We start from the raw sequence: 55,373 nt of genomic DNA, 5'->3' as shown, positions 1-55,373 counted from the left end.
CGATGATCGCCACCCTGCGCGCCGGGTTCGCCCACCAGAAACTGGCCCGGCTGATCGCGGCCGACGGAATGGAACTGGACACCAGCGCGCTGCCGCGCCGCCAGTCGGGCCGCATCCGGCGCGATGCGGCCGACGAACTGTTCGTCACGGTCCGCGCCGAGGTGGAGGACCACCCGGACGATTGGCGGCGGTGGTACCGGCTCGCCCGCGCCTATGACTCTGCCGGCGACCGCCGCCGCGCCCGCGAGGCTATGAGGACGGCCGTCAACCTGCAGGGCAGCCCGTGAGCAAGACGCTACTGATCGTGCACCACACCCCGTCGCCGCACACCCACGAGATGTTCGAGGCCGTGATCGCCGGCGCCACGGACCCCGACATCGAAGGCGTCGAGGTGCTGCGGCGCCCGGCGCTGACGGTCTCGCCGGCCGAGATGCTGGAGGCCGACGGCTACCTGCTGGGCACCCCGGCCAACCTCGGCTACATCTCGGGTGCCCTCAAGCACGCGTTCGACTGCGCCTACTACCAACTGCTCGACTCGACTCGCGGGCGACCGTTCGGGCTGTACCTACACGGCAACGAGGGCACCGAAGGCGCCGAGCGTGCCGTGGACACCATCACAACGGGCCTGGGATGGTCCAAAGCCGCAGCGACGGTGGTGGTTTCGGGAAAACCCGGCAAGGACGAGCTGCAAGCGTGCTGGGAGCTCGGGGCGACGGTCGCTGCCCAGCTGATGGTCTAGCCGGCGACCGGACGGCCTGATGCCGTAACGGCGTATCCCAATGCCCCCACGAGGACGGCGAACTTGATCAGCGCCGCGACCTGTGCGCGCCGCGCATGCACGCCGATACGTGTGCCGCGCAGCACCCGCAGCAGTGAAACTCCCTCCGCCGCATCCCCGGCGACGGCGACGAGCACTGCGGCGGGCAGTCCGGCCGGGTGGCCGCGGCGCCGGCGCGCGCGGTCGACGAGTAGCGCCGTCAACATGCCGTAGGTTGCCATGTAACCGAAATCCAGCCACAGCGATAGGCGCGCGGCCCGCTGACCGTCGCCGCCCCACCGGGCCATGATGTCTTCGGCCCGAGATGCACTGCCGGCCAACTCGAATGCGACGATCCCCGGACCGCCGCTGCGGCGCATGCGACGTTCCAGCACGAGCATCACCGCCGTATAGCCGAGGAAGGAGACGGCGGCCGCCGCGAGGCGATTGACTCCTTGGCGCTGGCTCACCACTCAAGGCTCCCGTGAAACGGCTCGTGAGTCCAGAGTCTTCGCCTAGGCGTAGGTCGGTTTGAAGGCGTCGGCCGGTTGAGCCAGGGCCAGCGCCGAACTGGTACCGATCGGTCCATGCCGGTCGAACAGGGTCGCGGCACCGGTGGCGACCCCGGGCGTGCCGTAGTGGCTCTGCGCGGCCAGCCCGAGGAATTCGCCGTCGGGCAGGCGGCTCGCGGTCACGGTGTAGTCGGCGTTGATGTAGCGCAATCCACCGGTGCCCCAATGGGTGAGCGAACTCGTGATGTCACCGACGAAGGCCAGGCGGGTGAACGGCGTCAGCGGGTGCCCGTGCACCATCGGGCGAAACAGCCGCGCCCAGGCGAACTTCTGGGAGTGGGTCTGCTCCCATTCGCCGGCCGCGATTCCCGGACTGCCCTGCAGCGTCGCGCCATACCCCCAGATGAGAAACGGCATCTGCTCTACCCAGCCGTCCGAGGATGTCGGGGGCGGCGGCATCTGCACCGGCGCCGACCACACTTGCCCGCCGGGATGCTCACCGCGGCGCAGGAACAGCGCGCTGGCCCGGGCGACGACGGTGCCGTTCTGAACCAGGCTGCCGTCGACCAGCTTGATGCGCCGGCCCTCGCGCAGCACCGCGGTCTGGATCTGCACCGGCTCCATCAGGGCCGGGCGCAACAAGTCAACCGTGAAGCGGGCGGGCTGCAGGTCCGGATCGACGCCGGATTGCTCTATGCCCCAACCCAACAGGCCCCCGACGATCTGGCCGCCCATCGCCGAGCCCCACGGGCCTTGCGTAATCTGGCCCGGAACATAGGAGTCGCCGTCTACAGTGAAGAACGCCTCGGGCATGATGGCGGAATCGTCGATCGTCACCGCTATCACGATAGGACACCGGATTTTAGTAAGGACCGGGCATGCTGTGATCGAAATTCCACGCGACCGCAACCCGTTCCCGCTGACCGGCGTCTCACGCGACCGCGACGGCATTCCGCGCTTCGACGAGCTGCCCGCCACCCTGCTGGACATGCTCGCCGAACAGGTCGGCGCCCGTCCCGACGCCGAAGCCCTGGTCGAGCTGGGCGCCGGGCGGCTGACGTACCGGCAGCTCTGGGATCGCGCGGCGAAGGTCGCCGGTGGGCTGCGCGCGGACGGCCTGCAGCCGGGCGACCGCGTCGCGGTGCGTTACCCCGCCGGAATCGACTGGGCGATGGCGTTCTGGGGCACCGTGATGGCCGGTGGCGTTGTGGTGGCGGTCAATACGCGATCCGCGCGACCCGAGGTCGAGTTCGTCCTGTCCGACTCCGGTGCGCAGGTGGACCTGGCGCCGGACGCCGCGCTGCCCGACGGGCGCCCATACGTCACCGAGCAACTCGGCCGCACCGACACGGCAGCCCTGTTCTACACGTCGGGCACCACCGGCCACCCCAAGGGCGTGCCGACCACGCATGATGCGTTCCTGACCAACACCGAGAACGCGATCCGCTGCCTGCAGCAGCCGCGGGATCTCGGCGAAGCGATGCGCACGCTGATCTCGGTGCCGCTGTTCCACGTGACGGGTTGCAACACCCAGCTGCTGGCCGCCGCCCGGCTCGGGGGAGCCTCGGTGATCATGCCCGCGCTCAACCTGGATGCGTTGCTCGACACGCTGACCGCCGAGCGCGTTTCGGTCATGGTCACAGTCCCGGCGGTCTACTCGTTGTTGTTGCGACACAGTGGCTTTGCCGCGCTCGATGTGTCGAATGTGCGTTGGGTCGGCTACGGAGGTGCACCGATCGCCCCGTCGCTGGTGCGCTCGGTGAAGAACGCGTTCCCACAGGCCACGGTGTTCAACGGCTATGGCATGACGGAGACGGCATCGCTGATGACCGTGCTGCCCGATAGCGAAGCCGTCGAGCACGCCGACTCCGTCGGTTACGCGGTCCCGTCGGTGGACCTGGGGGTGATCCCGTTCGGGGACGATCCGGGCGTGGGGGAGTTGGTGGCCCGGGGCGCCAATGTGACCACCGGCTATTGGAACCGGCCGGAGGCCACCGCCACGACGTTTGCGGACGGCTGGCTGCACACCGGCGACGTGGTGCGCGTCGACGACGCGGGCCGGGTACACATCGTGGACCGGCTCAAAGACATCATCAACCGCGGTGGTGAAAACGTCTCCAGCGTCGAGGTGGAGGCCGTGCTGCTGGCGGCGCCGCACGTGGCCGACGCCTGTGTGCTCGGGGTCTCCGACGAGGTCATGGGTGAGAAGGTCGGGGCGGTGCTGTTCGGCGGCGACGACGAGATCGACGTGCCGGCGGTGCTCGACCACTGCCGCAGCCAGCTGGCCGATTTCAAAGTGCCGCAATACGTCACGGTGGTAGACAGTGTGCTGCCGCGCAACGCCGGCGGCAAACTGCTCAAGGCCGGACTCCGCGAGCAGGTCCAGTGGGGAGAGCCGCTGCGATGAGCCCGAGCCTGCTGGTCGCCAACCGCGGCGAGATCGCCCTTCGAATCATCCGCACCGCAACCGAGTTGGGTATGCCCACGATCGCCGTCTATGCCGAGGACGATGCGGAGAGCCCGCATGTACACGCGGCGGACGAGGCGATCGGCCTGCCGGGCGCAGGCCCGCGTGCCTACCTGGACCAGTCCGCCGTGCTGGCCGCGGCGAAAAACTCCGCTGCGGATTTGATTCACCCCGGTTACGGATTCCTCAGCGAGAACGCCGCATTCGCCGACGCCTGCGCGACGGGCGGCTACACGTTCGTGGGTCCCGACGCCCGGGTGCTCGAGCTGCTCGGCAACAAGACGTCGGCCCGCGGGGCCGCGATCGCCGCCGGGGTGCCGGTGCTGCCGGCGACCGAGGGGGCCAGCAGCGTCGAGGACATCAGGGCATTCTTCGCCGAGCACGGCGACGGCATCATGATCAAGGCCCTCGCCGGTGGCGGCGGACGTGGTATGCGCCAGGTGCACAACGCCGATCAGATCGACGATGCCTATCAGCGCTGCGCCGCCGAGGCGCAGCTGGGCTTCGGCGATCCCGCGCTGTTCGCCGAGGCGCTACTCACCGACGCGCGCCACATCGAGGTGCAGGTCGTCGCCGCCCCGGCCGGCCACCAGACGCACGCACGCGCGGTCGGCGACCGCGACTGCAGCATCCAGCGGCGCTACCAGAAGCTTATCGAAATCGCGCCCGCGCAAGGGCTTTCGGATGACCTGCGCCGAGCCCTGCACGAGGCGGCGGCGCGGTTGTGCGCCCGCGTGGGCCTGCGCGGTCTGGCAACGGTCGAATTCCTGGTCACCGGCGAGCAGTTCGTCTTCCTCGAAGTCAACCCACGAATCCAGGTCGAGCACACCGTCACCGAGGAAACCACCGGGCTCGACCTGGTGGCCGTCCAGGTGGCCATCGCCGGCGGCGCATCCTTCTACCAGCTGGGGCTGGCATCCGGAATCGCCTCCGACGGCACGGAAGTCATCGGCGAGCCCGCCGCGCGCCGCGGCATCGCCATCCAACTCAGGGTCAACGCGGAGACCGTCGGACCCGACTGCTCCGTCGCCGGATCCGCGGGCACCCTCACGGTGTTCTCCCCGCCCAGCGGTCCCGGCGTGCGTGTCGACACCTACGGCCGGGCCGGATTGCTGATAAACCCCCAGTACGATTCGCTGCTGGCCAAGCTGATTGTCAATGTGCACGGGTCGTCCTGGCGGGCGGCGGTGCGCAAGGCCCGCACCGCCCTGACCGAGTTCAGCATCGAGGGCGTCCACACCAACATCGGATTCCTGCGCGAGCTGCTGAGCGACGACCGGATCAAGTCCGGTTGGGTGAGCACCGGTTTCCTCGACGGAAAGCTCCCCGAACTGGCCCGGGCCGCGCTGTCCCACCGGCAAGAACCGCCGGTGGCCGCGGTCGAGCTTTATCCCGGCGAGGACGCGCTGCGCGCCCAGCTCGCCGGCACCGTGGTCGAAGTGGTGCCCGAGGGTACCGAATACGCCGCGGGTGGCCAGCTGGTTGTCCTGGAAGCGATGAAGATGCAGCACGTGCTCGTCGCGCCGGCCGCGCTGCGGACCGTCCGGATCCTGGTGACGCCCGGCCAGGTGGTCGGCACCGGAGATCCGCTGCTGGTCTTCACCCGCACCGCAAGTACCGAAGACGGCGAATCAAGCTTGGCAGCAACGGATCTCGACCGGCCGCGCGCCGACCTCGACGAGGTCGTGCACCGCCATTCCCTCACCCTAGACCAGGGTCGCCAGGCCGCGGTCACCAAGCGGCACAACCAAGGCCGGCGCACCGCACGGGAGAACATCGCCGACCTCGTCGATCCCGACAGCTTCGTCGAATACGGCGCGCTGGCCGTTGCCGCGCAGCGCAGCCGTCGCTCGGAGGCGGACCTGATCGTCAACACCCCGGCCGACGGCCTGGTCGCCGGCCTGGCCACCATCGGCGCGGACCGGTTCGGCCCGGCGGCGGCGCAGGCCGTCGTGGTGTCCTACGACTACACCGTGCTGGCCGGCACGCAGGGCATGCGCAACCACGCCAAGACCGACCGCGTGTTCGACCTCGCCGCGCGAAAGCGGTTGCCGGTGGTGCTTTTTGCCGAGGGTGGCGGGGGCCGGCCGGGAGATACCGACGTCGGTGGCGCCGCCGGGCTGGACGTCCCGACCTTCCGGATGCTGGCGGGACTGAGCGGGGAAGTGCCGCTCGTGTCGGTCGTCTCGGGCCGATGCTTCGCCGGCAATGCCGCGCTGGCCGGGGTTTGCGACGTGATCATCGCAACGCCGGACGCCAACATCGGGATGGGCGGGCCGGCGATGATCGAGGGTGGCGGCCTGGGCGTGTACCCGCCCGAGGCGATCGGACCGATCGGCGTACAGCGCCGCAACGGCGTGGTCAGCCTGGTCGCCCGCGATGAGGCGCATGCGGTCGCCCTGGCCAAGCAATACCTGTCGTACTTTCAGGGCTGCGCGGGCGACTGGGCGGCGCCCGATCCGCGGCTGGCCCGGCATGTGGTGCCGCAGGACCGGTTACGCGCCTACGACGTGCACCGGGCGATCGAGGCGATCGTCGACGTCGGATCGGTGTTGGAGCTGCGTCCGGATTACGGGGTGGGAATCGTCACCGCGCTGGTGCGCGTCGAAGGAGTGCCGTACGGATTGATCGCCAACAGCACCCATCACCTGGGTGGCGCAATCGATGCCGAGGCCGCCGACAAGACCGGCGATTTCCTGGCGTTGTGCGAATCGTTCGGGTTGCCGGTGATCTCGCTGTGCGACACCCCGGGCTTCATGGTCGGGCCCGACGCGGAAAAGGAAGCGGCCGTTCGCCGTTTCGGCCGGATGTTCGTCCTGGGCGCGCGGCTGACGGTGCCGCTGGGAATGATCATCTTGCGCAAGGGATATGGGCTCGGCGCGATGGCGATGGCCGGCGGCTCATTCCGCGCGCCGCACTTCACGGTCGCGTGGCCGACCGGAGAGATCGGCGGCATGGGCCTGGAAGGCGCCGTGCGCCTCGGCTTCAGCAAGGAGCTGGCCGCCGTCGACGATCCCGCGGAACGGCAAAGCCTGTTCGATCGCCTGGTGGCCGCGGCCTACGAGCACGGGAAGGCGCTGCGGTCGGCCACCACATTCGAGCTGGACGACGTCATAGACCCAGCAACCTCCCGGGCCTGGATCACCAGGCTCTCGGGAGGCTGAAGGGTTTAGCGACTAGGCGTGGCCGCTGCCGCAGCCGACGCCCGGCAGACAGCCTTGTCCGCCCGGAATGCCGCCCGGACCCGCGTTCTGCCCACCGGAGCCGCAGCCGACGCCCGGGACGCAGCCCTGGCCACCCGGACCGCCGCCGGGGCCGTTGAACTGGCCGCCCGAGCCGCAGTTTCCGTTCGCGTCGCAGCCGCCGCCGCCCGGGTCGTCCTTGAAGGTCACATGCGTGGGCGCAGCGGCCGGTCCGCCGACGTAGACGTCAGCAGCGGCCGCGGGCGCGGCGGCGATGGCCGCAGCGACGGCACCGGCAACAACCAGCGGTTTCATGAGTGTCAATTTCGATAACATGCGGGTGGCATACCACCTCAACACATGTCCAAAACATCGTGAATAAAATTCGGCAGCAAACCACGTCTGCGCTGCCGCACGGCGGCTCTGACCGCGACGGAAGGCCTGACACCATGACCTCACAAGATCTGACCGGCCGCACCGCGATCATCACCGGCGCGTCGCGCGGAATCGGCCTCTCGATAGCCCAGCAGCTGGCGGCCGCGGGCGCCAATGTGGTGCTCACCGCGCGCAAGCAGGAGGCCGCCGACGAGGCCGCCGCCCAGGTGGGGCAGCAGGCCCTCGGGGTGGGCGCCCACGCGGTCGACGAGGACGCGGCGCGGCGCTGCGTCGAGCTCACGCTGGAGCGCTTCGGCGGCGTCGACATCCTGATCAACAACGCCGGAACCAACCCGGCCTACGGTCCGCTGATCGACCAGGATCACGCCCGTTTCACCAAGATCTTCGACGTCAACCTGTGGGCGCCGCTGCTGTGGACTTCGCTCGTCGTCAAGTCGTGGATGGGCGAGCACGGCGGGGCGATCGTCAACACGGCCTCCATCGGCGGCATGCATCAATCGCCGGCGATGGGCATGTACAACGCCACCAAGGCGGCGCTGATCCACGTCACCAAGCAACTGGCGCTGGAACTCTCGCCGCGCGTCAGGGTCAACGCGATTTGCCCGGGTGTGGTGCGCACCCGCCTCGCCGAGGCGCTGTGGAAGGACCACGAGGACCCGCTGGCGTCGTCGATCGCGCTCGGGCGCATCGGGGAGCCGGTCGACGTGGCCGCGGCCGTCGCCTTCCTGGTTTCCGACGCGGCGAGCTGGATCACCGGCGAGACCATGGTGATCGACGGTGGCCTGCTGCTCGGCGCCGCACAGGGATTCCAATCCGCGCCGGGCGGCGGGCAATGACCGCCGTCGATGCTGCCGACCTGGACACGCGGGTTCAGGCACTGCTCGACGAGCACGATCCGGCCACCAGCGAGGCGCGGGATTTCCTTGGCGCGCAATACGATGCGGGCCTGGCCTGGGTGCACCTACCGCACGGTTTCGGCGGGCTGGACCTGCCGCGCACCGCTCAGGAGCGCGTCGATGCGCGGCTGGCCGCCGCCGGTGCGCCGGTGGGCGGCACCCCCAAGAATTACATCGGCATGGGCATGGCGGCGCCGACGATCGCGGCGTTCGGCACCGACGAGCAGAAGCGAAAGTTCCTGCGCCCGTTGTTCACCGGTGAGCAGATCTACTGCCAGCTGTTCAGCGAGCCGGGCGCCGGATCGGACCTGGCCGGGGTGGCCACCCGTGCGGTGCGCGACGGTGACGACTGGATTGTCAACGGGCAGAAGGTGTGGACGTCGCAGGCGCAGCACGCGCAGATGGCCATCCTGGTCGCCCGGACCGATCCGTCCGTGCCCAAACACCATGGCCTGACTTATTTTCTCTGCGACATGACGCAACCGGGCGTCGAAATCCGGCCGTTGCGCCAGATCACCGGCGAGGCGGAATTCAACGAAGTGTTCCTCACCGATGTCCGGGTGCCCGATGCGAATCGGCTCGGCCCGGAGGGCGGTGGCTGGCGCGTCGCCACTACGACCCTCAACAACGAACGCGTCGCCATCGGGTCGCGCGCCGGCGCGCCCCGAGAGGGTGGCCATATCGGCAAAGTCACCGCGGCCTGGCGCGACGAGCCGGCGCTGCGCAACCCCGCAATGCACGATCAGCTGATGCGGCTGTGGGTTGAGGCGGAGATCCTCCGGCTGGCCGGTGAACGGTTGCGGCAACAGGCGGCCACCGGTCAGCCCGGCCCGGAAGGAGCCGGCATGAAGGTAGCGTTCGCCAAACTGGCACAAGCGATTTCGGGCTTCGAGATCGAGCTGCACGGCGAAGCGGCGCTGCTCTACGATGACTGGACCATGCGCAGGCCCGAGACGGTCGACCTGGTCGGTCGCGGGCCCGGCTACCGCTACCTGCGCGCGCGCGGCAATTCGATCGAGGGCGGTACGTCGGAAATCCTGCGCAACACCATTTCCGAACGGATCCTCGGCCTGCCGGGCGAACACCGCGTCGACAAAGAGGCCGCCTGGAAGGACCTCCCCCGATGAGCCCGCACACCGCCGACCTGCTGTATTCCGACACCGAAGAGGCTTTGCGGGCCGGCGTCCGTCAGCTCTTCGCCGAGCGGTGCCCGCCCGAATCGGTGACGCGCCTCTACGACCCGCAACCACAGGACTTTTCGGGCGTGTGGCACACGCTGGCCACCGAACTGGGCGCGGCCGGCCTGCTGGTTCCGGAGTCCCTGGGCGGAGCCGACGCGACCGTCCGCGAGGCCGCCGTGGTCATGGAGGAAATCGGCCGGGCGGTCGCCCCGGTTCCGTTTCTGTCCAGCGCGGTCCTCGCCACGATCGTGCTGCTGCGAGCCGGTGACACCGCAACCCTGCCGGGCCTGGCCCAGGGCGAGCTGACGGCGGCGCTGGTGGTCCCGCTGTCGAACGCACCGGGCGACCCGATCAGCGGGGTGCGCGCCGACGCCGACGGGCTGAGGGGGTCGGTCACCAGCGTGGCCGGTGCCGACGCCGCCGATGTGCTGGTGGTTCCGGTCACCGGGCGCGACGGGCTCGAGTTACACACCGTCGCCCGCGACGCCGCGGGCGTGCAGATATCACCACTACTCGCGCTGGATATGACCAGACCCCTTGCCGCCGTGTCGTTTTCGGGATCTCCGTCATCGGTTGTCGGAGCGGGTGACGAGCCGGTCACCGAAGCGATCCGCACTTCGGCGGCCCTGCTGGCGTCCGAGCAACTCGGGGTCGCCCAATGGTGCTTTGACACCACACTGGAGTACGTCAGGCAACGCAGGCAGTTCGGCCGCACGATCGGCTCCTACCAGGCCGTCAAGCACCGCTTGGCGGATCTGTGGTTCGAGGTGGGCGCTGCGGCCGCCGCGGCGCGCTATGCGGCCGACACGTGCGCCCGGGGCGCGGAAGATGCGGACGCGGCGGCGGCGATCGCCCAGGCCTACTGCGGGGAGGTCGCCGTGCATGCCGCCGAAGAGTGCGTGCAGCTGCACGGCGGCATAGGAATGACCTGGGAATATCCGGCGCACCTGTATCTCAAGCGGGCCAAGAGCGACCAGCTGGCATTCGGCACCGCCTACCGCCACCGCGCTCGGCTGGCCGAGCTGGTGGACCTGCCGGCGTTCTGACGGCTAGCGCGGTAGCGCCGAAGCGAACACCTCCGTCATCGCTTCCCAGTGCCGCTCGGCCGCCGCAGCGTCGTAGGGCGCGTTGTCCGGAACCGCGAATCCGTGGCCGGCCGGATACCACTCGGTGGTGTGCTCGACACCGGCCGCCGTCAGCGCTTTGTCGAGCTGTTCGGCGTGATCGGCGGTGAACGACGCGTCGTCCTTGGCGCCGCCCACGTACACCGTGGCGGTCATCCGGTCCGCGAGTAGGTGCGGGCTGTCGTCGGTGTCGGTCACCAGGCCGCCGCCATGGAAGGACGCCGCCGCGGCCACCCGGTCGGGCACCCGCCCGGCCACCATGAGGGACGTCCGGCCGCCCATGCAGTAGCCGCACACCCCGAATCGCTCGCCGGCCACCTCGGGGCGGGCGGCCAGATAGTCGAAGAACGCGCGGGCGTCGGCCGCCATCCGGTCCGGGGTGACGCTGCCGATCATCGAGAACAGGCGTCCGCGTTCTTTCGGGTCGCTGAAGACCGTCGCCATGTCGAACGGCGCCCAGTCCGCGGTGCGGTAGTACACATCCGGAAGCAGCACCGCGTAACCGAACGCGGCCAGCTTGGCGGCCATCTGCTCGAACGTGTCGCGCACGCCGCCGGCGTCGGGATACATGACCACCGCGGGCCACGGGACTTGCGATTCCGGGCCATCGGGGGTGAACAGGTGCACCGTGCAGGTGCCATCGGGTGTGGTGATGGTGTCGATGATGTTCGGCATGGCACCCGTTCTACTCCGCGCGGCTAGACCCGAATTATTCGGCGCCGACCCGCCGCGCCCGGCCACGCCGCGGTTGCGATCGCCGCTAAGCTTGCGGCGTGCCGATCCCGACCCCCTACGAGGACTTGCTCCGCTTGGTGCTCGACCAGGGAACGGCCAAATCCGACCGCACCGGCACCGGGACCCGCAGCCTGTTCGGCCAGCAGCTGCGCTATGACCTGTCGGCCGGGTTCCCGCTGCTCACCACCAAGAAGGTGCACCTGAAGTCGGTGATCTACGAATTGCTGTGGTTCCTGCGCGGCGATTCCAACGTCGCCTGGCTGCACGAGCACGGAGTTACGATCTGGGACGAATGGGCAAGCAGCACAGGCGATCTCGGGCCGATCTACGGTGTGCAATGGCGGTCTTGGCCGACGCCGTCGGGCGAGCACGTCGATCAGATCAGCGCGGCCCTGAACCTGTTGCGCACCGACCCCGACTCGCGGCGCATCATCGTGTCGGCCTGGAATGTCGGCGAAATACCGCGGATGGCGCTGCCGCCGTGTCACGCGTTCTTCCAGTTCTACGTGGCCGACGGGCGGCTGAGCTGCCAGCTCTATCAGCGCAGCGCCGACCTGTTTTTGGGTGTGCCCTTCAACATCGCCAGCTACGCGCTGCTGACGCACATGATGGCGGCCCAGTCCGGCCTCGCTGTCGGTGAGTTCGTGTGGACGGGCGGGGACTGCCACATCTACGACAACCATGTCGAGCAGGTGCGGCTGCAGCTGAGCCGCGACCCCCGGCCATACCCCGAACTCGTTCTGGGCGCCCGGGATTCGATTTTCGATTACACCTACGACGACGTCGTCGTGAAGAACTACGACCCCCATCCGGCGATCAAAGCCCCAGTCGCTGTATGAAGCGCGCCGGCGACGATGCCCGCTCGGGCGGCCTGCAAGCCGGGATCAAGGAGTAGCGCGTATGACCGAGGTGGGCCTGGTGTGGGCTCAGTCGACCTCCGGCGTCATCGGGCGCGGTGGCGACATCCCCTGGAACGTGCCGGAGGATCTCCTCCGGTTCAAAGAGGTGACCATCGGACACCCGGTGATCATGGGCCGGCGGACCTGGGATTCGTTACCTGCGAAGGTGCGCCCCCTGCCGGGCCGGCGCAATGTCGTCCTGTCCCGCGACACCGGCTTCGTCGCCGACGGGGCGCAGGTGGTCGGCACCCTGGAGAACGCCCTTGCCAAGGGCGACTCCGAGACGTGGGTCATCGGCGGCGAACAGATCTATTTGCTGGCGCTGCCCTACGCCACCCGCTGCGAGGTCACCGAGATCGAAATCGATTTGCGACGCGACGACGACGATGCGCTGGCACCGACGCTGGACGACACTTGGGTGGGCGAAACGGGGGAGTGGCAGGCCAGCCGCTCGGGCCTGCGGTATCGCTTCCACAGCTACCGTCGCAGCGCCGCGCACCCGATCGCGCCCACGGCGTGACCTGACATACTCGGACCCGGGGTCGGTCGTACAGGGTCAACCAAGCGTTTGCATTAGGAGGGGGAATTGGCAGTGACACCCGAACCCAGGACGTTCTCTCGCAAATTCATGGGCTACGACGCGACCGCGGTCGATGCCCACATCGAGATGCTGACCACCAAGCAGCAGCTGCTGCTTGACGACGTCGAGAGCCTACGGGCCCGGCTGCAGGAATCCGGCGATCAAACGGCCGCGCTGCGCAAGGAAGTGGCCGCACTGACGGACACGTCGCCGTCGCCGCGCGCGGTGCAGCAACGGTTAGCGAAAATGCTGAGCCGCGCCGTCGACGAGGTGGCCGAGATGCAGGCCGAGGCGCGAGCAGAAGCGGACGCGCTGATCGCCGCGGCCGAGGCCGAGGCCGAAGAAACACAGCGGAAGCGTGAGCAGATGTTGGCGGACATGGCCGCGCAGCGGGAAGCCATGGAAGCCGAATACCAAAAGACCAAGGAAAAGCTCGAGGCCGAACTGGCCAGCCTGCGCGAAGACGCCGAGCAGGCGCGTGAGCGGCTCCTCGCCGAGGCGAAGGAGAGGGCCGACCGGGATCGAGACGAGGCCCGCCGGGCCGTGGACGACGCGAGTCGGCAGCGGATCCGGATCCTCGAGCAACTGATGGGCGTCTACCGCGACCTGAAAACGGTTCCGGACGCCCTCGATGCGGCCTACGAAGAGCAAAAGAATTCGCCCGACGCCGACTCCGTGGTGCGGTTGGACGAGAAAGTCGGCGCGGGCTCACCGTCGTAACGCAACACGTCGGACACGACCGGTATTCTCGGCACCGTGTCGACCCGCAGGCTATCGGCCGCCCAAGCCCGGCGGATAGCCGTTGCGGCCCAAGGATTTAGCGAACCTCGGCCCAATGGTGAGATCAGCCGGGCACACCTGAAGCGGCTGATTTCCAGGATCCAAGTGCTGCAACTGGATTCGGTCTCGGTGGCGGTGCGCGCACACTACGCTCCGGTGTTCAGCCGGCTCGGCCCCTACGACCGTGGCGTGCTCGACCGGGCCGCCTGGGGGCCCCGATCGTCGCGGCTGCTGGCGGAGTACTGGGCGCATGAGGCAGCACTGATGGCTGTCGAGGACTGGCCGCTGCTGCGCTGGCGGATGCGCCAGTACTCCCATGGCCGGTGGCGCACCCACATCGTCAAGGCCAACCCGGAACTTGCCGACAAGATCGTCGCCGCCATCGCCGAGCTCGGGCCCAGCACCGCCGGGCAGATCGAAGCGCATCTGGAAGCCGAACCGCGCGGGCCCAGAGGCAGCTGGTGGGGCAGCCGCAGCGACACCAAATGGGTGGCCGAGGCGCTGTTCTCCGCCGGGATCCTCACCACCGCCACCCGGGTGGGCTTCGCTCGCCACTACGACCTGGTGGAACGGGTGCTGCCGGCCGGCGTCCTGGCCCGCGAGGTCGACGACGACGAGGCGATCCGCGAACTCGCGCTGCGGGCCGCCACCGCGCTGGGCGTGGGCACCGAGGCCGACATCCGCGACTACTTTCGGCTGTCGGCCCAGCAGATCAAGCCGGCGATCGCCGCATTGGTGGCCGTCGGCGACATCGAGCCGGTCGACGTCGACGGCTGGTCCGCACCGGCCTACCTGCGTGCCGGGCGCACGGTGCCCCGCACCGACCGCGGCACCGCGCTGCTGTGCCCGTTCGACCCGCTCATCTTCTTCCGCCCACGCGTCGAGCGGCTCTTCGAATTCCATTACCGCATTGAGATTTACACCCCCGCCGCCAAGCGGCAGTACGGCTACTACGTGTGGCCGCTGCTCATGGACGGGCGATTGGTGGCGCGGGTGGACCTCAAGGCCGACCGCGCCGCTGACTCGTTGCGGGTCCTCGGTGCATTCGGCGAGCCCGGTGCGCCCAAGCCCCGCATCGCCGCGGCGCTGGCCGGTGAACTGGAGTCCATGGCGTCGTGGCTGGGCCTGGGCGGAGTCAGCGTCACCGACCGCGGTGATCTGTCGGGCGAGCTGCGCACGGCGGTCAAGTTGATCAGCTGATGTCGCGTCGATGTCCATCTGCGTTGCTGCCGTTGCCGGTATGCGGCAAGGTGCGGGTCAGGGGGGCCGACCCGTCCGGCACGCCTTAAGGTGAGCGCCGTGGCCGAGATCGCGCCGCTGCGCGTGCAACTGATCGCCAAGACCGACTTCTTGGCGCCCGCCGACGTGCCGTGGGGCACCGACGCCGACGGCGGCCCCGCGCTGGTTGAGTTCGCCGGCCGGGCCTGCTACCAGAGCTGGTCGAAACCCAACCCCAAGACCGCGACCAACGCCGGCTACATCAAGCACATCATCGACGTCGGCCACTTCTCGGTGCTCGAACACGCGAGTGTGTCGTTCTACATCACCGGCATCTCGCGATCGTGCACCCACGAGCTGATTCGGCATCGGCACTTCTCCTATTCGCAGCTGTCACAGCGCTACGTCCCCGAAAAGGAATCACACGTCGTCGTGCCCCCGGGCATGGAAGACGATCCGGAACTGCAGCGGATCCTGGCCGCCGCCGCGGACGCCGGCCGCGCCACCTACACCGAGTTGCTGGCGAAGCTGGAGGCGAAGTTCGCCGACCAACCGAATGCGGTGTTGCGTCGCAAGCAGGCCCGCCAGGCCGCCCGCTCCGTGCTGCCCAACGCGACCGAAACCCGCATCGTCGTGACCGGCAACTACCGGGCGTGGCGCCACTTCATCGCGATGCGCGCCAGCGAGCACGCCGACGTGGAAATCCGGCGGCTCGCCGTTGAGTGCCTGCGCCAGCTGACGGCCGTGGCGCCGGCGGTGTTCGCCGACTTCGAGATCGCCACCCTGGCCGACGGCACGGAGGTCGCGACCAGCCCACTGGCGACCGAAGCCTGATGCGCGCCGGCGCGCAACGCGGATGCTAAACACCTTGCCGGGTCCAGGTAACCTAGCAGCGTGAGCACGGTCGGATTCGACGCCCCAGCGCGGTTGGGGACCCTGCTGACCGCAATGGTCACGCCGTTTCGCGGCGACGGCTCCGTCGACACCACCGCGGCCGCCCAGCTGGCCAACCACCTGATCGACGCCGGCTGCGACGGGCTGGTGATCTCCGGCACCACCGGCGAGTCCCCGACCACCACCGACGACGAGAAGCGCGAGCTGCTGCGCGTCGTGCTGGAGGCGGTGGGCGACCGGGCCCGCGTCATCGCCGGCGCGGGCACCTATGACACCGCCCACAGCGTCCGGCTGGCCCAGGCCTGCGCGGCCGAGGGCGCCCACGGGCTGTTGGTGGTCACGCCGTACTACTCCAAGCCGCCCCAGAGCGGCCTGATCGCCCACTTCACCACGGTCGCGGACGCGACCGAGCTGCCGGTGCTGCTCTACGACATCCCGCCGCGTTCGGTGATACCGATCCAGCCCGAGACCATCCGTGCGCTGGCGGCCCACCCGAACATCGTCGGAATCAAGGACGCTAAGGCCGACCTGCACAGCGGTGGCCAGATCATCGCCGAGACGGGCCTGGCCTACTACTCCGGCGACGATGCGCTGAACCTGCCGTGGCTGGCCATGGGCGCCACCGGATTCATCAGCGTGATTTCTCACGTCGCGACCGGGCAGCTGCGGGAGATGTTGTCCGCCTTCGGCTCCGGAGACGTCGCCACCGCCCGCAAGATCAACGCCGCCGTCGCGCCGCTGTGCGACGCGATGGCCCGCCTGGGCGGTGTGACGATGTCCAAGGCTGGCCTGCGCCTGCAGGGCATCGATGTCGGCGATCCGCGGTTGCCGCAAATGCCCGCGACGCCAGAGCAACTCGACGCGTTGGCCGCCGACATGCGAGCGGCCTCGGTGCTGCGGTGACCCGAGGAGTTTCCGAGAAGTGGATGTAGATCTCGCCCCGCCAGGCCCCTTGGCCACAGGAGGGTTGCGGGTCACTGCTTTGGGTGGCATCAGCGAAATCGGCCGTAACATGACCGTTTTCGAGCACCTGGGCAAGCTGTTGATCATCGACTGCGGCGTGATGTTCCCCACCCACGACGAGCCTGGGGTCGATCTGATCCTGCCGGATCTGCGGCACATCTCCGACCGGCTCGACGACATCGAGGCGCTGGTGCTAACCCACGCCCACGAGGACCACATCGGCGGCATTCCGTTCCTGCTCAAGCTGCGCCCCGACATCCCGGTGGTCGGTTCGAAGTTCACGCTGGCACTGGTCGCCGCGAAGTGCCGCGAGCACCGCCTCAAGCCGGTGTTCGTCGAGGTGGCCGAGGGCCAGAAGAGCAGTCACGGCGTGTTCGAATGCCAGTACTTCGCCGTCAACCACTCCATCCCCGACGCGCTGGCGATCGCCGTGCGCACCGGGGCGGGGACGATCCTGCACACCGGCGACATCAAGCTCGACCAGCTTGCCCTGGACGGCCGCCCGACCGACCTGCCCGGCATGTCGCGGCTCGGCGACGCCGGGGTGGACCTGTTTCTGTGCGACTCAACCAATTCCGAGCATCCAGGCGTCGGGCCGTCGGAAAGCGAAGTGGGCCCGACGCTGCACCGTTTGATCCGCGGCGCCGACGGCCGGGTCATCGTGGCGTGTTTCGCCTCCAACGTGGATCGGGTGCAGCAAATCATCGATGCCGCAGTCGCTTTGGGCCGGCGGGTATCGTTCGTCGGCCGATCGATGGTGCGCAACATGGGGATCGCCCGGGAACTCGGATTCCTGCGGGTGGCCGACTCGGACGTGATCGACATCGGCGCCGCCGAGATGATGCCGGCCGAGAAGGTGGTGCTGATCACCACCGGCACCCAGGGCGAACCGATGTCGGCGTTGTCGCGGATGTCGCGTGGCGAGCACCGCAGCATCACGCTGACCGCGGGTGACCTCGTCGTGTTGGCGTCGTCGCTGATCCCGGGCAACGAGGAAGCGGTTTACGGCGTCATCGACGAGCTCGCCAAGATCGGGGCCCGCGTTGTCACCAATGCCCAAGCCCGCGTGCATGTTTCGGGCCACGCGTACGCGGGAGAACTGTTGTTCCTGTACAACGGGATTCGGCCGCGTCACGTCATGCCCGTGCACGGAACGTGGCGCATGCTGCGGGCCAACGCCAAGCTGGCGGCCCGCACCGGTGTGCCGGAGGAATCAATCCTGTTGGCCGAGAACGGGGTGAGCGTGGACCTGGTCGCGGGCAAGGCCTCGATCGCGGGCGCGGTGCCGGTCGGCAAGATGTTCGTCGACGGACTAATCAACGGCGACGTCGGCGACATCACCCTGGGCGAGCGGCTCATTCTGTCCTCGGGTTTCGTGGCGGTGACCGTGGTGGTCGCGCGCGGTACCGGGCGTCCGGTCGCCCCGCCGCAGCTGCACTCGCGCGGATTCTCCGAGGATCCCAAGGCGCTGGAGCCCGCCGTGCGCAGGGTGGAGGCCGAGCTGGAAGCGCTTGCAGCCGAGAACATCACCGATCCGAGCCGCATTGCCCAGGGCGTGCGGCGCACCGTCGGCAAGTGGGTGGGCGAAGCCTACCGTAGGCAGCCGATGATCGTGCCGACCGTCATCGAGGTCTAGCGACGATCTCTCAGCGTAGGCCGACGCGCGAAACTTAAACCATTGCGGTGATGGCCGGCGTGTCGTCGCAGACGTTTAAGTGTCAGGCAGGACCCTGCACTCAGATCTTCTCGGCGTAGGCCGACCACTCCAGTTGCGACGCTTTGAGTTTTCGGCCGGTGGGGTCGACATAGCGCTGGACGAGCTCATCGGGACCGGCCTGCTCCAGCAGCCGCCAGCCGTATTCGCCGAGGAACGCCGCGACGCCGTCGGGCTGCAGGCCGAAATGCCACAGTTGCCGCCGCTGGCGCACGTTGCGGTACAGCGTGCGGGTGCCATACCGGTTGGTGCCGTCGATGAAATCGCGACGGACGTAGGTGAACACCAATCGGCTGCCGGGCGCGGTGGCGCGCAGCCCGTCCAGCGTGCGCCGCACGGTCGCTTCGGTGAGGTATTGGGTGACGCCTTCGCAGATGAAGAACGCCCGGTAGTCGGTGCGGTAACCGTGCTCGGCGAGCGAGGTGAGCAGGTCGTCATGCTCGAGGTTCAACGCCACCAACCGAACCGACAGCGGCGGTTCGCCGAGCACCCGGCGCACCGTCTTGAGTTTCCGCGCGACGTTAACGGGCAGATCGACCTCGAACACCGGGATGCGGACCCGCCTCGTCAACTGGTAGGGGCGGGTGTCCAGGCCGGCTCCGAGGATGACGACGGCGTTGATGCCGTCGAGTGATTCCTGGAGCTTGTCGGCGATGAAACGCTTGCGGCAGGCCAGGTTCGCCCACAATCCCGGGCCGGTGAACTCCGAGCCGCGGATCATCAGGCGGCGAATGGGCGCGAACCGGGTCGTCCCGACGAGCCAGCGCAGCGGCGCGGGCAGGAAGAGTTCGGCGAAGTCGTCGTCGACCAGGCGGCGGCCGGGCGGCTCGTTCTGCTCGACGGCGGCCAGCACCATCGGGCCAAATGCTGTCTGCGCGACCAGGTTTCGTGCCATGACGGTTACTTGTTCAGGAATCCCGCGTCGACGGGCAGGGTAACCCCGGTGATGTAGCGCGCCTGATCGGACACCAGCCACGCCACCGCGTTCGCGATGTCCTCGACGTCGAGCACCTCCACCGGCATGGCGTTGCCCATGGCGCCCGGCGTGTCCGTCGCGGCGGCCATCTTGGCCAGCCACTCCCGGGTGAACTCGTTGTTGATCATTGGAGTCTCGACGCCGGACGGGTGAATCGAATTCACCCGAATCATCTGCCCGGCAAGTAGATTCGCGTAGACGCGCATCAGCCCGACCACCCCGTGCTTGGCGGCGGCGTAGCCGACGGAACCGGCGTCCGGGCTGCCGACCCCGGCCAGCCCGGCGCTCGAACTGATCAGCACGATCGACCCGCCGGTGCCCTGTTTGACCATCGTGGGTATCGCGACCTTGATGGTGTGGTAGACGCCGGTGAGGTTGACGTCGATGACGTCGTGCCAGCCGTCGTCACCGGATTGCATGGGCGCGATCCCGGCGTTGGCCACCACGATGTCCAGCCGGCCGAACTCGTCGAGGCCCGCCTGCAATGCGGCCGCCAGGGATTCGCGGTCACGGACGTCGCCACGAGCGGCCACGATGCGCGCGCCGGTGTCTTCGACCAGCTTCACGGTGGCGGCCAGATCGTCGGGCGTGGCCAGCGAGTAGGGCACGCTGGCGATCTGATCGCACAGATCGACGGCGATGATGTCGGCGCCGTCGGCGGCCAACCGCACCGCGTGCGCGCGGCCCTGCCCGCGCGCGGCGCCGGTGATGAACGCGACTTTGCCCTTCAGGGGGCCTTCTGGCGAGCGAGCCATCAGGGCCGCAACTGTCCTTTGGCCGGATCGCCCGCCGAGACGGGCTGCAGCATCTTGATGTCGGGGGCGCCGACCAGGTGCTCGCCGGCCGCGGTGAACATCTTGGTGACCGCCGGCGCGGTGCTGTGCGCCTTGAGCGCCTCGGCGTCGGCCCACTGCTCGACGAAGACAAAGGTCTCGTCCGACTGGTGCAGCGAGTACAACTGGCAGCCCGGCTCGTCGTGCACTTCTTCGACCGCCCGCGTGAGGATGTCGCGAACCGTGTCGACCGACTCGGGTTTGACAGTCATGGTGGCGACGACGACGACGGGCATTGATGGCCTCCTGGGCGCTGGCGGTGGGTGACGAGCACGACTTCTCGCAACCGAATGTCACCCTACTCACGCGATATGGCGCCCGGGTCGCACCATGCCTGACGCGGCCGGACGGTAACCAGTGTGGCGGGTGGTGTAGATGATGCCGTTGCGACTACCCTTGCCGTCATGCCCAGTAAGACCGCCGCCCGCTCCAGAAGCCGAACGAGCAGGTCAAAGACCACTTCGCGCGCGAGCGGGTCCCGGGGCGCGCGCCCGGCGGCGCCCCGCAAGAAAATCAGCAAGCCCGCCAGGCGGCGTGAGCACGCGCCGCTGGTCGGCGCCGGGCTGACCTGCGGTCGCGCTGTGCGCGCCATCTGGTTGATGGCCGCCCGGGGGACCGGCGGCGCGGCCCGGTCGATCGGGCGAGCCCACGACATCGATCCCGGGCATCGCCGCGATGGCATCGCGCTGCTGTTGCTGGGCTTTTCCGTGGTGGTCGCCGCGAGCTCGTGGTTTCACGCCGCCGGGCCGGTCGGCACGTGGGTCGACACGCTGCTGCGAACCTTCATCGGCGCGGGTGTGCTGGCGCTGCCGGTGGCCACCGCCGCGGTGGCGGTGACCCTGATGCGCACCGAGCCCAACCCGAATGTGCGCCCCCGGCTGATCCTGGGCACCAGCCTGATCACGCTGTCGGTTCTCGGCCTGCGCCATCTGTGGTCGGGCTCGCCGGGGGACCCGGAAGCGCGCCGCCGCGCGGCCGGTTTCATCGGCTTCGCCATCGGCGGGCCGCTCTCGGACGGGCTCACGCCCTGGATCGCCGCGCCGCTGTTGTTCATCGGGTTCATGTTCGGCCTGTTGCTGCTGACCGGAACCACCATCCGGGAGGTGCCCGACGTGGTTCGCGCCATGTTCGGTACCCGGCTGGTCGGCGACGACGAACCGTACGACTACGCCGACGAGTTCGACGATGACACCGAAGCGGACCGCGACGACAACTACGACGACGCGTCTCCCGTCCCAGAGCCGCCGGCGTGGTCGCCGGACGACGATGCCCAGGCCGCGCTGCAGGACGACATTCCGACCGTGCCCGAACCCGCCGTGCAGCCCGCCCCGCAGGCCTCGCGGGGCCGCAAGCGCGGCCGGTCGGCGGGCAAGCACGACACCGTGGAACTCGACCGGATCGTCGAGGGCCCCTACACGCTGCCGTCGCTGAACCTGCTGGTGGCGGGCGATCCGCCCAAGAAGCGCAGCGCGGCCAACAACGTCATGGCCGACGCCATCACCGAGGTGCTGACCCAGTTCAAGGTCGACGCCGCCGTGACCGGCTGCACCCGCGGGCCGACCGTCACCCGGTACGAGGTCGAGCTGGGGCCCGGCGTGAAGGTCGAGAAGATCACCGCGCTGCAGAAGAACATCGCGTACGCGGTGGCCACCGAGAGCGTGCGGATGCTGGCCCCGATCCCCGGCAAGTCGGCCGTGGGCATCGAGGTGCCCAACACCGACCGGGAAATGGTGCGGCTGGCCGACGTGCTCACCGCCCCATCGACCCGGCGCGACCACCACCCGCTGGTGATCGGGCTCGGCAAGGACATCGAGGGCGATTTCATCTCGGCAAACCTGGCCAAGATGCCGCACCTGCTGGTGGCCGGTTCCACCGGATCCGGTAAGTCCAGCTTCGTCAACTCGATGCTGGTGTCGCTGCTGGCGCGCGCCACCCCGGAAGAGGTCAGGATGATCCTGATCGACCCGAAGATGGTGGAACTCACGCCCTACGAAGGCATTCCGCACCTGATCACCCCGATCATCACCCAGCCCAAGAAGGCGGCCGCCGCGCTGGCGTGGCTGGTCGAGGAGATGGAGCAGCGCTACCAGGACATGCAGGCGTCCCGGGTGCGGCACATCGACGACTTCAACGAGAAGGTCCGCGCCGGCATCATCACCGCGCCGCTGGGCAGTCAGCGCGAATACCGGCCCTACCCCTATGTGGTGGCGATCGTCGACGAGCTGGCCGACCTGATGATGACGGCACCGCGCGACGTCGAGGACGCCATCGTGCGCATCACCCAAAAGGCCCGGGCCGCCGGCATTCACCTGGTGCTGGCCACTCAGCGCCCGTCGGTGGACGTGGTCACCGGTCTGATCAAGACCAACGTCCCGTCCCGGCTGGCGTTCGCCACGTCGTCGCTGACCGACAGCCGCGTCATCCTGGACCAGGCCGGCGCCGAAAAGCTGATCGGCATGGGTGACGGCCTGTTTCTGCCGATGGGCGCGGGCAAGCCGATCCGGCTGCAGGGCGCGTACATCACCGACGAGGAGATCCAGGCCGTCGTCACCGCCTGCAAGGACCAGGCCGAACCCGAGTACACCGAGGGCGTCACCAACGCCAAGCCGACCGGCGAGCGCACGGACGTCGACCCCGACATCGGCGACGACATGGACGTGTTCCTGCAGGCCGTCGAGTTGGTGGTGTCCAGCCAGTTCGGCTCCACGTCGATGCTGCAGCGCAAGCTGCGCGTCGGCTTCGCCAAGGCCGGCCGGCTGATGGACCTGATGGAGACCCGCGGCATCGTCGGGCCCTCGGAGGGCTCCAAGGCACGCGAGGTGTTGATCAAGCCCGACGAGCTGGCCGGCACGCTGGCGTTGATCCGGGGCGGCGCGAACGCCGACGGCGGCGACGCCGAAGACTAGCTGTGAACGTGGTCGCCATCGGGACCAGCGCCGAGCGTGAACACAAGGCGAAAAACTGGCCCGAATCCCGCCGCCAGTTCACGCTCGGCGCGTCAAAGCCTCACAGCCTCAGCAGCATCCGCGAGTTGCCGAGGATGTTCGGTTTGACGTAGCTGAGGTCCAGAAATTCGGCGACACCGATGTCGTAGGAGCGGCACATCTCCTCGAACACCTCGGCGGTGACCGGCGTGCCTTCGATCTCGGTGAATCCATGCCTGGCGAAGAACTCGGTTTCGAACGTCAGCACGAACAGCCGCTTCAACTGCAGCTCGCGGGCGACTTCCAGCAGCCGGTCGACGATCGCGTGGCCGATACCGTGGCCGGTCAGCGCCGGGCTGACCGCGACGGTGCGCACCTCGCCGAGGTCCGACCACAACACGTGCAGCGCGCCGCAGCCGACCACCTGGCCCTCGTGCTCGGCCACCCAGAATTCCTGAACGGCCTCATACAACGTCACGAGGTTCTTCTCCAGCAGGATCTTTCCCGCATAGGTGTCGACCAAGTGTTTGATGGCCGGCACGTCGGAGGTTCGCGCGCGCCGAATGAGCGGCCGAGGGCGCTTCGGACTTCTGCTCACGGCTAACAGTATCGACATCGCGAACGGGTGCGCTGGTCAACGGTTATTCTGTTGCCGTGTCGGGGCAGCCGCAGACGGGTCCGGCGGCAGGCCGCGCAAACATCGCCAACCTGGCCAACACGCTGACCCTGTTGCGGCTCGTCCTGGTGCCGATTTTCCTGCTCGCCCTGTTCGCCGGGGACGGCCACCAAAACGGTTTCCGGGTGGTGGCTTTCGTGATTTTCGCGGCCGCCTGCATCACCGATCGGCTGGACGGCCTGCTGGCCCGCAACTACGGCATGGCGACCGAATTCGGCGCGTTCGTCGATCCGATCGCGGACAAGACGCTGGTGGGGTCGGCGCTGATCGGGCTGTCGATGCTCGGTGAACTGCCGTGGTGGGTCACGGTGCTGATCCTGGCCCGCGAATTCGGGGTCACCGTGCTGCGGCTGGCCGTCATTCGTCGCGGTGTCATTCCGGCCAGTTGGGGCGGCAAACTCAAGACCGTGGTGCAGGTGCTGGCCATCGGATTGTTCGTGCTGCCCCTGGCGGGACCGTTCCGGGTGGCCGCGGCGGTGGTGATGGCCGCGGCGATCGTGCTCACCGTCATCACGGGGATCGACTACGTCGTCTCGACCGTCCGGGAAGTGCGCCGCACGCCCGGCTGATTCCGGCGGCAGCGATCGGGAACCAGACCACCGCCGGCCGCGTTCACCTAATGAGCCCCTGCCGGAGGCAAGCTGAGTACGTGCCGCGCAGGGCCGAGTGGACGAAGGAGGGCGGGATGCCGCCATTGGTGCGCGAGGTCATCGGCGACGTGCTGCGCGAGGCCCGCACGACACAGGGCAGGACGCTGCGCGAGGTGTCCGATTCGGCGCGGGTGAGCCTCGGATACCTGTCCGAGGTGGAGCGCGGCCGCAAGGAGCCGTCCAGCGAGCTGCTGAACGCGATCTGCGACGCGCTGGACGTCCCGTTGTCGTCGGTCCTCATCCACGCCGGCGAGCGGATGGCCAGCGGGGAGCGTGCGCCCGCGGACGGGGCGGCCAGCACCAGCATCAAGGTCGTCATTCCGCCGGTTGGGTCGTTGGCGCTGGCCTGAGCGGCGGACACCGATCCCGTGTAAGGGGTGGGGCGATCGGCGCCGACCCGTTAAATTGAGCGACAGACGCAGAGCCCGTTGCGGCCCATCCGGGGACCATCCGGATCCTCAGAAGCGAAGGTGGAGCTAACTCATGGCCAATCCGTTCGTCAAGGCGTGGAAGTACCTTGCGGCGCTGTTCAACGCCAAGATCGACGAGCACGCCGACCCCAAAGTCCAGATCCAGCAGGCCATCGAGGAAGCGCAACGCACGCATCAGGCGCTGACGCAGCAGGCCGCGCAGGTCATCGGCAACCAGCGGCAACTGGAGATGCGGCTGAACCGTCAGCTGGCGGACGTGGAGAAGCTGCAGGTCAACGTCCGTCAGGCGTTGACGCTGGCCGATCAGGCGACCGCGTCCGGTGACGCCGCGAAGGCCACCGAATACAACAACGCCGCGGAGGCGTTCGCCGCCCAGCTGGTGACCGCCGAGCAGAGCGTCGAAGACCTCAAAACGCTGCACGACCAGGCACTGGGCGCGGCCGCGCAGGCCAAGAAGGCGGTTGAGCAGAACGCCATGGTGCTGCAGCAGAAGATCGCCGAGCGCACCAAGCTGCTCAGCCAGCTCGAGCAGGCCAAGATGCAGGAGCAGGTGAGCGCTTCGCTGCAGTCGATGAGCGATCTCGCCGCCCCCGGCAACGTCCCCAGCCTCGAAGAGGTGCGCGACAAGATCGAGCGGCGGTATGCCAACGCGATCGGGGCCGCCGAGCTCGCGCAGGGTTCGGTGCAGGGCCGGATGCTCGAGGTCCAGCAGGCCGGCGTCCAGATGGCCGGCCATTCCCGGCTCGAGCAGATCCGCGCCTCGATGCGCGGGGAGGCCTTGCCGACCGGTGGGACGCCGGCCGCGGGGACCACCCCGCCCACTCCTGCGCCCGCGGAAAGCGCGGGCGGCCCGGTCACCGAGAAGCCGCTTGGCCAGTAGTCGAAGTGTCGTTGCGGTGAAAGCGTCGCGGCCCGGTCCGTGGCGCGCGCTGCTGCACCGCGGGCTGGCCACCGCCGCCGACCTTTCCGACCTGGTGGCCCGCCGGATCAGCGCGGTCGCGGATCCGCGCGCACGCCAGCTGCGCCGCCGTCGCCGAGCGCTGCGGTGGGGCCTGATCTTCAGCGCCGGATGCGTGTTCTGGGCGGCGGTGACCATGCTGCTCGCGGCCTGGGGCTGGTTCGCATTGCTGCTGGAAATCACCGGGGGCGTGGCGGTTTTCCTGGCCATCCCGGCGACGCTGTTGCTGCTGCGCTATCGCTGGCTGCGGTCCGAGCCGTTGCCGACACCCCGGACCGCCGGCGCACGCCGGCTGCCGCCGCCGGGTTCGGCGGCGCGCCCGGCGATGTACGCGCTGGGCGCCTCGGAGCGTGGCTTCACGTCGTTGGTGGCCGTGATCGAGCGGGGCGCGATGTTGCCGGCCGCGGAGATCCGCGACCTGACCGCGGCCGCCGCCAGGACCTCGGCGGCGATGGCGTCCACCGCCGCGCAGGTCGTGTCGATGGAACGGGCGGCGCAGGCCAGTGAGCAATCGCGGTCGTATCTGGTGCCCACCATCAACGCGTTCACCGCGCAGCTGTCCGCCGGTGTCCGCCAATACAACGAAATGGTCACCGCGGCAGCGCAATTGGTGTCCTCGGCGCAAGGCGACGGAATGGCCGCGTCGCAGCAGTATCGCGCCGAGCTGGCCGACGCGACGGATCGCCTGGTCGGTTGGGCGCAGGCGTTCGACGAACTCGGCGGATTACGCGGGACAGGCTAGCCTTTCCGGACTCACCGGCGTGTCCCGCGAATCGCCTTGCTAGAACGACGCTTTGAGCGACGGCAGCAGCAGCGCCGCCAGACCGCGCGCGGTGGCCTTGAGCATGTCGAAGAAGTCGAAGTAGTCCCGCCACAACGTGATTCGCCCGTTCTGCACTTCGAACACGCCGCACACCCAGAACTGCAGCCGCAGCGGGCCGAAGATCAGCGCGTCGGTGCGTTCGGTGAGCACCGCGCCGCCGTCGGCCGCGATGCGATGGATCTTCACCTCGAAGGCGGCGCGGCCCTCCATCTGGCGGAACAGCTTCATGGCCCGGGCCCGGCCGCGGATGGTGGGCAGGCCGACGTTTTCATAGACGAGGTCGTCGGCCAGCGCGGCGTCGGCGGCGTCGTAGTCCGCGTCCTGCAGGGCGTACAGAAAACCTTCGACCGTACGGGTGTTCGCAACGGTTGTGCCAGTTAGCTCGGTCATCTTGCCAGCGTAGGCGCGTGGCAATCGGGCGCTGTGGCAGGGTAAGCACGATGCGTGTCGCCGTCGTCGCCGGGCCGGATCCCGGGCATTCATTCCCGGCGATCGCGCTGTGCCGGCGCTTCGCCGAGGCCGGCGATGAGCCCACGCTGTTCACCGGCGCCGAATGGCTCGACACCGCCCGCGGCGCCGGCATCGACGCCGCCGCGTTGGACGGGCTGGTAGCCACCGACGACGACGTCGACGCCGGGGCCAGAATCCACCGGCGCGCCGCGCGGATGGCCGTGCTCAACGTGCCCGCGCTGCGCGAACTGGCGCCCGACTTGGTGGTGTCGGACGTCATCACCGCCGGCGGTGGCATGGCCGCCGAACTGCTGGGTATCCCGTGGATCGAACTCAACCCGCACCCGCTGTACCTGCCGTCGAAAGGGTTGCCGCCGATAGGCAGCGGGCTGGCACCGGGTGCCGGCATCCGGGGCCGGCTGCGCGACGCCACGATGCGCGCGCTCACGGCGCGATCCGTGCGCACCGGCCTGCAGCAGCGCGCGGACGCGCGCGTCGAAATCGGGCTGCCGGCGCGCGACCCCGGGCCGCTGCGGCGGCTGATCGCGACGCTGCCCGCACTGGAAGTACCCCGCCCCGACTGGCCCGCCGAGGCCGTCGTCGTCGGGCCGCTGCATTTCGAGCCGACCGACCGGATCCTCGAGGTCCCGGCGGGCTCCGGGCCGGTGGTGGTCATCGCGCCCTCGACCGCCGTGATCGGGACCGAGGGCCTCGCCGAGGTCGCCTTGGAGTGTTTGACGCCGGGGGAGACCCTGCCGGCGGGCTCGCGCCTGCTGGTCTCGCGGCTGGATGGACCGGAACTGACCGTGCCGCCGTGGGCGACGGTCGGGCTGGGACGTCAGGACGCGTTGTTGGCGCATGCCGACCTGGTGATCTGCGGCGGCGGCCACGGCATGGTGGCCAAGACGCTGCTGGCCGGCGTGCCGCTCGTGGTGGTGCCCGGCGGCGGCGACCAGTGGGAGATCGCGAACCGGGTGCTGCGCCAGGGCAGCGCGCGCCTGATCCGGCCGCTGACCGCCGACGCGCTGGTGGCCGCCGTCAACGAGGTGCTGTCGTCGCCCCGCTACCGGGCGGCGGCGCAGACGGCAGCGGGCGGCATCGCCGACGTCGCCGATCCGGTCCGGGTGTGCCGCGACGCGCTCGCGGTGACCGGATGATCCGCAGTGCTCCCGTCCCGGCGCCTTATGCTTCGGCGGGAGGCAGCCGATGAGGATCATCACGACAATCGCCGCCGGCACCCTGCTGGCGGGGGCGTTGGCCGGCGCGGCCGTCGCGCACGCCGACAGTCCCGACGAACAGCAGGCGTGCCAGTTGATGGACGATCCGGCCGGCGCCCAACAGGGGCTCGCGCCGGCCGAATACGCCTTCATGCAGTTGCGCGCCACCATGTCGGCCCAACGCGCGCGCGACGTGATGTCCATTGCGGCGCAGGAGGACTGCCCCAACCACATCATCGACCTGCCGGCCAGCTGGAGGTAGCGGGCTGCGGGCTCGGGTGTCTGTCCTGCGCGGGCTGGGTATGTTGACTGGCGTGCGGCTAACGGAGTTTCACGAGCGGGTAGTTCTGCGCTTCGGCACCACCTATGGGTCCTCGGTGCTGGTGGATCACGTGCTGACCGGCTTCGACGGACGCACGGCCGCTCAAGCCATCGAGGCGGGCATCGAGCCCCGCGACGTCTGGCGTGCGTTGTGTGTGGACTTCGATGTGCCCCGGGAGCAGTGGTGAGCGCCGCGCGCTATTCGTATGCCGGGTAAGTGTTCTGCCGCAACACCGCGGCGAGGTGCACGGCGTTGCGGACCGCATTGCCGGTAGCGGATGCGACGGCGTCCGGCACGTCGTCCAGGTCGGTGTAGTCCGTGCCCTGCATGGCCTCGCCGTTCCAATAGGTGCATCCCTGCGCAGCGATCGAGAATCCGATGTCGTTGAGCGCCTGAAACAGGTCGGCGACGATCTTGTGGGCGCCGTCCTCGTTGCCCACGACCGCGGCCAGGGCCACCTTGCCCACCATCCGCGGCCTTCCGTTGTCGTCCGTGTCGGACAGCTCGGCGTCGAGGCGCTCCAGCACGCGCTGCGCCACGCTGGACATGTGACCGACCCAGGTAGGCGTCGACACGATGACGATGTCGGCCGCCTTGATCTTGTCCAACAGCCCCGGCCACTCATCGCCCGGCCCCATGTCGGCTTCGACGCCCGGCAACAGGGCCAGGTCGACGCACCGCACCTTCTCACCCTCGACGCCCGCCCTTCGCAGCTCATCGAGCAACTGGTCGGCCAGCAGCTCGCTGCTGGACGGCGCCGGGCTTTTCTTCAACGAGCAGACCAGGGCGATGGCGCGCAAGGATTGCGTTGCGGCTGAGGACATGCCGGTCACGTACCCGGACACGACGACGCCAAACGACGCCCGCGTCGTCCGATCGCCTACCGCCGCGTCCGGTGCAGCCCGCAGTCGCCGCACAACGAACTCTCGGGCAGACGGTAAAAAAGGCAGCAGCTGTGGCGCCTGAAGGCCAGCTGCGGGCCGGTGAGGGCACCGGATCCGGCCATCATGCCGGTGCCCAGCAGCGACCGGGTCGTCTGCACGATCACCGGCCGCAGGTCGGGCCGCGCCGCAAGCAGGGCCTGCGCGGCACCGACCAGCGCGGAGGCGACGTTGCCGGCGAGCAGGGCGGGTGCCAGCTTGACCGGAAGGCCAGCGGCCAGCGGCCGCATGTGTTCGGTCACCACGATGCGATACAGCGCCTCGGGCGTGGGTGAGGTGACGGATTCCCCGGCGGGATGGGGCAGCCGTAGCTGCGGGCCGCTATCGGCGCGTTGCAGGTCATCGAGGTCGGGCAGCACGCCGTGACCTACCGCGCACGCGAGCACCGGTGACCACAACCGGGTGGCGTGACCGAGGTGAACCAGCGAGGCGCCGATCCGCACCTCCTTCGTGCGGTAGCGCCGGACGGTGGCGTCGATCAGGTCGGCGCAGCCGTCGGCGTAGGACCGCCCGACCGGGTGCCATCCCGCCGCGTCACCACCCACGGTTAGCGCGAAAAATCCTCCGTAGGAAGCTATCTCGGCCAGCTCGGTGGAGATGTCCATCGTTTTGCGACCGCCTCTTGGGGAAGTGCGCGCCCCGGTTGTCGTGGGCCCCGCTGTCCCGGAGAAGCGCCGACGGCGAGTATCCGGCTTTCTCGGGTGCAAGGAGATCACCGTGGCGGGACCGCGTCGGATTCGCACCGGCTCTTCGGGCCGGCCCGGTGTGGGAAGCCCATCAACGCCTTTTCGGAGCCGATGCTGCCACAGCGGCGGCGCGCGCGGCGTGTCGAGCTTGAATCGAACACCTGTTCGGCTACTGTGGTGAACGTTCGGCCAGTCAACTTGTCGGTGGCTTTCTCTAGTGTCACCGCCAACCGACCGATACCGGTCAGACGAACACCGACTATAGGAGAGACACCATGGCGCAAGCCCCCGACCGCGAGAAGGCTCTCGAACTGGCGATGGCCCAGATCGAAAAGAGCTACGGCAAAGGCTCAGTGATGCGTCTCGGCGACGAGACGCGTCAGCCGATCTCGATCATCCCGACCGGATCCATCGCACTGGACGTGGCCTTGGGCATCGGCGGGCTGCCCCGCGGCCGGGTCGTGGAGATCTACGGCCCGGAATCCTCGGGTAAGACCACCGTCGCCCTGCATGCGGTGGCCAACGCCCAGGCCGCCGGCGGCGTCGCCGCCTTCATCGACGCCGAGCATGCCCTGGATCCGGAGTACGCCAAGAAGCTCGGTGTGGACACCGATTCCCTGCTGGTCAGCCAGCCTGACACGGGGGAGCAGGCCCTCGAGATCGCCGACATGCTGATCCGCTCCGGCGCGCTGGACATCCTGGTCATCGACTCGGTGGCCGCGCTGGTGCCGCGCGCCGAGCTCGAAGGCGAGATGGGCGACAGCCACGTCGGACTGCAGGCCCGGCTGATGAGCCAGGCCCTGCGGAAAATGACTGGCGCGCTAAGCAATTCGGGCACCACCGCGATCTTCATCAATCAGCTGCGCGAGAAGATCGGGGTGATGTTCGGCAGCCCCGAAACCACCACGGGCGGAAAGGCTTTGAAGTTCTACGCGTCGGTGCGCATGGACGTACGCCGGATCGAGACGCTCAAGGACGGTACCAACGCGGTCGGTAACCGCACCCGGGTCAAGATCGTCAAGAACAAAATGGCGCCGCCCTTCAAGCAGGCCGAGTTCGACATCCTCTACGGCCAGGGGGTCAGCCGGGAAGGCTCGCTGATCGACATGGGCGTGGAGCAGGGCTTCATCCGCAAGTCCGGCTCCTGGTTCACCTATGAGGGCGAGCAGCTCGGCCAGGGCAAGGAGAACGCCCGCACTTTCCTGAAGGAAAACGACGAAGTCGCCAACGAGATCGAGAAGAAGATCAAGGAAAAGCTCGGCATTGGCGCGGTCGTGACCGATGACGACGTCCTGCCCGCCCCCGTCGATTTCTGAGCCCTCCCGCGAGGAGCAGGCGCGGGCGCTTTGCCTGCGCCTGCTCACCGCGCGAGCGCGCACCCGGGCCGAACTATCCGGCCAGCTGGCCAAACGCGGCTATCCCGACGACGTCAGCGAGCGGGTGCTGGACCGGTTGGCGGCCGTCGGCTTGATCGACGACGCCGACTTTGCCCAGCAGTGGGTGCATTCCCGCCGGGCGCATGCCGGGAAGAGCAAGCGCGCCTTGGCCGCCGAACTTCACACCAAGGGCGTCGACGACGACGTGATCACCTCGGTGCTGGCCGGGATCGACGCCGGTGCAGAACGGGACCGGGCCGAGCAGCTGGTCCGGTCCAAGCTGCGCCGCGAGACGCTGGACGGCGACGACGTGCGGGTGACTCGCAGGCTGGTGGGGATGCTGGCGCGCCGTGGCTACAGCCAGAACATGGCGTGCGAGGTCGTTTTCGCCGAGCTGGCCGCTGAGCGGGAGCGCCGCCGGGTCTAGGCCCTTGACGTGCGGTTTCTCCCGCGCCGACCGGCCGCCGTACCATGGCCGGGTGACTTCGATGGTGCGTGAGACCGTGGCGGTGGACGCCGCACCGGCGCGTACCTACGAAGTCCGCACCTATGGCTGCCAGATGAACGTCCACGACTCGGAGCGGTTGGCGGGTCTGCTGGAAGCGGCCGGCTATCAGCGGGCCGCCGAGGGTGCCGACGCCGACGTCGTGGTGTTCAACACCTGCGCCGTGCGGGAGAACGCCGACAACAAGCTGTACGGCAACCTCAGCCACCTGGCGCCGCGCAAGCGCGGCAATCCCGAGATGCAGATCGCCGTCGGTGGGTGCCTGGCCCAGAAGGACCGCGACGCGCTGCTGCGCAAGGCGCCCTGGGTCGACGTCATCTTCGGCACCCACAACATCGGGTCGCTGCCCACGCTGCTGGAACGCGCCCGGCACAACAAGGTCGCCCAGGTCGAAATCGCCGAGGCGCTGCAGGAGTTCCCGTCGTCGCTGCCCAGCGCACGCGAATCCGCTTATGCCGCTTGGGTTTCCATCTCGGTCGGGTGCAACAACAGCTGCACGTTCTGCATCGTGCCGTCGTTGCGGGGCAAGGAGGTCGACCGCAGCCCGGACGACATCCTGGCTGAGGTGAGGTCACTGGTGGCCGACGGCGTGCTCGAGGTCACGCTGCTGGGCCAGAACGTCAACGCCTACGGGGTGTCCTTCGCCGACCCGGCGTTGTCGCGCGACCGCGGCGCCTTCGCCCGCCTGCTGCGGGCCTGCGGCGACATCGACGGGCTGGAGCGGGTGCGGTTCACCTCGCCGCATCCGGCCGAATTCACCGACGACGTCATCGAGGCCATGGCGCAGACACCCAATGTCTGCCCCGCCCTGCACATGCCGCTGCAGTCCGGGTCCGACCGGGTGCTGCGCGCGATGCGGCGCTCGTACCGCGCCGAGCGCTACCTCGGCATCATCGACCGGGTCCGGGCCGCCATGCCGCACGCCGCCATCACCACCGACCTGATCGTCGGGTTTCCCGGAGAGACCGAAGAGGACTTCGCCGCCACGCTCGACGTGGTGCGAGCCGCCCGGTTCTCGGCCGCGTTCACCTTCCAGTACTCCAAGCGGCCCGGCACCCCGGCCGCCGACCTCGACGGGCAGATCCCGAAAGCCGTTGTGCAGGAACGCTATGACCGGCTGATCGAGCTGCAGGAAGCGATCTCGCTGGAGGGCAACCGGGCGTTGATCGGCCAGACCGTCGAATTGTTGGTCGCCACCGGCGAGGGGCGCAAGGACAGCCGCACCGCGCGGATGAGCGGGCGGGCCCGCGACGGCCGGCTGGTGCACTTCGCCGCCGGCCCGCCCGCCGACACACCGGCGCGGCCCGGGGACATCGTCACCACGGTGGTCACCGGGGCCGCACCCCACCACCTCATCGCCGACGCGGGCGTCGTCACGCATCGCCGCACCCGGGCGGGTGATGCGCAGGCCGCCGGGCAGCGCCCAGGCGGCATCGGCCTCGGCATGCCCGCCGTCGGGCCGCCCGTCGGCCCGGCCGAACCCCTTGGATGTGCACTGTGAAAAAAGAGATGAACAACGACGACTTACAGTTCGGTGCCCTGCGGACCGAGATCGAGGCCGCCGAACGCCGGGTGGCGCGGGGAATCGACCCCGGCCCGCGGGCCTTCTTCGTGTCGATCCTGGTGTTCGTGCTGCTGGCGTCCTTCATCCTGCCGCACACCGGCGACGTGCGCGGCTGGGATGTGCTGTTCGGTAGCCATCACGCCGGCGCGGCCGCCGTCGCTCTGCCGTCGCGGGTGTTCGCCTGGCTGGCACTGGTGTTCGGCGTGGGCTTCTCGATGCTGGCGCTGGTGACGCGGCGCTGGGCGCTGGCCTGGGTTGCGTTGGCAGGCACCGCGATTGCGGGCGCCGCGGGCATGCTGGCGATCTGGTCGCGTCAGACCGTTTCCGCAGGGCACCCGGGGCCGGGGTGGGGCCTCATCGTCGCCTGGCTCACCGTGCTCGTGCTCATCTACCACTGGGCCCGGGTGGTCTGGTCGCGCACCATCGTGCAACTGGCCGCCGAGGAACAGCGGCGCCGCATTGCTAGCGCGCAGCAGTCGACCTCGCTGCTGGGCGGTCTGGACAACACGGGCGCTGGGACCACCGACGACCCGGGAACGACCAACGGCGCCTGAGCGCCGCTAGGGCTTGCGGGTCAGCGCCTCGACGGCCGCCTGCGCCCACTGCCGCCACTGCTCGGCGTTGGCTCGAGCCTCGTCGGCCTCCCTGGTCCGGCCCGCCGCTGCGGCCTTCTGAGCCCGCTGTTCGTATTGCTCGGCGCGGGCCTGGAACTGCTCGGCCCGAGCCTGCGCCTGCGGGTCGGACCAGCCCACTTCGCCGGCGTCGCGCACCTTCTTCTCGACCGCGCGCAGCCGCCGCTCGAGCTCGGCGGACCGCTCGCGCGGCACTTTGCCGATCGCGTCCCACTTCTCGGTGATCGTGCGCAGCGCCGCGCGGGCGGCCTCGTGATTGCTGGTGTCCAGCTTCTCCGCCTCGGCCAGCAACGCCTCCTTGGCGGTCGCGTTGGCGCGGAATTCGGCGTCCTTTTCCGCCGTCACCGCGTTGCGTGCGGTGAAGAACACGTCCTGGGCGGCCTTGAAACGCCGCCACAGGGCGTCGTCGACCTCCCGGGTCGCCCGCCCGGCCGCCTTCCACTCGGTGAGCAGCTTGCGGAATTCGGCGCTGGTCGCGGTCCAGTCGGTCGAGTCGGACAGCGACTCGGCCCGCTCGCACAGGCGTTCCTTGGCCTGGCGGATCCCCGAGCGCTCCCGGTCCAGCTCGGCGAAGTGCGATCCCCGGCGCCGGTTGAAGGTCTCCCGGGCCGCGGAGTAGCGCTTCCACAACCCGTCGTCGACCTTGCGGTCCACCCCACTGATCGTCTTCCATTCGTCGAGGATCGCGCGGAACCGGTCGCCCGCGGCCTTCCACTGCGTCGCGTTGGCGGCCAACTCCTCGGCCTCCGCGGCCAGCGCCTCCTTGCGGGCGGTCTGGGTGGCCCGATACTCCTCGCGCCGGGAGCGGTCCGCGGCGACGGCCGCCTCGGCGTGTTCGACGATGGTGCTCAACCGGGCCGCCAGCGCGTCGACATCGCCCAGCACGGCCGCCGTCGGCAACGTCTCGGTCAGCTCGGCCGCGTGAGCCTTGATCTTGCGCGCGTCCCCGGTCCCGGAGGTCAGACGCTCCTCCATCAGGGTGACCTCGGTGGCCAGGTCATCGAAGCGACGACCGAAGTGGGCGAACGCCGCCTCCCGATCGCCGGCCTGCCAGGAGCCGACGATGCGCTCGCCGGCGGAGCTGATCAGCCACACCGTGCCGTCGTCGTCCACGCGCCCGAACTGATGCGGATTGCTGGGCGGCGGCAGAACCAGCGGGTGAGCGGTGCTGGGACGCGGTGTCGGCCGGGGGCCGGGACGTGGTCCCGGACGCGGCGCGGGTCGAGCTGAATCGTCGCGAGGCTCGTCAGCCGTCATGCGCTCGTCACTACCCTTTCGCAACCCTTCCGCGCGGTCCGTGCCCCGCGCGCCTGCCGCGCGTAGCGGCACCGTTTCCTGCGTCTGCCGGATGCCCGTGGCGGGGTTCTCCCAACAGGTGCTTAACAGTATTCAAGCAGCTTGCTCCGGCACGCGCCGCCACCTTCTCATTCCAACCGGCCCGACGGCCGCGCGGCGGTGTGACACGAGCGTTGACCTTTGAATCGCACCCGGGTGGGGAGCCACGCCGGCGCGCGAAGAGCCGCACCCCTCGAGCGCGGCCGGCGGCTCGCCGGACGATCCGGCCGGTGCCATGACACTGATCCCATCGCGTCCCATCGCGCGAAGCGTGGAAGCGGCTGGCAGCGAACGGGCTCAAGCAGCGCTCACGGCTAGCTGTGGAGTTCTCTTAGAGTTATCCCACGGGTTACATAGATTGCTGAAGTAATAGTTGAACGGTTACCTGCGGCGCTATTAGCAACGTGTGCAACGTCATAGGTTTGTAGTTGAACTGAACGCAAATTGTGCGTGTATTTGCTTGTGCCACGGGGAAAGCTGGGTCGGACGGTCGTGAGGCGGAGGGGTCGGTCATGTCAAAGGTTGATGTCGCGGCGTTACTAGCCTTGTGCGCGGCGCTGGCATCGGCGGTCGGCGACGTGATCCGCCAGCGCTCGGCGCACGAGATCACCGATAAGCCGGTCGGCCACCTGGAACTGTTCCGCATGTCGCTGCGGGATTCCCGGTGGTGGCTGGGCGGCCTGGCCGCGATCACCAACTACAGCCTGCAGGCCGGCGCACTGGCCTGGGGTTCGGTCGTCTTGGTGACCTCCCTGCAGGTGACGGCCCTGCTGTTCGCCCTGCCCATCTACGCGCGGCTGGCTCATCACCGGGTGAAGCCCCGGGAATGGGCGTGGGCGCTTATCCTGGCCGCCGCGCTGGCGGTCGTCATCATCGTCGGCGATCCCGCCGCCGGGAAGCAGCGCGCGCCGCTGCAAACCTGGATCATCGTCGCCCTGGTCATGGTGCCGGTGCTGGTGGCCTGCGTGGTGACCGCTCGACTGCGGGTCGGCAGCCCGTTTGCGGCCGTGCTGCTTGCGGTGGTGGCGGGCTCCTCGCTGGCGCTGTTCGCGGTGCTGACCAAGGGCATCGTCGAGATGTCCGAGCACGGGCTGCTGCGCGTGCTCACGTCGCCGGAGTTCGTGCCGTGGTTGTTGGTGGCCCTGGCCGGGATGATCTTCCAGCAGTCGGCTTTCCGCGCCGGCACGCTGACCGCGTCGTTGCCGACGATGACGGTGGCCAAGCCGGTGGTCGCCGGCCTGCTCGGGGTGCTGGTGCTGGACGAGACGCTGAGCGCCAGCGGTCCTAAGGCTTTCGTCCTGATCGGGGCGGTCGCGGTGGTCCTCATCGCCACGATCGCATTGGCCCGCGGTGAAGCCGCCACCATCGACCGCGCGGAGCAGGGGTCAGGTGGTGCCCCGCGAGAAGTACGGGCCCCGGAGGTAACCGAAGACGATGACCTCGGGCCCTTCAGCGATCGTCTGGTTGTGGCGGACAGCTTCCTTCTCTGACGTCCCACCGCGCGGCCGGCGACAGGTACGGCGAACTGATGCCGGGCCGCGGGCGCGGTCACGTTAGTTTGGTGGCGTGCTGAGCGCGATCGCGATCGTCCCGTCGGCGCCGGTCCTCGTTCCCGAGCTCGCCGGAGCGGCCGCCGCCGAGGTGGCCGACCTGGTTGCGGCGACGCTTGCCGCGGCCGCGCTGCTGCCCGATCGTTGGGTGGCGATCGGGACGGGGCCCGACGACGGTGTGCTGGGTCCCGACGCGGTCGGCACCTTCGCGGGTTTCGGCGCGGACGTGCGCGTCCGGCTTTCCCCGCAGGCCGACGACGGCGCCCCGCCGGTCGCGTTTCCGGTCTGCGCACTGCTGGCCGGCTGGGTGCGCGGCCAGGCCCAGCCGCACGCCAGCGCACAGGTCCGGATCTATCGCACCGATCACGAAGCCGACGTCGCGCTGGACCTCGGCCAACGCCTGCGGGCCGAGATCGACCATCTGCCCGAGCCGGTCGGGGTGCTGGTCGTCGCCGACGGCGCCAACACGCTGACATCGGCAGCCCCCGGCGGATACGACCCAAACAACGCCGACGCGCAAGAGGCGCTGGCCGACGCGCTGGCCGTCGGCGACGTGGCCGCGCTGCGCCGCCTGCCGCGCCAGATCCTGGGGCGGGTCGCGTTTCAGGTGCTGGCCGGGCTGGCCGAGCCGGGACCCCGATCGGCCAAGGAGCTGTACCGCGGAGCGCCCTACGGGGTGGGCTACTTCGCCGGCGCCTGGCAGCTGTGACGGCCGCAGTGCGCCCCCTGGCGATCGTCGGCCCCACCGGCACCGGCAAGTCGCAGTTGGCCCTCGACCTCGCGGAACGGGTCGAGCGGCTTGGACTCCGCGCCGAGATCGTCAACGCCGACGCGATGCAGCTCTACCGCGGCATGGACATCGGCACCGCCAAGCTGCCCGTCGACGCCCGCCGCGGCATCCCGCATCACCAGCTCGACGTCCTCGACGTCTCCGAGACCGCGACGGTCGCCCGCTATCAGGGCGCCGCCGCCGCCGACGTGGAAGCGATCGCGGCCCGGGGTGCGCTGCCGATCATCGTGGGCGGCTCCATGCTCTACATCCAGTCGCTGCTCGACGACTGGTCGTTTCCCGCCACCGATCCCGCGGTGCGGGCCCGCTGGGAGCAGCGGCTCGCCGAGATCGGGGTGGGCGAGCTGCACGCCGAGCTGGCCCGCCGCGATCCCGCCGCGGCCGCGGCCATCCTGCCCACCGACGCCCGCCGCACGGTGCGGGCCCTGGAAGTGGTCGAGCTGACCGGTCAGCCTTTCGCCGCCTCCGCGCCGCGGATCGGCGCCCCCAGATGGGACACCGCCATCGTCGGGCTGGACTGCGAGACAGCGCTTCTCGATGAGCGACTGGCCCGGCGCACCGATGACATGTTCGACCAGGGCCTGGTCGGCGAGGTGGTCGCGCTGCTCGACAAGGGCTTGCGCGACGGGGTCACCGCCTCGCGCGCCTTGGGCTACGCCCAGGTGCTGGCGGCGCTGGATGAGAGCGGTCCGGCGGGCCCCAGCGCCGATCAACTCCGGCAGGCGCGCGAGCAGACCTTCTTCGGCACCCGCCGCTACGTCCGGCGCCAGCGGTCCTGGTTTCGCCGCGATCATCGCGTGCAGTGGCTCGATGTCGGCACGGCGACCCCGGCCGACGGTGCCGCGGTCGTCGAGGCCGCCGTGCGGGCGTGGCGCCACGTATCCTGAGCAGGTGAATTTCGCGAAGGGCCACGGCACCCAGAACGACTTCGTGGTGCTGCCGGACCCGCGGTCCGAGCTGAGCCTGACCGAGTCGCGGGTGGCCGCGCTCTGCGACCGGCGCCGCGGGCTGGGCGCCGACGGGGTGCTGCGCGTCACCACCGCGGGTGCGGCGCTGTCTGCCGGCGTGCTCGACCGGGTGCCCGACGGGGTGGGCGCCAGTGACTGGTACATGGACTACCGCAACGCCGACGGGTCGGTCGCCCAGATGTGCGGCAACGGCGTGCGGGTCTTCGCGCATTACCTGCGCGCCAGCGGCATGGAGACCCGCGACGAATTCGTGGTCGGATCGCTGGCGGGTCCGCGGCCGGTCGCGGTGCATCGCGTCGATGCGACCACCGCCGACGTCAGCGTCGACATGGGCAAGGCCAACACGCTCGGCCCGGGCGAAGCGGTGGTGGGTGGCCGGCGGTTCTCGGGCCTGGCGGTCGATGTCGGCAATCCGCATCTGGCGTGCGTGGACCCGCAACTGACGGCCGAGGCGCTGGCGGCGCTGGACGTGGCCGGCCCGGTCAGCTTCGATCCCGGACAATTCCCGCAGGGGGTCAATGTCGAGATCCTCACCGCACCGGCCGACGGGGCGGTGCACATGCGCGTGCACGAGCGGGGCGTGGGCGAAACGCGCTCCTGCGGCACCGGAACGGTCGCGGCCGCGGTCGCCGCGCTGGCCGGTGCCGGTGCGGCCACCGGCACCCTGACCGTTCGCGTGCCCGGCGGCGACGTCGTCGTCACCGTCACCGACGCCACCAGCTTCCTGCGAGGACCGTCCGTACTGGTAGCCCAAGGAGAACTGAGCGGGGAATGGTGGCGCGCACAGCAGTAAATCAGGTGCACGACACCGTTTTTGCGTGCATCATCTTGTATTGCCTATGACAGAACCTGAATTTCGCGACCACGCTTCGGCCCTCCCGGAGCCCAGCACGGGCGAACTCGCCCTCGAAGATCGGTCGGCGTTGCGCCGCGTCGCCGGCCTGTCGACCGAACTCACCGACGTCTCCGAAGTCGAATACCGCCAGCTCCGGCTCGAGCGGGTGGTTCTGGTGGGCGTGTGGACCGACGGCACCGCCGCGGACAGCGAGGCCAGCATGGCCGAGCTCGCCGCCCTGGCCGAAACCGCCGGCTCCGAGGTGCTCGAGGGGTTGATCCAGCGCCGGGACAAACCCGACCCGTCGACTTACATCGGTTCGGGCAAGGCCGCCGAACTGCGCGAGGTGGTGCTGGCGACCGGTGCCGACACCGTCATCTGCGACGGTGAACTGTCCCCAGCGCAGCTGACCGCACTGGAAAAGGCGGTCAAGGTCAAGGTCATCGACCGCACCGCGTTGATCCTCGACATCTTCGCCCAGCACGCCACCAGCCGGGAGGGCAAGGCGCAGGTCTCGCTGGCCCAGATGGAATACATGCTGCCGCGGCTGCGCGGCTGGGGTGAGTCGATGTCGCGGCAGGCCGGTGGCCGCGCCGGCGGCAGTGGGGGAGGCGTGGGCCTGCGCGGTCCCGGTGAAACCAAGATCGAGACCGACCGGCGGCGCATCCGCGAGCGCATGGCCAGGCTGCGCCGCGAGATCAAAGACATGAAGCAGGTCCGCGACACCCAGCGCAGCCGGCGGGTGCGCAGCGAATTGCCCGCGATCGCCATCGTCGGCTACACCAACGCCGGCAAGTCGAGCCTGCTCAACGCGCTGACCGGGGCCGGGGTGCTGGTGCAGGACGCGTTGTTCGCCACCCTGGAACCCACCACCCGACGCGCCGAGTTCGATGACGGCCGGCCGTTCGTGCTCACCGACACCGTCGGATTCGTCCGGCACCTGCCCACCCAACTGGTCGAGGCGTTCCGCTCCACGCTGGAAGAGGTCGTCGACGCCGATCTGTTGGTACACGTCGTCGACGGCTCGGACGTCAACCCGCTGGCGCAGATCAACGCGGTCCGCCAGGTAGTCTCCGACGTCGTCGCCGACTACGGGAACGACCGCGATGGTGCCGCGCCGCAGGAGCTGGTGGTGGTGAACAAAATCGACGCCGCAAGCGATCTGACGCTGGCCAAGCTTCGCCACGCCCTGCCGGGTGCCATGTTCGTGTCCGCACGCACCGGCGACGGCATCGACGCCCTGCGGCGCCGGATTGCCGAGCTCGCCGTTCCCGCCGACACCGCCGTCGACGTAGTCATCCCGTACCACCGCGGCGACCTGGTGGCCCGCCTGCACGCCGATGGGCGCGTCCAGCAGGAGGAGCACAATGCCGAGGGCACCCGCATCCGGGCCCGGGTCCCGCTGGCCCTGGCCGGCCGGCTGCGCGAGTTTGCCGCGCACTGAACGCGTATTTGCCCAGGGATCTGCGCGGCGCAGGGCCGCCCGGCCTCCCCGAGCCGAGGTGGGGCGACCCCGCCGGGGGCCTACCAACCGTCCGGTTGGTATATCTTGGGCTGCAGTAATCCCAGTCGCCGGAGGTCTTTTATGAGCAGCGCCATCAAATACCAGCGCACGCTTTTCGAGTCAGAGCACGACCTGTTCCGTGAGTCCTACCGGGGCTTCCTCGAGCGGCACGTCGCGCCGTACCACGACGAGTGGGAGAAAGAGAAGATCGTCGACCGCGGTGTGTGGCTCGAGGCCGGCAAGCAAGGCTTCCTCGGCATGGCGGTGCCCGAAGAGTACGGCGGTGGCGGCAATCCCGACTTCCGGTACAACGCGATCATCACCGAGGAGACCACCGCCGGCCGCTACAGCGGCATCGGTTTCGGCCTACACAACGACATCGTGGCGCCGTACTTGTTGGCCCTGGCCACCGAGGAGCAGAAGCAGCGCTGGCTGCCGAAATTCTGCACCGGAGAGCTGATTACGGCCATCGCGATGACCGAGCCGGGAACGGGTAGCGACCTGCAGGGCATCAAGACCCGCGCCGTCAAGCAGGGCGACCACTACGTGCTCAACGGGTCAAAGACGTTCATCACCAACGGAATCAACTCCGACCTGGTGCTCGTGGTCGCGCAGACCGACCCGGAAAAGGGCTCTCAGGGTTTCTCGCTGCTCGCCGTCGAGCGCGGCATGGAGGGCTTTGAGCGCGGGCGCCACTTGGACAAGATCGGCCTCGACGCCCAGGACACCGCCGAGCTGTCGTTCACCGACGTCAAGGTGCCGGCCGAGAACCTGCTGGGCAAGGAGGGCATGGGATTCATCTACCTCATGCAGAACCTGCCGCAGGAACGCATCTCGATCGCCATCATGGCCGCGGCGGCCATGGAGCAGGTGCTCGAGCAGACCCTGCAGTACACCAAGGAGCGCAAGGCATTTGGCAAGCCGATCGGCAGCTTCCAGAACAGCCGCTTCGTGCTCGCCGAACTGGCGACGGAGGCGACCGTGGTTCGCATGATGGTCGACGAGTTCGTCCGCCTGCACCTGGACCACAAGCTCACGGCGGAGCAGGCCGCGATGGCCAAGTGGTATTGCACCGAAAAGCAGGTGCAGCTGATCGACCGCTGCCTGCAACTGCACGGCGGTTACGGCTACATGCGCGAATATCCCGTTGCCCGAGCCTTTTTGGACGCCCGGGTGCAAACGATCTACGGCGGCACGACCGAGATCATGAAGGAAATCATCGGACGCAGCCTCGGCGTCTAGCGTTTCGTTTGCTGGATAGCGGACGCGGGATCGCGAACATTCGCGCGCGATATCGGCGCAGCAATGTCCGGCAATCGCCGGACGCGACGGAACATTCGTCCGTTGTCCCGCGCGGCGCTATTGCCGTGAGCCACAAACTGACCGATGCGCGTTGTCGGTCCGGGTGTCCGGGGGTAAACCGCGAATGCGCCCGCCGGCTCACGTACCGTCAGCGCATATGTTTCCGGTGTGTGCCGACCGCGTCATCACGCATAGTCAGCCCCGCGGTCACGGCGCCGGCCCATGCGCGCCGCGCAATCGCGGCCGGTGCAAATCTGCTGTGCGAGTCGGCAGTCCGGCGTCGTCACTCGACCCTGCATTCCCGCCGCCTTTCCGTGCGATATGCGCAACACCGCGCGAACGGTGCCGCGGCGGATCGCGATTGGGCCATGGCCCCGCATCATTTCGACATCGGTGTGGTATCCGTTTTTGTAAAATCTGTGATTTGACTTCGCATTTCTTGTTGGCTGGAGCAAAGTTATGCGAGCCCGACGACAAGGCTGATCGTGCGCGGGTCCATTTCCGGCGCAAGTACCGCCCGTTCGCCGGTTATGCAGATAAGAGCCATGTCCGCCGGCTGGGAGGCTCGTGAAGGTGCAGAGAGGCCACATGCGCAAGCTGATCGGAAGCGCGCTGGTCAGCTTGACGACCACGGCGCTGGCCGCGGTATTGCTGGCCCCCGCCGCGGTAGCGAGTCCCATAGGCGACGCCGAGGCGGCGATCATGGCCGCGTGGGACAAGGCCGGCGGCGACACCTCACCATTGGGCGCCCGCAAGGGCGACGTTTACCCCGTCGGGGATGGGTTCGCCCTGGACTTCGACGGCGGCAAGATGTTTTTCACCCCGGCCACCGGAGCCAAATTCGCCTACGGGCCCGTCCTGGACAAGTACGAGTCGCTGGGCGGGCCGGCCGGTAGCGATCTGGGCTTCCCGACGATCGACGAAGTTCCGGGTCTCGCCGGTCCGGACAGCCGGGTGATCACGTTTTCGGCCAGCGACAAGCCGGTGATCTTCTGGACGCCCGAGCACGGCCCGCACGTGGTGCGCGGCGCCCTCAACACCGCCTGGGACAAGCTCGGCAGCTCGGGCGGGGTTCTCGGTGTGCCGGTCGGCGACGAGACCTACAACGGCGAGGTGTCCGCACAAAAATTCAGCGGTGGCCAGGTCTCCTGGAACCGGCAGACGAAGCAGTTCGCCACCGAACCGCCGGCGCTGGCCGACCAGCTCAAGGGCCTGCAGGTGGCGATCGATCCCACCGCGGCGATCAACACCGCCTGGCGCGCGGCCGGCGGCCCGACGGGACCGCTGGGCGCCAAGCAGGGCGGGCAGTATCCGGTCGGCGGCGACGGAATCGCTCAGAACTTCGCCGGCGGCAAGGTGTTCTTCACCCCGGCCACCGGCGCGAACGCGGTCGAGAGCGACATCCTGGCCAAATACGAGTCACTGGGCGGGCCGGTCGGTAGCGACCTGGGATTCCCCACCACCAACGAAACCGACGGCAACATCGGGCGCTCCAGCCGGATCGCCACGTTCTCCGCGGCCGACAAGCCGGTCATCTTCTGGACGCCCGACCACGGCGCCTTCGTCGTGCGTGGGGCGATGAAGGTGGCCTGGGACAAGCTGCGTGCTCCGGCCGGCAAACTCGGCGCCCCGGTCGGCGACCAGGCCGTGACCGGCGACGTGATTTCCCAGCAGTTCACCGGCGGCAAGATTTCGTGGAACCGGGCGAAGAACACGTTCAGCACGGATCCGTCCAACCTGGCGCCGCTGCTCTCCGGCCTGCAGGTGTCGGGTCAGGACCAGCCGAGCAATTCGGCCACGCCGACGCACGGGAAGAAGTCCACCTGGCACTGGTGGTGGCTGATGATCGCCATTCCGCTGCTGGCACTGCTCGTACTGCTGGCGTGGGCGTTGTTCGGTGGTCGGCGGCGCGTCGGGCACGAGGAACCGGCCTACGCGCCCGGCCACGGGGGCAACTTCGGCTACGACGCCGACGAGCGCTGGGGACACGACGATGCCGACGTCGGCGCCGACCCGTTCGGGCTCGGCGCAACGCACCAGCCTGAACCGGAACCGGACGCCGGGCGGGTCAGCTGGCAACGTCAGGCTCCTGCCGAAAGCGACTATCGGTTCGAGGAGGAGGACCCCGACGCCGTCGACACCGACTCGATCCCGGTTGTCGCCGACGAGATGCTGTCGGAGGCCGAGTATTCGGAGGCGGGAGCCGACTACACCGATTACACCGACGCCGTGCCCGAGGTTGCCGAGCCCGAGACGCCCGACCACGCCGCTTACGTCGATGTGGACGATCCCGATGCGGGTTATGTGCAGGAGTCGTATCCAGAAGACGAGTATCCCGACGTCGTCATTCCCAGCACCGCGCCGGAAGGCGATGCCGTGGACGGCGCCCTGGAAACCGCTGAGCCGGAAGACGAATACCTTGACCTGGCTGCACCGGAAGCGGATGTCGAACCCGAAGAGGACACCGCGACGGAAGCCGACGTGGCGGACACCGCGGTGGGAGCCGCCGTGGTCGGCGATGCGGTCGCGGCCGGGACTCCGGCACGAAGCGGTCGGCACGCCGCCGATGACGCCTCGGAGAACGGCATGGCGGGCCCCCACGGGCGGCCCACGATCCACCTGCCCCTCGATGACCCGTACCAGGCACCCGACGGATACCCCGTCAAAGCCAGTGCTCGCTACGGCTTGTACTACATGCCGGGCAGCGACCTGTATCAGGACACACTCGCCGAAATCTGGTTGGCGAGCGAAGAAGTCGCCCAGGCCAACGGCTTCATCAGGGCTGACTGACTCAGCCCGCTCGCGCGTCAGACCTTGCGAATGACCGTGACGACCTTGCCCAGCACGCTCGCGTCGTTGCCCGGGATGGGATCGAACGCGGGGTTGTGCGGCATCAGCCACACCTGACCGCCGGCGCGTTTGAACGTCTTGACCGTGGCCTCGCCGTCGAGCATCGCCGCGACGATGTCGCCATTGTCGGCGACGTTCTGCTGACGCACCACCACCCAGTCGCCGTCGCAGATCGCGGCATCGACCATCGAGTCACCGACGACCTTGAGCAGGAAAAGCGTGCCCTCACCGACCAATTCGCGCGGCAGGGGAAAGACGTCCTCGACGGCCTCTTCGGCCAGGATGGGCCCGCCCGCCGCGATGCGCCCGAGCACCGGGACGAACGTGGGTTCCGGTAGGGCGTCCGAACCGGCCACCTCGGTGGTCGGCGTCGCCACGTCGTCGTCAGCACCCCGAACATCGACGGCCCGCGGGCGGTTGGGGTCGCGGCGCAGGTACCCCTTGCGCTCCAGGGTGCGCAGCTGATGCGCCACCGACGATGTCGACGTCAGACCGACGGCATCGCCGATCTCCCGAATGCTCGGCGGGTAGCCGCGGCTGGTGACCGAGGCTCGGATGACATTCAAAATGGTGCGCTGTCGTTCGGTCAGCGAGGAATCCACGGATTGCAGCCGACGCTGGGGACCGGCCGATGAATTGTCGTTGCTGTCGCCCATGGCACTGAATGTAGCGGTTCCCCGAACAAGAATCAAACATGTGTTCGAGTGGCGTGTCGTGCCGCTAGGCCCCGCACCGGAGAAGGCCCAAAGTCAGGCGAATCACAAATGTGTAACTCTTCACGATACCGGGTATTTGGGAGGTCGTGACGATGGTAGAGGCCGACGAACTTGTCGGTGGTGTGATCTAGCGTTTGCTCGTGCGACACGCTTCGCTCAAATGTTCGGTTTCGAACATACAGGCGATTAGTGTCGAACACACGAGCGAGAGCTAGTTGACCGGAGGAACGAAGATGACAGTCATCCATACGCCCGCGCCGCGTATCAGCAGTCTGCGGCGCCCGATCAATGGACCCGTTCAGGGGGCTCGCTACGGACGCGACGGGTTGGCCCGGTCTCGCGGCCCCGCGCCTTCGCGGCCGACGAGCGCCGCCATGCGCTACCACGGCACCGGGGTGGCCATGTCCGTCGCGCCGCACCGCAGGAGCGCCGCCACCTGGGCGTCGACCATCGGGCTGGCGCTGGCCGCCGGCGCGATCACGCTGTGGCTGGGCCTGGTCGCGAATGTCGGCCAGGTGCTCAATGGCGATTCCACGAACTCGGCGGCCCACGTTCCCGACCGGCTCGCGGTCGTCCGCGTCGACCCGGGGGAGTCGCTCCAGGATTTCGCGCACCGGGTGGCTCCTGACGCACCTACCACCCAGGTCGCCGACCGTATCCGCGAACTCAACGATCTCCACTCGCCCAACTTGATGGCGGGCCAGGCCCTCATCGCTCCGGTCGGCTGAGCATCCTTGTGCAAAAACGGCGTTGGACTGACATGACGGGACAGCGGTGCTGACCCCGCACGCCCGGCGGCTCCATTAGCAGTGCAGGTCAGCGCGCGGGTAGGCTCAAGGTCCTGCGGTACCTTGTCGGCGCGATGAAGGAGCGGTCATGCACTGTCCGTTCTGCCGCCATCCCGATTCGCGGGTGATCGACTCTCGCGAAACCGATGAGGGTCAGGCCATCCGCCGCCGTCGATCCTGTCCCGAATGCGGGCGACGTTTCACCACCGCGGAGACCGCGGTCCTGGCGGTCGTCAAGCGCAGCGGCGTCACCGAACCGTTCAGCAGGGAGAAGGTCATCAGCGGCGTCCGCCGCGCCTGCCAGGGGCGCCACGTCGATGACGATGCGCTGAACCTGTTGGCCCAGCAGGTCGAAGACACCGTGCGCGCGGCGGGCTCGCCGGAGATTCCCAGTCACGAGGTCGGCCTGGCAATTCTGGGGCCGCTGCGCGACTTGGACGAGGTGGCCTACTTACGGTTCGCCTCCGTATATCGGTCGTTTGAGTCCGCGGACGATTTCGAACGCGAGATCCAGGCGCTACGCGATCACCGCGGAGTGGCAGCTCCAGGGTGAGGACCTCAGCGGGCCGTCCCGGTCCGCATCGTCGCCGGGCTAGGCTCGCTCTCATGCCCATTGACTTGCATCCCGACCTTGCGGCGCTGGCCCCGCTCCTTGGGACCTGGTCCGGCCAGGGCGCGGGTAAGTACCCGACGATCCCGCCCTTCGACTATCTCGAAGAAGTCGTGTTCGCCCACGTCGGCAAGCCGTTTCTGGCCTACGGGCAAAAAACCAAGGCGGTAGCCGACGGAAAGCCGTTGCACGCCGAAACCGGTTATCTTCGGGTGCCACAACCGGGGCACATCGAAATGGTTCTGGCGCATCCCAGCGGTATCACCGAAATCGAGGTCGGCACCTACTCGGCCAGCGGTGACCTCATCGAAATGCAGATGTCGACCACTTCGGTGGGGTTGACACCCAGCGCCAAAGAGGTGACCGCGCTCGGCCGTTCGTTCCGCATCGACGGCGACGAACTCTCCTACACCGTGCAGATGGGCGCGGTCGGCCAACCGCTGCAGGACCACCTCGCCGCGGTGTTACACCGGCAGCACTGAACACTCATTCGTCGGCCGTCGTCAGTCGATCCGTCGCACACCGTCATTGACCACCCGCCCGGCCACCGCGACCCAGCCCTCGGCGCTCCATTTCGTTTCGATGACGGAGCCCTTGCCCTGGGTGATCCGCAGGCTCTGGCTCAGATAGTCGGTGATCCGCATCCCGGCCGACCCGGTCGCCTCGTCCTCGGCCACACCAAGATTGGCGGCGAACATGCGCGCTCGCAGCGACCCGGCCGCCCGGTCGGTCCAGGCCCACAGGTAGTGCGCGGTGTCGTCGGGGTACTCCGCCGGGTCGGCGGCGAGAACTTCGTCGGCCGAAGGGAATTCGTGCAGGGCGAAGTCGGGCGCCCACTGCGCGCGTGCGTTGATGCTGGCGCGGTCGCCGTCGCAATCCACTTGCACGATGCCGGCCCGCACCTGCAGGGTGTTGATCGGCGAACCGTTCTCGCGCAGCCACCACGTCGCCCCGACGGTCGGGTGACCGGCGAACGGCAGTTCGGTTCGCGGTGTGTAGATGGTGGCGTGCGCGCTGGCGGAGCCGCGGGCCGGAAGGTCGACGAAAACCGTCTCGCTGTAACCCAATTGGGTTGCCAGCCGCTGTCGGTGCGCGAGCTCGACCTGGGCGGCATCCACTACGCCCAACGGATTACCGAAGTTGCCGTGCGAATCGGTGAACACCCGCAGCACCGTCACGCCGATCCCCATGAGCCGACTGTACGGCGCAGTGTCGGGCCGCGTAGATCGAGGCGATCAGGTGGCGCTGCGTTCGTCGGAACCCATGGCGTTCAGCACGGCGACGCGAGTGGGAGCGGGACCCGAGACGGCCTGCTCCCCGCCGCCGGCGCGCAGTAGTTCGCGAAGGCTGGCCTGGTTGTATTCCGCGGGGTCGGTGGAATCGACGAAGCGCTCTACGACGTCGATGAAGCGGGCCGGGTCGTCGTGAAAGGGAAAGTGCCCGGAGCCTTCGAAGATTTCGAGGCGGGAGCCCGGCATCGCCGCATGCGCCATCCAAGCGTGCCGAACAGGAACCACCACATCCTTTGTGCCCCAGATGATTTGGACTGGGATGGCTTCGGTCAAATAACATCGGTCCAGCATGGTGACGATCTGCCCGCGCCAATCCACCACGGCGCGCAGCGTCCGGCTGAAAGCCGCGGACGCCGTCGGCTCGGGAAGGTCGTCGAGTATGCGCAGCACGTTGGGCAGATCGCGGCCCAGCCCGCTGCTGCCCAGCGCCGCGCCCAGGACACGTCCCATGATTTGGACCGCCGGCAACACCAGCGGCAACCGCAGCAGGGCGATCGCCTCACTGCCCATCGGCAGCGAGGCCCAGCGCAGCACGAAGTTCACGTCCTTGGTCACGCCGCCGGCCCCGACCAGGATCAGCCGTTCCACCAAATGCGGGAATTGGTAGGCGAATTGCATGGCCACACCGCCGCCGAGCGAGTGACCGACGATGGTGACCCGCTCGATGTCGAGCACGCTGAGCAGGTCGCGCATCCCGTTCGCATAAGCCGCGATCGAGTAGTCGGCGCGCGGCTTGTCGGATTGCCCGTGGCCGAGCAGATCCGGGGCGATCACCGTGAAACGCTGGGCGAGCTGGGCCTGCACGGTATTCCAGGTGGTGGAGTTGTCGCCGATGCCGTGGATCAGCAGTATCGCCGGCCCGGAACCGGCGATGCGGTAGGCCCGCTTGTAACCGTGGATAGTGCGGAACTCGAGTCTGGGTGCGGTTACATCACGCACCGGGCGGAGCGTGATCTTGCGCTTCCGCTCGGTCATATCGCCAACCTTGGTGTCGGGCCGGGCTAGGGGCGGTCCGGCTAGGGCGTCAGGCTGAGTGGGTCAGGACTTGTCGTCGTCGTCGTACTTCTTCTCCGCCTGCTGGGCCAGAAATCGCTCGAACTCCGCGCCCAGCTCGTCGCCGCTAGGCAGATCCTCGTCGCGAGCTAGTAACGATCTGTTTTCCTGAGCGTCGATGAAGGCATCGTACTGGCGCTCCAGCGCGGCCACCACTTGGGCGACCTCGGTGCTCGCTTCCACCTGCTCGTCGATCTTGGCCCGAATCACCTCGGCCGCTTCGGTCAACGCGGTCAGCGGCAACTCCAGCGACGCGGTCTTGGCGACCTGCTCGAGCAAAGCCTGCGCGGCGGCCGGGTAGTCGGTCTGCGTGAGGTAGTGGGGGACGTGCACGGTATAGCCGACGACCTCATGACCGTGCTGGCCCATCCGGTATTCCAGCAGGTTGGAGGCGCTGCCCGGAACCTGGATCTCGGAGATCCACGGCTGGAAGTTGGCGATCAACTCCGGGTTGTTCGAGTGGGCGGTCATGGTGGTGGGCCGGGTGTGCGGCACCGCCATCGGGACCGTCCCCAGGCCGATGGTTTGGCGCACGCCGAGACGCTCGGCCAGCAGCCGCACCGCGGTGATGAACCGCTCCCACTTGAGATCCGGTTCCATGCCGGCCAGCAACAGGAACGGCGTGCCGATCGTGTCGCGCATCGCGTACAGGCTCAGCTCGGGATCCTCGTAATGGGTGAAGTGATCGGTCTTGAACGTCATCACTGGCCGCCGCGAGCGGTAATCCAGCAATTCGTCGATCGCGAAGGATGCGACCAGCTCGGTGTCCAGCACCGCCTTCAGGTGCGCGGCCGCCAGCTTGATGGCGTGACCGGCGTCGGAAAAGCCCTCCAGGGCGTGCACCAGCACGGGCCCGCGGCCGTCGGACGTGGACAGCTGCGGCGGCGGCAACTCGAGCTCGTACATGCCGGCCTGCCCTGGCTGGTACTGATCATCTGGGTCCTGATGGTGAGCCATCTCCGATCGCCTCCTCTCGCGGATCTCTTAAGGGTGCCCTACCGAGTGTCTTTCGAATCGGGCGGCACCATCATCTATCAGCGAACTTCGCGTTCACGTTGTTAGCTGAAACGCGATAATTCGCACTGGTAATCCGCAAAACGACATCCCGGGGCCGCCGGCGGGCGCGCCGAGAAACCCCGTGGCGCAGCGCGATGTGTGGAGTCGGCTTGCCGCCCACCGGTCAGGCATGATGAAGGCGATGCGCATTCGGATCCTGATGCTCTGCTCGGCGGTGGGGGTGGCGACGTTGTTGACGTCGTGTCACCGTCCGGTCGAGCATGTTTCGGGCGCCCCGGTGTCCGCTCCGCGCGTCGGCGGCCCGGTGCAGCGGCTCAGCCAGCCCGAGCAGAAGGCCATCGCGGGCCCGGTCGAGCCGGATCGGCGCATCGGGGCGATTTTCATCGACGGTGGCCCGCTGCACGTGTGCACCGGTTCGGTGGTGCATTCGACGGGCGGCAACCTGATCATGACCGCCGCGCACTGCCTGGCCGGAGCCTCGCTGATCACCTTCGTTCCCGGTTTCACCGGGGACGCCGCACCCGGTCCCGCCGATGTGTGGAAGGCCGACACGGTCTACCTCGACCCACGCTGGACGGCGAGCAAGGACCCGCACGCCGACTACGCGATCGCGCGGGTCAGCAACGAGGCCGGCGCTCCCGTCGAGTCCCGGGCCGGCCTGGCGCTGACGCTGGGCGTAACGCCTCCGCCGGGCAGCCGCGTCACCGTGCTGGGGTACCCGGTCGGCGTGGGTGGCTCGCCCATCGGATGTCAGGCGAGCACGTCGGTCACGGACACCGGGTTTCCCGCCTTGGCCTGTGAGGGACTGGTGGACGGCACCAGCGGTGCGCCCTGGGTCAGCGGCACCACGCTCATCGGGGTGATCGGCGGTCTCGAGCGGGGCGGGTGCGCCGCGAACATGTCGTACTCTGCGCCGTTCGACGCGCAAACCGCGGAGCTTCTGGCCCGCGCCGAGGCCGGCGGGCCCGGGGATCCGGTGCCCAACGACCTTCAGGACGCCTGTTAGCGCCGAAACTGGTTGAGCGCCCGAACTTTGTTCATGACGTCGAGCGCCGCCACTTTGTAGGCCTCCGAGAACGTGGGGTAGTTGAACACCGCGTCCACCAGGTACTCCACGGTGCCGCCGCAGCCCATCACTGCCTGCCCGATGTGCACCATCTCGGTCGCGCTGGTGCCGAAGATGTGCACGCCGAGCAGTTTGAGGTCCTCGGTCGACACCAGCAGTTTGAGCACCCCGTAGGAGTCCCCGGCGATCTGCCCGCGGGCCAGCTCCCGGTACCTGGCCACGCCGACCTCGTAGGGGACCGAGTTCTTCGTCAGCTCCACCTCGGTGGCGCCGACGTAGGAAACCTCGGGGATGGAGTAGATGCCGATGGGTTGCAGATCGGTGATGCCGTCGGACGCTTCCCCGAACGCGTGGTAGGCGGCGAGGCGTCCCTGTTCCATCGACGTTGCGGCCAACGCGGGAAAGCCGATCACGTCGCCGACGGCATAGATGTGGGGCACCTTGGTCTGAAAGTTGTCGTCGACGAAGATCCGCCCGCGGTTGTCGGACTCCAGCTCGGCGTTGTGCAGATCGAGATGGTCGGTCTGGCCTTGCCGCCCGGCCGAATACATCACGGTCTCGGCGGGAATCTGTTTGCCGCTGGCCAGGGTGGTCACGGTGCCCGCCGATCCGACGTCGACCGCGGTCACCTCCTCACCGAAGCGGAACGTCACCGCCAGGTCGCGGAGGTGGAACTTCAGCGCCTCGACGACCTCGGGGTCACAGAAGTCGAGCATGTCGTCGCGCTTCTCCACGACGGTGACCTTGGTGCCCAGCGCGGCGAACATTGAGGCGTACTCGATGCCGATGACGCCGGCGCCGACCACCACCATCGACGCGGGCAGCGACTTCAGATCGAGGATCCCGTCGGAGTCGAGCACCCGGTGTTCGTCGAACTCGACGCCGGAGGGCCGCGCCGGCCGGGTGCCGGTGGCGATGACGACGTATTTGCCAGTGATGGTTATCTTTTCGCGCCGCGACGGGTCCTCGACCTCGATGGTGTGCGGGTCGACGAAACGCCCGTGGCCGATCAGCAGGTCGATGCGGTTGCGCATCAGCTGGTTGCGCACCACGTCGACCTCCTTGCCGATCACGTGCTGGGTTCGGGCCAGCAGGTCGGCCGGGGTGATCTTCTCCTTGACGCGATAGCTCGCACCGTAGAGTTCGCGCTGGCTCATTCCGGTGAGGTACAGGACCGCCTCGCGCAACGTCTTTGACGGGATGGTGCCGGTCTGGACGCACACACCGCCGAGCATCTGGCCGCGTTCGACGATGGCGACCGTCTTACCGAGCTTGGCCGACGCGATGGCGGCCTTCTGCCCGCCGGGCCCGGACCCGATGACCACCATGTCGTACTCTTGCGCCGAACTCATGGCTTAAACAGTAAGCCAGCACAACGCACAGTGCTGGGTTCATCCACAGGTCCGCCGCCGGGCCCGTGCACGTGCGCACCGGTTGACGGTGGCGGCCGTCAGCGTGGGTGCTCATGACGACGCATCGCGAAGACTTCGAACTTTCCCGCCCCGGTGCACTTATCGCCGCGCTGCCGGCCGTTCTCGGCTTCGTGCCCGAAAAGTCATTGATATTAGTGTCTTTGGGCGACGGGATACTCGGCTCGGTGATGCGCGTGGACCTCTCCGATGAGCTTGTCGATCGGTTGGAGCACCTGGCCGAGGTCGCCGCCGCGGGGGCCCCCGAGGCCGTGATCGCGGTGATCGTCGACGCGGACGGGGCCTACTGTCCAAGCTGCAACGAGGAATACCGGCAGCTGGCGGTGGCGCTCGCTGAAGCCTTGTCGCAGCACAACATCGAGCTGTGGGCGACGCATCTGGTCGACCAGGTGGCCCTCGGCGGCCGCTGGCATTGCGCCGAGGGCTGCGGATCGAGCGGCCTGGTCGACGATCCCGCATCCTCCCCGCTCGCGGCCGCAGCGGTGCTCGAAGGCAGACGGCTTTATTCGCGGCGCGCTGACCTGCAGGCGGTCGTGGCGCCAGACGACCAGGGGCGCAGCGATGAGCTGGCCGGTCTGGTCAGACGCCAGGCCGCCCGGCGCCGGTCGGCGCATCGTGCGCATCCGGTGCGCTGCACCCGCGCCGATGTGGAGACGGCGATGTCCGCCGCCAGCCGGGTCGCGGCCGGGGAATCGCTGTGCGACACGGAGTTGGCGACGCTGGGCTGCGCACTGAGCGACGCGCAGGTGCGCGACATTCTGTATGCCCTGGCGGTCGGCGAGAGCGCCGGCGAAGTCGAGTCGTTGTGGGCGCTGCTGGCGCGCACGTTGCCCTCGCCGTGGCGGGTCGAGGCGCTGGTCCTGATCGCGTTCAGCGCTTATACCCGCGGCGACGGCCCCCTCGCCGGGGTGTCGCTGCAGGAGGCGCTGCGCTGCGATCCCGATCATCGGATGGCCGGCATGCTGGACACCGCTTTGCAGTCGGGCCTGCGGCCCGAGGACATCAGGGACCTTGCGCTGACCGGCTACCGCCTGGCCAAGCAGTTCGGCGTCCAGCTCCCGCCGCGCCGGCCGTTCGGCCGCAGGGCGGGATAGTGGGCAAAAACAGCCCGGATCAGACCTTCTCGACCTTGACCGCGTGCGCCATCTCGTGCGGCAGGGTGACGTTCTCGTGGCCAGGAATGACGATGGTCACCCCGGCGGAGCCGGTCTCGACGGTGACGCGGGCGTTGGGGACGACGCCGGCGTCCTTCAGGCGTGAGATCAAATCGATGTCGCCCTGGACATGTTCGGTCAGTTGGCGCACCACCACGGCCGCCGGCGCGCCGGGTGGCAACTCGGTCAGGCGGACCAGGGGGCCGTCCTCGGACCAGGACTCGGGGCCCACGCCCAGGTCGAGCAGCCCGGGGATCGGGTTGCCGAAGGGCGAGGTGGTCGGGTTGTTGAGCACCTTCACCAGGCGCCGCTCGACGTCCTCGCTCATCACGTGCTCCCAGCGGCACGCTTCGGCGTGGACCTCTTCCCAGGGCAGGCCGATCACGTCGACCAGCAAGCGTTCGGCGAGGCGGTGCTTACGCATCACGGAAATGGCGAGCGCCCGGCCCTTGTCGGTGAGCTCGAGGTGGCGGTCACCGGCCACGTGGAGTAAACCGTCCCGCTCCATGCGCGACACGGTTTGGCTGACAGTCGGCCCGCTCTGATCGAGGCGCTCGGCGATTCGGGCACGCAGCGGCGTCACGCCCTCTTCTTCGAGGTCGTAGATGGTCCGCAGGTACATCTCGGTGGTGTCAACCAGGTCGTTCATTCAGCACCCTCCGTCGACGCTGAGTCTACTTGGCCAGCTGCGCGAATGGTTGTAACGCCTCCCAGGCAAGCAGTATGCCCGCCGCTGACGCGGCGGGCATACTGTCTGCTACCTAGCTTGGGGGTGGGGCCTTAACTCGCGTACGACCGTAGCCTGTCGGCGCGCTCCCCGTTGCGGAGTTTCGACATTACGTCCCGCTCGA

57 protein-coding genes and 1 riboswitch (2 of these 58 cut by a window edge) are annotated in these 55,373 nt (G+C 68.7%); of the genes, 38 read left to right on the top strand and 19 right to left on the bottom strand.

Annotation, left to right across the window (positions count from 1 at the left end; all coding sequences use genetic code 11):
- Both A5753_RS11235 and A5753_RS11230 read left to right on the top strand, forming a co-directional pair.
- A protein-coding gene (locus tag A5753_RS11235; protein WP_067127157.1) for a hypothetical protein crosses the window boundary here: on the top strand, positions 1–287 show its 3' portion. It extends 169 nt beyond the left edge of the window; 287 of the gene's 456 nt are visible here — the last part of the coding sequence; the start codon falls outside the window, past its left edge; the stop codon is at positions 285–287.
- 50 nt (positions 288–337) lie between these two features.
- On the top strand, positions 338–739 hold the full coding sequence (locus A5753_RS11230; RefSeq protein ID WP_197694664.1) for a flavodoxin family protein: 402 nt from the start codon (positions 338–340) through the stop codon (positions 737–739).
- Here the strand turns inward: A5753_RS11230 and A5753_RS11225 are convergent.
- Both A5753_RS11225 and A5753_RS11220 read right to left on the bottom strand, forming a co-directional pair.
- A complete protein-coding gene (locus A5753_RS11225; protein WP_067127150.1) occupies positions 736–1,227 on the bottom strand; it encodes a hypothetical protein in 492 nt (163 codons plus the stop codon). The two genes, A5753_RS11230 and A5753_RS11225, sit on opposite strands and share 4 nt — an antisense overlap.
- Positions 1,228–1,272: 45 nt before the next feature.
- Complete coding sequence (locus A5753_RS11220) at positions 1,273–2,106, bottom strand: thioesterase family protein (protein ID WP_197694658.1); 834 nt, start codon at positions 2,104–2,106, stop codon at positions 1,273–1,275.
- A 46-nt stretch (positions 2,107–2,152) separates the two neighbouring features.
- Between A5753_RS11220 and A5753_RS11215 the strand changes: the two genes are divergently transcribed.
- Together A5753_RS11215 and A5753_RS11210 are read left to right on the top strand one after the other, a co-directional pair.
- Positions 2,153–3,676 carry a class I adenylate-forming enzyme family protein gene (locus A5753_RS11215; RefSeq protein WP_067127147.1) on the top strand — a complete coding sequence of 508 codons (1,524 nt, stop codon included), beginning with the start codon at positions 2,153–2,155 and terminating at the stop codon, positions 3,674–3,676.
- Complete coding sequence (locus A5753_RS11210) at positions 3,673–6,900, top strand: carboxyl transferase domain-containing protein (RefSeq protein ID WP_067127145.1); 3,228 nt, start codon at positions 3,673–3,675, stop codon at positions 6,898–6,900. Before A5753_RS11215 ends, A5753_RS11210 begins: the two co-directional genes overlap by 4 nt.
- A 12-nt stretch (positions 6,901–6,912) precedes the next feature.
- Here the strand turns inward: A5753_RS11210 and A5753_RS11205 are convergent, their stop codons facing one another.
- Complete coding sequence (locus tag A5753_RS11205; protein ID WP_067127142.1) at positions 6,913–7,233, bottom strand: PE-PGRS family protein; 321 nt, start codon at positions 7,231–7,233, stop codon at positions 6,913–6,915.
- Between the two features lie 134 nt (positions 7,234–7,367).
- On the opposite strand from A5753_RS11205, the gene A5753_RS11200 reads away from it, so the two are divergent.
- The 3 genes from A5753_RS11200 to A5753_RS11190 are packed head-to-tail and all read left to right on the top strand — an operon-like array spanning position 7,368 to position 10,437.
- Positions 7,368–8,150 carry an SDR family oxidoreductase gene (locus A5753_RS11200; protein ID WP_067127139.1) on the top strand — a complete coding sequence of 261 codons (783 nt, stop codon included), beginning with the start codon at positions 7,368–7,370 and terminating at the stop codon, positions 8,148–8,150.
- The gene (locus tag A5753_RS11195) at positions 8,147–9,337 is read left to right on the top strand and encodes an acyl-CoA dehydrogenase family protein (protein WP_067127136.1); all 1,191 of its coding nucleotides are present in this window, start codon (positions 8,147–8,149) and stop codon (positions 9,335–9,337) included. Before A5753_RS11200 ends, A5753_RS11195 begins: the two co-directional genes overlap by 4 nt.
- Entirely contained in the window at positions 9,334–10,437 is a 1,104-nt protein-coding gene (locus tag A5753_RS11190) for an acyl-CoA dehydrogenase family protein (protein ID WP_067127134.1), read from the top strand. Before A5753_RS11195 ends, A5753_RS11190 begins: the two co-directional genes overlap by 4 nt.
- Positions 10,438–10,440: 3 nt before the next feature.
- Here the strand turns inward: A5753_RS11190 and A5753_RS11185 are convergent, their stop codons facing one another.
- The gene (locus A5753_RS11185) at positions 10,441–11,190 is read right to left on the bottom strand and encodes a dienelactone hydrolase family protein (protein ID WP_067127131.1); all 750 of its coding nucleotides are present in this window, start codon (positions 11,188–11,190) and stop codon (positions 10,441–10,443) included.
- Positions 11,191–11,288: 98 nt separating this feature from the next.
- On the opposite strand from A5753_RS11185, the gene A5753_RS11180 reads away from it, so the two are divergent.
- The 7 genes from A5753_RS11180 (at position 11,289) to A5753_RS11150 (ending at position 18,220) form a co-directional block, all read left to right on the top strand.
- Positions 11,289–12,089 carry a thymidylate synthase gene (locus tag A5753_RS11180; RefSeq protein ID WP_067127128.1) on the top strand — a complete coding sequence of 267 codons (801 nt, stop codon included), beginning with the start codon at positions 11,289–11,291 and terminating at the stop codon, positions 12,087–12,089.
- A gap of 61 nt (positions 12,090–12,150) precedes the next feature.
- Entirely contained in the window at positions 12,151–12,669 is a 519-nt protein-coding gene (locus A5753_RS11175) for a dihydrofolate reductase (RefSeq protein WP_067127125.1), read from the top strand.
- A gap of 108 nt (positions 12,670–12,777) precedes the next feature.
- Positions 12,778–13,449 (top strand): cell division protein DivIVA, encoded by a 672-nt coding sequence (locus tag A5753_RS11170; RefSeq protein ID WP_067127122.1) that lies wholly within the window; start codon positions 12,778–12,780, stop codon positions 13,447–13,449.
- A 36-nt stretch (positions 13,450–13,485) separates the two neighbouring features.
- Positions 13,486–14,709 (top strand): winged helix-turn-helix domain-containing protein, encoded by a 1,224-nt coding sequence (locus A5753_RS11165; RefSeq protein WP_067127119.1) that lies wholly within the window; start codon positions 13,486–13,488, stop codon positions 14,707–14,709.
- Positions 14,710–14,808: 99 nt separating this feature from the next.
- The gene (gene thyX, locus A5753_RS11160; RefSeq protein WP_067127321.1) at positions 14,809–15,561 is read left to right on the top strand and encodes an FAD-dependent thymidylate synthase; all 753 of its coding nucleotides are present in this window, start codon (positions 14,809–14,811) and stop codon (positions 15,559–15,561) included.
- A 60-nt stretch (positions 15,562–15,621) separates the two neighbouring features.
- Positions 15,622–16,524: a 4-hydroxy-tetrahydrodipicolinate synthase gene (gene dapA, locus A5753_RS11155; protein ID WP_067127117.1), complete on the top strand. Its 903-nt coding sequence runs from the start codon at positions 15,622–15,624 to the stop codon at positions 16,522–16,524.
- A 19-nt stretch (positions 16,525–16,543) separates the two neighbouring features.
- Positions 16,544–18,220 (top strand): ribonuclease J, encoded by a 1,677-nt coding sequence (locus A5753_RS11150; protein WP_067127115.1) that lies wholly within the window; start codon positions 16,544–16,546, stop codon positions 18,218–18,220.
- A gap of 100 nt (positions 18,221–18,320) precedes the next feature.
- Here the strand turns inward: A5753_RS11150 and A5753_RS11145 are convergent, their stop codons facing one another.
- The 3 genes from A5753_RS11145 to A5753_RS11135 are packed head-to-tail and all read right to left on the bottom strand — an operon-like array spanning position 18,321 to position 20,343.
- On the bottom strand, positions 18,321–19,193 hold the full coding sequence (locus A5753_RS11145; RefSeq protein WP_082971273.1) for an SAM-dependent methyltransferase: 873 nt from the start codon (positions 19,191–19,193) through the stop codon (positions 18,321–18,323).
- Between the two features lie 5 nt (positions 19,194–19,198).
- Positions 19,199–20,029: a mycofactocin-coupled SDR family oxidoreductase gene (locus A5753_RS11140; RefSeq protein ID WP_067127111.1), complete on the bottom strand. Its 831-nt coding sequence runs from the start codon at positions 20,027–20,029 to the stop codon at positions 19,199–19,201.
- Complete coding sequence (locus tag A5753_RS11135) at positions 20,029–20,343, bottom strand: putative quinol monooxygenase (protein ID WP_067127109.1); 315 nt, start codon at positions 20,341–20,343, stop codon at positions 20,029–20,031. The genes A5753_RS11140 and A5753_RS11135 overlap by 1 nt, the downstream gene beginning before the upstream one ends.
- A 168-nt stretch (positions 20,344–20,511) precedes the next feature.
- On the opposite strand from A5753_RS11135, the gene A5753_RS11130 reads away from it, so the two are divergent.
- Entirely contained in the window at positions 20,512–23,013 is a 2,502-nt protein-coding gene (locus tag A5753_RS11130; RefSeq protein ID WP_197694657.1) for a DNA translocase FtsK, read from the top strand.
- A 100-nt stretch (positions 23,014–23,113) separates the two neighbouring features.
- Here A5753_RS11130 and A5753_RS11125 read toward each other — a convergent pair whose 3' ends face one another.
- The gene (locus tag A5753_RS11125) at positions 23,114–23,647 is read right to left on the bottom strand and encodes an amino-acid N-acetyltransferase (protein ID WP_067127103.1); all 534 of its coding nucleotides are present in this window, start codon (positions 23,645–23,647) and stop codon (positions 23,114–23,116) included.
- A gap of 38 nt (positions 23,648–23,685) precedes the next feature.
- Between A5753_RS11125 and pgsA the strand changes: the two genes are divergently transcribed.
- From pgsA to A5753_RS11105, 4 genes are all read left to right on the top strand, one after another.
- Positions 23,686–24,276: a CDP-diacylglycerol--glycerol-3-phosphate 3-phosphatidyltransferase gene (gene pgsA / locus A5753_RS11120; RefSeq protein WP_082971272.1), complete on the top strand. Its 591-nt coding sequence runs from the start codon at positions 23,686–23,688 to the stop codon at positions 24,274–24,276.
- A gap of 116 nt (positions 24,277–24,392) precedes the next feature.
- The gene (locus tag A5753_RS11115; protein WP_067127097.1) at positions 24,393–24,707 is read left to right on the top strand and encodes a helix-turn-helix domain-containing protein; all 315 of its coding nucleotides are present in this window, start codon (positions 24,393–24,395) and stop codon (positions 24,705–24,707) included.
- Between the two features lie 133 nt (positions 24,708–24,840).
- The gene (gene pspA / locus A5753_RS11110) at positions 24,841–25,668 is read left to right on the top strand and encodes a phage shock protein PspA (protein WP_067127094.1); all 828 of its coding nucleotides are present in this window, start codon (positions 24,841–24,843) and stop codon (positions 25,666–25,668) included.
- The gene (locus A5753_RS11105; protein ID WP_067127092.1) at positions 25,658–26,488 is read left to right on the top strand and encodes a hypothetical protein; all 831 of its coding nucleotides are present in this window, start codon (positions 25,658–25,660) and stop codon (positions 26,486–26,488) included. Before pspA ends, A5753_RS11105 begins: the two co-directional genes overlap by 11 nt.
- Before the next feature lie 39 nt (positions 26,489–26,527).
- On the opposite strand, the gene A5753_RS11100 is transcribed toward A5753_RS11105, so the two are convergent.
- Positions 26,528–26,959 carry a limonene-1,2-epoxide hydrolase family protein gene (locus A5753_RS11100; protein ID WP_067127089.1) on the bottom strand — a complete coding sequence of 144 codons (432 nt, stop codon included), beginning with the start codon at positions 26,957–26,959 and terminating at the stop codon, positions 26,528–26,530.
- Between the two features lie 50 nt (positions 26,960–27,009).
- Here A5753_RS11100 and A5753_RS11095 point away from each other — a divergent pair, with 50 nt between their 5' ends.
- Genes A5753_RS11095 through A5753_RS11085 form a run of 3 tightly spaced genes read left to right on the top strand, consistent with a single transcriptional unit; the run spans position 27,010 to position 28,745 of the window.
- A complete protein-coding gene (locus A5753_RS11095) occupies positions 27,010–28,176 on the top strand; it encodes a glycosyltransferase (RefSeq protein WP_067127086.1) in 1,167 nt (388 codons plus the stop codon).
- 49 nt (positions 28,177–28,225) lie between these two features.
- Positions 28,226–28,498, top strand: coding sequence for a hypothetical protein (locus A5753_RS11090; protein WP_067127083.1), 273 nt, complete (start codon positions 28,226–28,228; stop codon positions 28,496–28,498).
- Positions 28,499–28,538: 40 nt separating this feature from the next.
- On the top strand, positions 28,539–28,745 hold the full coding sequence (locus A5753_RS11085; protein WP_007774964.1) for a DUF3046 domain-containing protein: 207 nt from the start codon (positions 28,539–28,541) through the stop codon (positions 28,743–28,745).
- A 10-nt stretch (positions 28,746–28,755) separates the two neighbouring features.
- On the opposite strand, the gene A5753_RS11080 is transcribed toward A5753_RS11085, so the two are convergent.
- Together A5753_RS11080 and A5753_RS11075 are read right to left on the bottom strand one after the other, a co-directional pair.
- Positions 28,756–29,382, bottom strand: coding sequence for a flavodoxin family protein (locus A5753_RS11080; RefSeq protein ID WP_067127312.1), 627 nt, complete (start codon positions 29,380–29,382; stop codon positions 28,756–28,758).
- Positions 29,383–29,438: 56 nt separating this feature from the next.
- A complete protein-coding gene (locus tag A5753_RS11075) occupies positions 29,439–30,104 on the bottom strand; it encodes a (2Fe-2S)-binding protein (protein WP_067127080.1) in 666 nt (221 codons plus the stop codon).
- Positions 30,105–30,160: 56 nt separating this feature from the next.
- Positions 30,161–30,293: riboswitch (cobalamin riboswitch) on the bottom strand.
- Positions 30,294–30,460: 167 nt separating this feature from the next.
- On the opposite strand from A5753_RS11075, the gene recA reads away from it, so the two are divergent.
- The 4 genes from recA (at position 30,461) to A5753_RS11055 (ending at position 34,184) form a co-directional block, all read left to right on the top strand.
- Positions 30,461–31,501: a recombinase RecA gene (gene recA / locus A5753_RS11070; RefSeq protein WP_067127077.1), complete on the top strand. Its 1,041-nt coding sequence runs from the start codon at positions 30,461–30,463 to the stop codon at positions 31,499–31,501.
- On the top strand, positions 31,467–31,988 hold the full coding sequence (gene recX, locus A5753_RS11065; RefSeq protein ID WP_067127075.1) for a recombination regulator RecX: 522 nt from the start codon (positions 31,467–31,469) through the stop codon (positions 31,986–31,988). The genes recA and recX overlap by 35 nt, the downstream gene beginning before the upstream one ends.
- A 61-nt stretch (positions 31,989–32,049) precedes the next feature.
- Positions 32,050–33,567 carry a tRNA (N6-isopentenyl adenosine(37)-C2)-methylthiotransferase MiaB gene (gene miaB, locus A5753_RS11060; protein ID WP_197694662.1) on the top strand — a complete coding sequence of 506 codons (1,518 nt, stop codon included), beginning with the start codon at positions 32,050–32,052 and terminating at the stop codon, positions 33,565–33,567.
- A gap of 8 nt (positions 33,568–33,575) precedes the next feature.
- Complete coding sequence (locus tag A5753_RS11055) at positions 33,576–34,184, top strand: hypothetical protein (protein WP_197694663.1); 609 nt, start codon at positions 33,576–33,578, stop codon at positions 34,182–34,184.
- A 6-nt stretch (positions 34,185–34,190) separates the two neighbouring features.
- Here A5753_RS11055 and A5753_RS11050 read toward each other — a convergent pair whose 3' ends face one another.
- Positions 34,191–35,519 carry a DUF349 domain-containing protein gene (locus tag A5753_RS11050; protein ID WP_067127066.1) on the bottom strand — a complete coding sequence of 443 codons (1,329 nt, stop codon included), beginning with the start codon at positions 35,517–35,519 and terminating at the stop codon, positions 34,191–34,193.
- Positions 35,520–36,109: 590 nt separating this feature from the next.
- Here A5753_RS11050 and A5753_RS11045 point away from each other — a divergent pair.
- The 7 genes from A5753_RS11045 (at position 36,110) to A5753_RS11015 (ending at position 45,336) form a co-directional block, all read left to right on the top strand.
- Complete coding sequence (locus A5753_RS11045; RefSeq protein WP_067127063.1) at positions 36,110–37,087, top strand: DMT family transporter; 978 nt, start codon at positions 36,110–36,112, stop codon at positions 37,085–37,087.
- Between the two features lie 76 nt (positions 37,088–37,163).
- The gene (locus A5753_RS11040; RefSeq protein ID WP_067127060.1) at positions 37,164–37,856 is read left to right on the top strand and encodes a hypothetical protein; all 693 of its coding nucleotides are present in this window, start codon (positions 37,164–37,166) and stop codon (positions 37,854–37,856) included.
- An 8-nt stretch (positions 37,857–37,864) separates the two neighbouring features.
- Positions 37,865–38,824 (top strand): tRNA (adenosine(37)-N6)-dimethylallyltransferase MiaA, encoded by a 960-nt coding sequence (gene miaA, locus A5753_RS11035; protein WP_067127309.1) that lies wholly within the window; start codon positions 37,865–37,867, stop codon positions 38,822–38,824.
- Positions 38,825–38,828: 4 nt separating this feature from the next.
- Complete coding sequence (gene dapF / locus A5753_RS11030; protein WP_067127306.1) at positions 38,829–39,698, top strand: diaminopimelate epimerase; 870 nt, start codon at positions 38,829–38,831, stop codon at positions 39,696–39,698.
- A gap of 46 nt (positions 39,699–39,744) precedes the next feature.
- Entirely contained in the window at positions 39,745–41,184 is a 1,440-nt protein-coding gene (gene hflX, locus A5753_RS11025) for a GTPase HflX (protein WP_067127057.1), read from the top strand.
- A gap of 141 nt (positions 41,185–41,325) precedes the next feature.
- Positions 41,326–42,486, top strand: coding sequence for an acyl-CoA dehydrogenase family protein (locus A5753_RS11020; RefSeq protein ID WP_067127054.1), 1,161 nt, complete (start codon positions 41,326–41,328; stop codon positions 42,484–42,486).
- A gap of 648 nt (positions 42,487–43,134) precedes the next feature.
- Positions 43,135–45,336 (top strand): hypothetical protein, encoded by a 2,202-nt coding sequence (locus A5753_RS11015; protein ID WP_067127051.1) that lies wholly within the window; start codon positions 43,135–43,137, stop codon positions 45,334–45,336.
- Positions 45,337–45,353: 17 nt separating this feature from the next.
- Here A5753_RS11015 and lexA read toward each other — a convergent pair whose 3' ends face one another.
- Positions 45,354–46,052 (bottom strand): transcriptional repressor LexA, encoded by a 699-nt coding sequence (gene lexA, locus A5753_RS11010; protein ID WP_067127048.1) that lies wholly within the window; start codon positions 46,050–46,052, stop codon positions 45,354–45,356.
- Positions 46,053–46,345: 293 nt separating this feature from the next.
- On the opposite strand from lexA, the gene A5753_RS11005 reads away from it, so the two are divergent.
- From A5753_RS11005 to A5753_RS10995, 3 genes are all read left to right on the top strand, one after another.
- Complete coding sequence (locus A5753_RS11005) at positions 46,346–46,840, top strand: LysM peptidoglycan-binding domain-containing protein (RefSeq protein ID WP_067127046.1); 495 nt, start codon at positions 46,346–46,348, stop codon at positions 46,838–46,840.
- Between the two features lie 148 nt (positions 46,841–46,988).
- On the top strand, positions 46,989–47,453 hold the full coding sequence (nrdR, locus tag A5753_RS11000) for a transcriptional regulator NrdR (RefSeq protein WP_067127043.1): 465 nt from the start codon (positions 46,989–46,991) through the stop codon (positions 47,451–47,453).
- 53 nt (positions 47,454–47,506) lie between these two features.
- Positions 47,507–47,992, top strand: a complete 486-nt coding sequence (locus tag A5753_RS10995; protein ID WP_067127040.1) for a peroxynitrite isomerase — start codon at positions 47,507–47,509, stop codon at positions 47,990–47,992.
- Between the two features lie 21 nt (positions 47,993–48,013).
- Here the strand turns inward: A5753_RS10995 and A5753_RS10990 are convergent, their stop codons facing one another.
- The 3 genes from A5753_RS10990 to A5753_RS10980 form a co-directional block, all read right to left on the bottom strand.
- Entirely contained in the window at positions 48,014–48,700 is a 687-nt protein-coding gene (locus tag A5753_RS10990; protein WP_067127037.1) for a PhzF family phenazine biosynthesis protein, read from the bottom strand.
- Between the two features lie 45 nt (positions 48,701–48,745).
- Entirely contained in the window at positions 48,746–49,777 is a 1,032-nt protein-coding gene (locus A5753_RS10985; RefSeq protein ID WP_067127034.1) for an alpha/beta fold hydrolase, read from the bottom strand.
- A 63-nt stretch (positions 49,778–49,840) separates the two neighbouring features.
- A complete protein-coding gene (locus tag A5753_RS10980) occupies positions 49,841–50,812 on the bottom strand; it encodes a proteasome assembly chaperone family protein (protein ID WP_067127031.1) in 972 nt (323 codons plus the stop codon).
- 229 nt (positions 50,813–51,041) lie between these two features.
- On the opposite strand from A5753_RS10980, the gene A5753_RS10975 reads away from it, so the two are divergent.
- Positions 51,042–51,878 carry a serine protease gene (locus tag A5753_RS10975; protein ID WP_067127028.1) on the top strand — a complete coding sequence of 279 codons (837 nt, stop codon included), beginning with the start codon at positions 51,042–51,044 and terminating at the stop codon, positions 51,876–51,878.
- Here A5753_RS10975 and sthA read toward each other — a convergent pair.
- Positions 51,875–53,290, bottom strand: coding sequence for a Si-specific NAD(P)(+) transhydrogenase (gene sthA, locus A5753_RS10970; protein ID WP_067127025.1), 1,416 nt, complete (start codon positions 53,288–53,290; stop codon positions 51,875–51,877). The genes A5753_RS10975 and sthA overlap by 4 nt on opposite strands.
- A 113-nt stretch (positions 53,291–53,403) precedes the next feature.
- Here sthA and A5753_RS10965 point away from each other — a divergent pair, with 113 nt between their 5' ends.
- A complete protein-coding gene (locus tag A5753_RS10965) occupies positions 53,404–54,462 on the top strand; it encodes a DUF4192 domain-containing protein (RefSeq protein WP_067127022.1) in 1,059 nt (352 codons plus the stop codon).
- Between the two features lie 19 nt (positions 54,463–54,481).
- On the opposite strand, the gene A5753_RS10960 is transcribed toward A5753_RS10965, so the two are convergent.
- Both A5753_RS10960 and sigB read right to left on the bottom strand, forming a co-directional pair.
- A complete protein-coding gene (locus A5753_RS10960) occupies positions 54,482–55,171 on the bottom strand; it encodes a metal-dependent transcriptional regulator (protein WP_067127019.1) in 690 nt (229 codons plus the stop codon).
- Between the two features lie 131 nt (positions 55,172–55,302).
- Positions 55,303–55,373, bottom strand: the end of a protein-coding gene (gene sigB / locus A5753_RS10955) for a sigma-70 family RNA polymerase sigma factor SigB (RefSeq protein WP_067127016.1). 889 nt of this gene lie beyond the right edge of the window; only the last 71 of its 960 coding nucleotides appear in the window; its start codon lies beyond the right edge, outside the window; the stop codon is at positions 55,303–55,305.

Origin of the sequence: Mycobacterium sp. 852002-51971_SCH5477799-a, from assembly GCF_001667145.1 — a bacterium.
GTDB lineage: Bacteria > Actinomycetota > Actinomycetes > Mycobacteriales > Mycobacteriaceae > Mycobacterium.
The sequence above is the reverse complement of the archived record's forward strand: the minus strand, read 5'-3'. Positions and strand labels throughout refer to the sequence as shown.

Bases quoted from the DNA above. Each gene is read 5' to 3' on its own strand.
- A5753_RS11230 (WP_197694664.1), top strand. From the start codon at position 338: ATGTTCGAGGCCGTGATCGCCGGCGCCACGGACCCCGACATCGAAGGC.
- A5753_RS11210 (WP_067127145.1), top strand. From the start codon at position 3,673: ATGAGCCCGAGCCTGCTGGTCGCCAACCGCGGCGAGATCGCCCTTCGA.
- A5753_RS11205 (WP_067127142.1), bottom strand. From the start codon at position 7,233: ATGAAACCGCTGGTTGTTGCCGGTGCCGTCGCTGCGGCCATCGCCGCC.
- A5753_RS11200 (WP_067127139.1), top strand. From the start codon at position 7,368: ATGACCTCACAAGATCTGACCGGCCGCACCGCGATCATCACCGGCGCG.
- A5753_RS11195 (WP_067127136.1), top strand. From the start codon at position 8,147: ATGACCGCCGTCGATGCTGCCGACCTGGACACGCGGGTTCAGGCACTG.
- A5753_RS11190 (WP_067127134.1), top strand. From the start codon at position 9,334: ATGAGCCCGCACACCGCCGACCTGCTGTATTCCGACACCGAAGAGGCT.
- A5753_RS11185 (WP_067127131.1), bottom strand. From the start codon at position 11,190: ATGCCGAACATCATCGACACCATCACCACACCCGATGGCACCTGCACG.
- A5753_RS11175 (WP_067127125.1), top strand. From the start codon at position 12,151: ATGACCGAGGTGGGCCTGGTGTGGGCTCAGTCGACCTCCGGCGTCATC.
- A5753_RS11170 (WP_067127122.1), top strand. From the start codon at position 12,778: ATGGGCTACGACGCGACCGCGGTCGATGCCCACATCGAGATGCTGACC.
- A5753_RS11145 (WP_082971273.1), bottom strand. From the start codon at position 19,193: ATGGCACGAAACCTGGTCGCGCAGACAGCATTTGGCCCGATGGTGCTG.
- A5753_RS11140 (WP_067127111.1), bottom strand. From the start codon at position 20,029: ATGGCTCGCTCGCCAGAAGGCCCCCTGAAGGGCAAAGTCGCGTTCATC.
- A5753_RS11135 (WP_067127109.1), bottom strand. From the start codon at position 20,343: ATGCCCGTCGTCGTCGTCGCCACCATGACTGTCAAACCCGAGTCGGTC.
- A5753_RS11130 (WP_197694657.1), top strand. From the start codon at position 20,512: ATGCCCAGTAAGACCGCCGCCCGCTCCAGAAGCCGAACGAGCAGGTCA.
- A5753_RS11125 (WP_067127103.1), bottom strand. From the start codon at position 23,647: ATGTCGATACTGTTAGCCGTGAGCAGAAGTCCGAAGCGCCCTCGGCCG.
- A5753_RS11115 (WP_067127097.1), top strand. From the start codon at position 24,393: ATGCCGCCATTGGTGCGCGAGGTCATCGGCGACGTGCTGCGCGAGGCC.
- pspA (WP_067127094.1), top strand. From the start codon at position 24,841: ATGGCCAATCCGTTCGTCAAGGCGTGGAAGTACCTTGCGGCGCTGTTC.
- A5753_RS11100 (WP_067127089.1), bottom strand. From the start codon at position 26,959: ATGACCGAGCTAACTGGCACAACCGTTGCGAACACCCGTACGGTCGAA.
- A5753_RS11095 (WP_067127086.1), top strand. From the start codon at position 27,010: ATGCGTGTCGCCGTCGTCGCCGGGCCGGATCCCGGGCATTCATTCCCG.
- A5753_RS11090 (WP_067127083.1), top strand. From the start codon at position 28,226: ATGAGGATCATCACGACAATCGCCGCCGGCACCCTGCTGGCGGGGGCG.
- A5753_RS11085 (WP_007774964.1), top strand. From the start codon at position 28,539: ATGTTGACTGGCGTGCGGCTAACGGAGTTTCACGAGCGGGTAGTTCTG.
- A5753_RS11080 (WP_067127312.1), bottom strand. From the start codon at position 29,382: ATGTCCTCAGCCGCAACGCAATCCTTGCGCGCCATCGCCCTGGTCTGC.
- A5753_RS11075 (WP_067127080.1), bottom strand. From the start codon at position 30,104: ATGGACATCTCCACCGAGCTGGCCGAGATAGCTTCCTACGGAGGATTT.
- recA (WP_067127077.1), top strand. From the start codon at position 30,461: ATGGCGCAAGCCCCCGACCGCGAGAAGGCTCTCGAACTGGCGATGGCC.
- recX (WP_067127075.1), top strand. From the start codon at position 31,467: ATGACGACGTCCTGCCCGCCCCCGTCGATTTCTGAGCCCTCCCGCGAG.
- miaB (WP_197694662.1), top strand. From the start codon at position 32,050: ATGGTGCGTGAGACCGTGGCGGTGGACGCCGCACCGGCGCGTACCTAC.
- A5753_RS11055 (WP_197694663.1), top strand. From the start codon at position 33,576: ATGAACAACGACGACTTACAGTTCGGTGCCCTGCGGACCGAGATCGAG.
- A5753_RS11050 (WP_067127066.1), bottom strand. From the start codon at position 35,519: ATGACGGCTGACGAGCCTCGCGACGATTCAGCTCGACCCGCGCCGCGT.
- A5753_RS11045 (WP_067127063.1), top strand. From the start codon at position 36,110: ATGTCAAAGGTTGATGTCGCGGCGTTACTAGCCTTGTGCGCGGCGCTG.
- hflX (WP_067127057.1), top strand. From the start codon at position 39,745: ATGACAGAACCTGAATTTCGCGACCACGCTTCGGCCCTCCCGGAGCCC.
- A5753_RS11020 (WP_067127054.1), top strand. From the start codon at position 41,326: ATGAGCAGCGCCATCAAATACCAGCGCACGCTTTTCGAGTCAGAGCAC.
- A5753_RS11015 (WP_067127051.1), top strand. From the start codon at position 43,135: ATGCGCAAGCTGATCGGAAGCGCGCTGGTCAGCTTGACGACCACGGCG.
- lexA (WP_067127048.1), bottom strand. From the start codon at position 46,052: ATGGGCGACAGCAACGACAATTCATCGGCCGGTCCCCAGCGTCGGCTG.
- A5753_RS11005 (WP_067127046.1), top strand. From the start codon at position 46,346: ATGACAGTCATCCATACGCCCGCGCCGCGTATCAGCAGTCTGCGGCGC.
- nrdR (WP_067127043.1), top strand. From the start codon at position 46,989: ATGCACTGTCCGTTCTGCCGCCATCCCGATTCGCGGGTGATCGACTCT.
- A5753_RS10995 (WP_067127040.1), top strand. From the start codon at position 47,507: ATGCCCATTGACTTGCATCCCGACCTTGCGGCGCTGGCCCCGCTCCTT.
- A5753_RS10990 (WP_067127037.1), bottom strand. From the start codon at position 48,700: ATGGGGATCGGCGTGACGGTGCTGCGGGTGTTCACCGATTCGCACGGC.
- A5753_RS10985 (WP_067127034.1), bottom strand. From the start codon at position 49,777: ATGACCGAGCGGAAGCGCAAGATCACGCTCCGCCCGGTGCGTGATGTA.
- A5753_RS10980 (WP_067127031.1), bottom strand. From the start codon at position 50,812: ATGGCTCACCATCAGGACCCAGATGATCAGTACCAGCCAGGGCAGGCC.
- A5753_RS10975 (WP_067127028.1), top strand. From the start codon at position 51,042: ATGATGAAGGCGATGCGCATTCGGATCCTGATGCTCTGCTCGGCGGTG.
- sthA (WP_067127025.1), bottom strand. From the start codon at position 53,290: ATGAGTTCGGCGCAAGAGTACGACATGGTGGTCATCGGGTCCGGGCCC.
- A5753_RS10965 (WP_067127022.1), top strand. From the start codon at position 53,404: ATGACGACGCATCGCGAAGACTTCGAACTTTCCCGCCCCGGTGCACTT.
- A5753_RS10960 (WP_067127019.1), bottom strand. From the start codon at position 55,171: ATGAACGACCTGGTTGACACCACCGAGATGTACCTGCGGACCATCTAC.